The sequence below is a fragment of the Limnobacter humi genome (assembly GCF_024518835.1).
Classification (GTDB): domain Bacteria; phylum Pseudomonadota; class Gammaproteobacteria; order Burkholderiales; family Burkholderiaceae_B; genus Limnobacter; species Limnobacter humi.
The window spans coordinates 344450-401136 of record NZ_JANIGO010000001.1; the positions used below are offsets into that span (position 1 = coordinate 344450).

Below are 56687 nucleotides of genomic sequence, written 5' to 3' on the forward strand. Positions count from 1 at the left end.
CATGCCCAAGAGTTTTGTGCGCTTGTCGGCTGGGCGTGAGCAAATGAGCGAAAGTACACAGGCCCTGTGTTTCCTGGCTGGTGCCAACTCTATTTTCTATGGCGAAAAACTGTTGGTTACGGACAACCCCGAACTGGACCGTGACACGCGCCTGTTTGAAAAACTTGGTCTGAAACGCTTTGAAAGTTGACTGTGAAGTAGCCCACCTTACCCATTGAATTCATTGAATTTTAACCGAGGCAACATGTGTAAAATTCGTTTTCAAATCAATGAGTTGGGGGGTGGGTCACCCATTTGTTCGATCTTTTCGTCTCCAAAACACTGGCCCATAATGGAATCATCGAGTCAGCCCACCGCACACACAGCATGCGAGTGACAGGAGAACGACCATGAATACCACCCAGTTGTTTCGCCACAGTGCCAAAGCCTGTTTGCTGGCCGCCAGCCTTGCATGCAGCACGTTGGCCCATGCGCAAGCGGGCACCGGCCTCACCCTGAACCTGGATGACAAAAACCCGCTGAGCCAATGGGGCCGCTGGACCTACATCGACCAATCCGGACCAGGCTGGGGCTTGAAGCTGAACCAGGACCGTGGCCACATTCCCTTAACAGCCAATTGGCGGCAAGGCGACTGGGTGTTCAAATTGAGCAAGGATGCACTGAACGACCAGCATGACCTGTTCTTTGGTTTGCGACTGTCGGAAGATGCACTGCAATCCACCTCGTTGGGCTGCATGAGCAACCGCAAGAAAAACAGCCTGTACGCGACCGAAATGTGTGGTGTGCGGATGGACGTGAATTTGAAATAAAGAATACCGCTGCGGATGCAGCAAAAACCCCGGACGGCTGAATGCCGACCCGGGGTTTTTTATTGGCGGCACGCCGTACCACCAAAGAAAAAGCCACCCGAAGGTGGCTTTCTCATCAACCAATTTCACTTACGTCAAATTAGAAGTTGTGGCGCAGACCCAGAACGATCGAATTGTCCTTGGTTTCTACCAGTGCGTTGGTCGCAGAGGTGCTCTCACGTGTTGTGCGGTTGTAACCAACGTAGGAGCGTGTACGCTTGCTGAAGTCGTAGTAAGCAGACACTTGGAACTGCTTGTTGTCTACGTCTTGCGCACCAGCAGCTTGCGACAGGGCACCGTTCAACTGCTTGCCGTTTTCGGACATTGCGTACATGGCTTGCAGACCGTAGTTAGAAGCCAGGGGTACCAGTGTGGAAATTGCGTACTGGTTGTCGGAATCACGACCACCGTAGTACTTCTGCTGTGCGAACAAACCGCCAACTTGGGCCACGCCAAAGTTGTAGGATGCGCCGATCTGAGCTTGGCTCTTTACTGCACCGGTTACAGCCAAAGCGTTCTGGGCGTTGGTGTAGCCGTCTGTACCATCACGACGCTCGTAACCAGCACCGAATGTCAGCGCGCCGAGTGTGTAGTCAGCAGACACGGAAGTCTGACGCTGACCGTTTTCGAACGCAGCTGGGTTCTGAGCTGGGTTTACAGCAGTCAGAGCACCAGAACCTTGGTCGGTACCAGCCAGTACGTGACGGGCGCTGATGCGCACGCCAGCGATGTTGCCAGCATAGCCAATGGCGTTGGACACGCGCTGGTTACGCAGGATCACTTCGTCGTTGGTAGCACCGGAACCAACAACAGTCAGCTGACCAGCGTTGTTGTTCACGTTGAAGATGTAAGCAGAAGCCTGGTTGTACAGAGGGGCTTGGGAGTCATTGCCACCGTCTTGTGAACCAACAACCACGGTACCGAAGCTGCCCTTCATACCCAGGTAGGCATGACGTGTGGACAGAGGACCAGCTGCGCCAGCGGCACCAGAAGCCACGTTATCAGTGTCAACACCGAATTCGTAGGCGAAAATTGCAGACAAACCGCCGCCCAGGTCTTCAACACCGCGCACGCCCAGACGTGAAGACTGGTCAACGATAGTGGGTTGTGTGCTGGTTGTTGTTCCCAGACCGTCAGTCTTGGAAGAGTTGTATTCCAGACCTTGGTGGATACGGCCATACAGAGTTACGTTGGATGCATCAGCAAAAACTGGAGCGGCGAAGGCCAGACCCAGTGCAGCAGCTACGAGCTTCTTGTTCATATTTCACCCTTATTAGTGTTGGTTGAATCTTTGCCGCCTTGCGGGGCGGCACGAGAGACAATGTACACGGGGAGGCTTGGGGCAACCAACCAAATCATGAGGTGAAGATTAAAAAACGCGGGAATTTGTCGCTGTCGTGCAACACGACTTTTGGGGGATTGGGCCACAACCCCTTGTAAAGGGACGGCGCCAAAACCCGCATGAATACTGGAAGCACTTGAAATTCAGGGGCTTAAACACCCAAGCCGCCCGAAAGCAGGTTTGGGGTTACATCCAGCCCCCTGTGCGGTTTAACAGTGTCGGTTTATGCCAACAAGAGGCGGTTTTCCCGGCCCATTTCCCGGCAAATTCGGGTGACATCGGGCGACCAGGCCTTCACCTCATCGGCGTAGGCCAGCATGCCCAGTGTGGAAGACCAGTCCAAGGCGAGAACCGCGCCGGGCAGGCTGCGGCACAAGCGCTGGGCGAGCAAGCCAACAGAACGACCCGGCTCCACCAGCACAATGCCGGTGCAGTGGGTGGCTGGTGCAGCACCGGTTTGGCTGCCCTGCCATCGAGATTGCAGCAGGTGGGGCGCATCATCGGCCATGCCCAACACCACCACCCGCCTGCGCAAGGTGGGGTCCACCGTGCGGTAATGCCGGCTGGCCTGTGCCAAGGCTTGGGCGCCGGCGTCCAGCAGTGGGGTGGCGGTGTGCCCGCCCTGGGGTTCCAAACCAGCACGCAGCAGCGGCACATGGCCCATGCGGCGTGCCAGGGCGTTCAGGAAGGCGGCTGAACGGGATGGAACCGGTGAAGGCTGCAAGCAAAAAACCGTCAGCGGCAGGGTTTGCAGCTTGCGCAGTTGCGCCCGGCTGGCCCACCAGTGGCCCAAGCGTGACTGGCCCGGGCGGCGGGGCTGCAGGCCTTGCAGGGGAATGTAGGCGTCGACCCGCGTGTCCAGTTCAAACCAGGCTTTGTTGCCGGGGCTGCTCAACAACACCAGCCCAGCCTGCGGATATTGCGCTTTGAGCATGGTGATGGTGTGCCGGGCATCCATGGCTTCCACCACAGAGGGGCCAAAGGCCAGGCCGACACACGGCTGGGCCAGTTCGCTCACCGTGGTCCTTCCAGCCGGTCGTGGGTGAATTGCCCCAGCAGGCTTTCGATATTGGTGTTGCGGCCAAACTGGGCTTGCACAGCACGTTGGCCTTCGGTCGCCAGCTTTTGGGCGGCAGTGGGGTCGGCCAGTACCTTGGTGAGCGCTGCAACCCAGGCGGACTCTGCATCTTTGTCGTGCGGGGGCGGGCACACATGGCCGGTGATGCCGTCGCGCACGGTTTCGGGCAAGCCACCCACACGGCTCACCACCACCGGTACCCCCAAGCCCAAGGCTTCAATCTGGCTCATGCCCAAGGGCTCGTAGCTGGACGGCATCACCAGCACATCGGCCCGTTGAATGAGGGGTGCCACTGGGTTCAACATGCCCGGGAACACCACATGGCCAGCAATGCCCAGGCGCTGCGCTTCGGTGGCAATGGCGTCTTTCAGTTCACCTTCGCCAGCGGCAATGTAAGTGAGTGTGGGGAATTGCGGCAGCAAGGCCTTGACCACCCGCAGCATGAAGCTGTGCCCTTTTTCCAAGCGGAACATGGCGGCATGCACAATCACCGGTCGACGGTTTAGGTCATTCAGGATTGCCGTGAGCGCAGGCGGCAAGTCCGCATCGGCCGCGGCGCGAATGGCCTCAAAGTCCACACCTGGGTACAACACGCCAATTTTGTGGGGCAACACCCCACTGCTTTGCAGCAACTGGTCTTTCAGGGCCTGGCTGGGTGTGAAGGTTTGGTCAAACAGTTGGTTGTACGTAAACGCCTTGGCTGGCCGGGGTTGGTAGGTGCGCATGCGGATCAGGCTGGGCCTTGGGTTGAGCAGGCCCACTTTGGCCAAGGCATGCACGGTGATTGCACACAGGTTGGAGTCGTGCCCGCTGTGGCAGACCACCGCCACCGGCCTGTATTGCCGCAACAGTCGGGCCACCTGCACCACGCTGGGCGGGTGCAAGGCATTGCGAAAGCCGATGTGCTCCACGGGCAAACCCAGCTTGCGGGCTTCTTCGGCAATGCGGCTGCCAGGCCTGCACAAAATGCGGGGCTCATAGCCTTTGCCTTTCAGGCCAACGGCTTGCTGCAGCAGTTGCAATTCTTGCCCCCCAATGTTTTTGGAGCTTTCTGCAAAAAAAATGCTGGTCATGCTGCCCCCCTCATCGACATGCCCCCTCACGCCCGCAACCAAGCCAGGCTGGCTGGCTGGCTGAGGTCCACGCCAGTCCAGGCGGTGTCCAGTTGCACGGTGTCGCTGCCAGTGCGGCCTGCAGCACGCCAACGTGGCATGCGGGAACCAAACATGCTGACCTTGCCAAAGGCGGGGGCTTGTTGGGTGCACCCCGGCAATGGCACCACAGACACCGACGGTTCACCCATGACATTGGCAGCCCAATGCGAATAACCGGACACGGGCGTGGCCAGCAACACCGGGCAACACGCCAGGGCAAACAGGTCAGCCACCGGGTTGACGGCCGATTGATGGTCTGGCCCCTTGTAATCGTAGGGTGACTTCAAATCCAGCTGAAAGGTGGGAAATTCATCAAACAGGGCTTGCAGGGTGTCGCGTCCGCCGTTGTGGGCCACAAAAAACACAGCATTGGGCTGAAGAGCCAACACTTTGCGCATGGCGGCGGCATACCACCACACCGGCACGGCCGGCCATTCAGCACCAATGTCGTAGCGCTCGGTGCTGACCATGTGGTAGTCGCCCTGGCGAATGTGAACAGCCACCACGGGCCGGCCTGCGTGGGGTGCAAAAGCCCGTTCAATGCCGTCGATTACAAAGTCGGCCGCCTTCACCTTGCGGGCCACATCCAGGTAAATGGGGTCGAGAAACTCATCGGGGCCGTCCAGCGAGCGGCAAATCACCTTCTTGCCACCCAGTGTGTCGAACAGCGCCCGGTCGCAATCACGCACCCGCACCGCCCCCAGCTTGGTCCACGGGCGCACCTTGCCCCGGGTGGTGCCCTCCACACGGAAGGAATCGAGCTCGGCCCAGTCCAGCACAATGCGATGCCCATAACGCTGCTGAATAGCAAAGGCCAATGGCAAGGCTTCAAAGCGGTTGGAAATTCCGACAAATTCGTCAATATAGAGAGTAGGCATGTGGGGGCTTGTCAACGTTTTGCGCGGGTTCATTGATATTAGCGTGCACTGTACGACATTCGGCCCCGGTTGTTGGCCGAGCTTGGGTTCTAATCGGCTCAAATGCACGTTGCATGTAACGTAAAAGCAAGGCATGATGTTGCATGTAACAACCCTCACCGGAACCCACCATGGCACACGTCAACTCCCGCGTTCAAAAACACCGCGACGCCCTGCGCATGGCCGGCTTACGGCCGGTGCAAATTTGGGTGCCTGACACACGGCGTCCGCAGTTTGCAGAGGAGTGCCGTCGCCAGTCAGTGTTGGCTGCAGCGGCAGACCAAAACGACCCTGAACTTGAAACGTTTCTAAGCCAAGTACTGACAGATTTGGATGGCTGGACAGAATGAAACGGGGCGATTTTGTGTCGATTGCGACACAAGGGGACTTTGGAAAACCCAGACCGGCACTCATCATTCAGTCCGATCAATTTGACGCGCATGCCACGGTCACCGTTCTTCCGTTGACAAGCACCCTCATCCCGGCCCCGTTGTTTCGAATCACAGTACAACCCGATGGATCGAATGGTTTGGAAAAACCATCGCAAGTGATGCTGGACAAGGCGATCACCGTAAAACGCGATAAAGTGGGCCCGGCATTTGGACGCTTGGACGCGAACACGATGGTGGAAGTTGAGCGTTGCCTGGCTGTATTTCTGGGCATTGCAAAATAATCAGCCCTCACCCCAGCAAGGAATAGGTTCTGTGAAAAAAATTCTGGTGATGAAACTGCGCCACCATGGCGATGTACTGCTGAGCACCGCGCTGTACAAAGCGTTGGTTGAGCAGTTTCCCGGCATGCAGGTGGATGCGCTCATTTACAAAGAGACCACACCGCTGCTGCAAAACAACCCCCACCTGAACAACGTGCTGTGCATCGACCGCAAGCTCAAGGGCTGGGCCCGAGTGAAAGCGGAGTTGGGACTGATTCGGCGGGTTCGCCAAACCCGCTACGATGCAGTGATTCACCTCACCGACCAATGGATTGGCGCACTGATTGCCGGGTTTAGCCGCGCCCCGATGCGAGTGGAAATGGAGTACGCCAAGCGCGACAAGGCCCTGTGGCACGCCTGCTTTACCCACCGCATTACCCCCCCACCGCGCGGGCAAGCCCATGCGGTGGAACTCAACTTGCTGTGCCTAACAGCACTGGGTGTAGACCCTGCAAAGGTGGCCGGCGAAATGGTGCTGGTGCCCGGGCCAGCCGAGCTGCAAAAAGCCCAAAGCCTGTTGGATAGCGCCGGTATTCGGGGCCGTTTTGTGTTGATTCACCCGGCTGCCCGCTGGCCTTTTAAGTGCTGGGATGACGACAAATTTGCCGACGTGGTGGCGCACCTGATGAACCGGGGTGTGCATGTGGTGCTGACCTGCAGCCCCGACCCGGTGGAACTGCGCATGACCCAGCACATTGAGCGATTGGCACGCGACCGCATCACCCACGAAACCACCGTGATGGTGAACTGGGGTGGGCAGATGAGCCTGCCCTTGCTGGCCGCATTGCTGAAACTGGCAGCCTACTATGTGGGCGTGGACTCCGCCCCGATGCACATGGCCGCCGCCCTGAAGAAACCCCAAGTGGCCTTGTTTGGTCCGTCGTGGGTGAATGAATGGCGGCCCTGGAGTGACGTGGCCACCGTGATTTGGGCCGGTGATTACGGCCCCCTGCCCCACCCCGACAGCATCAACACCGATGACCCCACTCGCCTGCTGTCCGCCATTCCCACGCAGGTGGTGGTGGATGCGGTGGACCAGATGATGACCGATACAGAAGTTCCGAGCGCAAATACTCCTTCTTAGGTACACATTTGCTCTCTAGATTCACTGGATTTAGCCTCGTGCGGTTGAACGGAGGCCATACATGGGATTGCGAGTCGATTTCGAGTTCATTTCAAAACTTGAGGGTGGTTGTAGTGAGTTGGGTTATGTACCAGCAGCAGAAAACAGTCAAAGTGGTGTAACCATTGCATCAGGACTTGACCTGGGGGCACGAAACCTCGCTGACTTGAAACAATTGGGCCTGAGTCAAGACATGGTTAGGCGCCTAACCCCTTATTTGGGTCTTAAAAGGAAGGATGCAGAAAAAGCGTTAAAAGCCTTACCCCTCAGAATCAGTGCAAGTGAATGCGTGCACATCGATCAACGCATTAAAAACCACTACATCACGGCGTTGGCACTGCGCTACAACAGCGCATTACAGCCAGGGAAAATTCCATTTGAAGATCTCCCTTCCGCTATGCAGACCGTGATCACGTCCGTTTCCTTTCAACATGGACTCAACTTGGCCAAGACAGCCCCAAAATTTTGGCGGGCGGTAACAGACCAGGACTGGGCGAGCACCCTCAAAATCCTTCGAGACTTCCAAGATTTGTTTCCAACACGAAGAAGAATTGAGGCAAACCTTCTGGAGCAGGCGTTGTGAAATCACCATTCTGGCTTTTACTCCTCTGCACTGCTTGCTCAACACACAACACGGCCGACGACTACGCCTGGCTATCGTCGGAACGTTTGGAGCGCATTCAAGAACACGGCGTCGACACCAAGCAACGCACACCGCTGCAATTCACGAATGGGCAAACAGTCAGCAATTGCCGCGATTACCTAAAGCAAAACAGCGATGTTCTCGAGACATCGTTTAACTTCATGGTGCGGTCGGAGTATATGGATTGTGAAGCCCTGAGACTGAACAAGGTGTATCCGGTCAAAACACTGATGACCCTCCCGGGCATCGCGGAATCCATATGCTCTGCGCTGGATTTACACTCATTCAGGCACAGCCTGCGTCCAAGACTGTTGGACAATCAAGTCACGTTGAACGATTTGACCGATGGAAAACTGAGCAAAGACATCAACAGCTGCACTTATGACGATTCAGACACTTACTTCAATTTAAGCGCGGTGTTGTTTGTGAAAACGCCGACGGGTCAGGAAAAGTTGTGGGTAGAAATGGTGGACGAAATTCGGACTGGCACTTACCGAACCTACACCGGCATGTGGTTTCATCGCACCAGCCCGACCAGCCTGTGGCGGGCCATCGACGCGCCTTGAGCCTATTGGCCTACTGCATCCCCGGCACGGTCTGCGTCTGAATGGAATACAAGTAGTGATATTTGCCCTGCAGCGCCATGAGCTCGCTGTGGGTGCCGCTTTCAATCATCTCACCCCTGTCCAGCACCACAATAAAGTCGGCCGTCACCAAGGTTGACAAGCGGTGAGCAATCACCAGGGTGGTCCGTCCATGGCGCAGGCGTTCCATGTCTTCCTGCACTTCGCGCTCGGCCTCCGAGTCCAGTGCCGAGGTGGCCTCGTCCAAAATCAGAATGGGTGCATTTTTCAAAAAAGCCCGTGCAATCGAAATGCGCTGGCGCTGGCCACCCGACAAGCGCAAGCCATTGTCGCCCAACTGCGTGTCCAAGCCTTGGTCCAGTTTTTCGATAAACGGCAGCGCATTGGCCATGCGGGCGGCTTCCAGAATGGCTTCGTCGGTTGCACTGCGCAGTTCACCATAGGCAATGTTGTTGCGCACGGTGTCGTTCAGCAAATGGCTTTCCTGCGTCACCACCGCAATTTGGCGGCGCAGGCTTTCCAGATTCCATTCGCGCACGTCCACACCATCCACTTTGACAGCGCCGGAACTCACATCCAGAAACCGCGGAATCAGGTTAATGAGCGTGGACTTGCCACCACCCGACACGCCCACAATGCCCACGGTTTGCCCGGGTTTGACCTGCAAATCCACCTGATGCAGGGTGGGTGTGTCGGCACCCGGGTAGGTCAGGCACACCTGCTCAAATTGCACCAAGCCCTTTGCACGCTCGGTGGTGTAGCTGCCAGAGGACTGTTCGATGGGGCGATCAATCACGCGGAACACATTGTCGGCGGCTGCCAGGCCGCGCTGCAATTGCTGGTTGATGCCGGTGAGGCGTTTCACCGGGGTGAGCAGCATCATCATGGCGGTCATGAAGGACGCAAAATCACCCGCGGTCATGGCTTTGTCGTCGGCCATTTGGCCTGCAAAATACACCACAAAAGCCACGGCGGCTGCCAGCAACCACTGCACAATGGCCGAATTGGCGGCGCTGGTGGAAATCAGTTTCACGCGGGACTGGCGAATTTCATCGGCACTGTTCATGAATCGCTGTTCTTCCGACTGTTGCGCCCCATAGACCTTGATGATTTTTTGCGCCTGAATCACCTCGGAAATGCTTTGCACCAGGTCGGCATGCGAGCTTTGCGATTTGTGTGCAAAGCGGTTGAGCCGCTTGGCCGCCACCGACACACCCAGTGCAATCAAGGGGATGATGGCAAAACAAATGAGCGTGAGCTTCCAATTGGTGTACAGCAACATGGCCAGCAAGCCAATCACCACCGCACCGTCCCGCACGGCCACCGTGATGATGTTGAAGCCCGCCTCGGTCACCGCATCCACGTTGGTGGACACGGTTGAAATCACTTTGCCAGCGGGTTGCTCTACAAAGTAGGCGCTGGGAAACCGCAGGATGCGGCTCACCATGTCGCCGCGCAGGTTTTGCACCACGAGGCCAGAGAGCTTGGCGCTGCAATATTCATTGATGTACGTCGCCAAACCACGCACCAAAAACAGCCCCATGATCATCAGCGGCAACCATTGCGCGGTCGCGGTTTTTTGATGGGAAAAGTTTTCGTCGATGAGGGGCTTCATCAGCCCAGCAAACAAGGGCTCGGTGGACGCGGCAATCAGCAAGGTGACGATGGAAGTGGCCAACAATGGCCAATGCTTGAGGCTGTATGCCAGCAGTCGTTTGTACAGGCCTGCGGGCGTGTATTGCGGTTCGGTCATGAAAAAATCCATTTGGCGTTGCCCTGCCCGAGCCAACCGCTCATTTCCTCCAGCAGGTCTTCCTCGGCCCGCACTTTCCAGTCGGTGCCCAGTTGGGCCACGCAGGCGGCATCGCCGTTGTGGTAATCAATTTCCACCAGGCAACCCTGTTCGGGGTCGCGGTAGGGTTCCAAAATGCCCATCAGCTTTTGCACATCCGACCGGCCATTCATCTTCAGGCGCAGGCGGCTCACGAAATGAGCCCGGGCGGCACCCAGACTGTACAGGTTGTCGGCCGACACACGCAATCCACCGGTGTAACTGTCCTCGGACACCCGGCCCTGCAGCACCAGCAGCGAATCCTCTTTCAACAGGTTGCGGTTGGCTTCAAACTGCTCATTGAAAATCGACAGTTCAATTTGGGCTGTTGCATCGTCGAGCAATACCACCGCCATTTTGCCGCGGCGGGTCATCATGGTGCGCAGGCCAGCAATCACACCGGCCATCCACACCGGTTCGCGCGAGGGCGACAGGTCTTTCAGCTTCAAGCGGATGAACTGGCGCACCTTGTCTTCATCGGCTTTGAACAAATGCCCGCTGAAGTAATAGCCCAGGGCAATTTTTTCCTGCTGCAGTTTTTCGCGGTCGCTCCAGGTGGGCACTTGCACCAGCGGGGGCGGCGCATCCCCACCCAGGTCTTCACCAAACAGGCTAACCTGTGAGGCGGTGGCCGCTTGATGCGCGGCCCACTCCATGGCCTGGCCTGCACTGGCCAAGAGTTTGGCGCGGTCTGGGTTGAGCGAATCAAACGCACCCGCGCGAATGAGGGCTTCCATCACCCGGCGGTTGATTTGTTTTCCATCCACCCGCTTGACGAAATCGAACAAGTCCTTGAACGGACCATTGGCCTGCCGCTCGGCGACAATGGCCTCGCAAGCGGCTTGCCCAGTGCCCTTGATGGCACCCAATCCGTAGCGAATGGCGCTGGCCTTCACGTCGCCCGGCTGCTTCACAGCGGCAAAGCGGAAATTGGAGGCGTTGACATCGGGCCCCAACATGGTGAGCAAGGTGCCTGGTTTTTTGCCCGGTACCTGGCACATGGTGAGCGCGTCTTCCACAAACACCTTCACCTTGTCGGTGTCGTCCATGTCGGAACTCATGGACGCGGCCATGAACTCGGCCGGGTAATGCGCCTTCAACCACGCGGTGTGATAGGCCACCAAAGCGTACGCAGCAGAGTGCGACTTGTTAAAGCCGTATTCCGCAAACTTTTCCATCAAGTCAAACAGCTGCTTGGCCAGCGCGGGGTCCACACCGCGCTCGGTGGCACCGGTGGTAAAAATTTCCCGCTGCTTGGCCATTTCTTCCGGCTTCTTTTTGCCCATGGCGCGCCGCAGCAGGTCGGCGCCGCCCAGGCTGTAGCCCGCCAGCAGCTGAGCCACCAGCATCACCTGCTCCTGATACACAATCACGCCATAGGTGGACTTCAGCGTGTTTTCCAGGTTGGGGTGGAAATACCATTCGGAGCGACCACGACCTGTTTTGCTTTGTTCCTTTTTCCGCGCAATGAAGTCGTCCACCATGCCGGATCCCAGCGGGCCCGGACGGTTCAACGCCATCAGCGCGATGATGTCTTCGAAGTTGTCGGGCTTGAGCTTTTTTTCCAGGTCTTTCGCAGAGCGGGATTCAGACTGGAACACCGCCGTGGTGTTGCCCTCGGAGAACAGGTGGTACACCGCGGGGTCGTCCAGCGGCAAGTCTTCCAAGCGGAAGTCTTTCTGGTCTTCGTAGCCCTCGCGAATCCAGCGCACGGCCCAGTCCAGAATGGTCAGGTTTCGCAAACCCAAAAAGTCGAACTTCACCAGGCCGACGGCTTCGACGTCGTCTTTGTCGTACTGTGACACCACCGAGTCGGTGCCTTCGGCGCAATACAAGGGGCAGAAATCGGTGAGTTTGCCCGGAGCGATCAACACACCCCCCGCGTGCATGCCGATGTTTCGGGTGAGGCCTTCCAGCGGACGGGCCACTGCGATGATTTCCTTGGCTTCGTCTTCCTCTTCCACGCGCTGCTTGAAGGTGGGCTCTTCATTGAGCGCACGCTCCAGGTCCCAAGGGTCGGTGGGTGTTTGCGGAATCAGCTTGGACAGGCCATCGCAGTAGTTGTACGGCATGTCCAGCACACGGCCTGCATCGCGAATCACCGCCTTGGCACCCAGGGTACCAAAGGTGGCAATCTGGCTCACGGCATCGCGGCCATAGGTGCGCTTCACGTAGTCGATCACGCGGTCGCGGTTGTCCTGGCAGAAGTCGATGTCGAAGTCGGGCATGGACACCCGTTCCGGGTTCAGGAAGCGCTCAAACAGCAGGTCGTAACGCAGTGGGTCCAGGTCGGTAATGCCCAAGGCATAGGCTACCAGTGAACCCGCTCCAGACCCACGGCCTGGCCCCACGGGTACGCCATTGTTTTTGCCCCAGTTGATGAAGTCCTGAACAATGAGAAAGTAACCGGGAAAGCCCATCGACACGATGGTGTCGCATTCAATTTTCAGGCGGGCTTCGTACTCGGGGCGTTGCTTCTCCCGCTCGGCCGGGTTGGGGTACAAATGCACCAAGCGCTTTTCCAAACCTTCCTTGGACAAATGCACCAGATAATCGTCCAGCGTCATGCCATCGGGCGTGGGGAAATCGGGCAGTTTGGGCTTGCCCAGCTCCAGTTCCAGGTTGCAGCGCTGGGCAATGCGCAAGGTGTTGCGCACTGCACTGGGAATATCGGCAAACAGGGCCAACATCTCGTCCGTATTTTTAAAATATTGTTCCTGCGTGAAGTGACGCGGCCTGCGTGGGTTGGATAGAATTTCTCCCTGCGCAATGCACACCCGCGCCTCATGCGCGCGAAAATCTTCCGGCTTCAAAAATTGAATGGGGTGGGTGGCCACCACCGGCAATTGAAGCTGTGCAGCCAACTGGCAAGTGAGCTGGGTCAGGGTTTCGCTTTCATCGCGGCCATCCCGCTGCAATTCGAGATAAAAACGCCCTTGAAAGCGGTGGGCCCACTGGCGCGCGCAGGCCTGCGCTTGCTCCATTCGGCCTGCCAGCAAGTACTGGCCGATGTCGCCGTGCTGAAAACCAGAAATGGCAATCAGGCCATCGCAACCCACCTCATCAAACCAGGCTTGGCGAATCACCGCCTTGCCACGCACCTGGTTTTGCAAAAACGCTCGGGAAAGAATTTCGCAGAGCTGCAAATAGCCCCGGTGGTTCATCACCAGCAACAGCACACGGGCTGGGGCTTCATCGTCGCGCTCGCTTTCAACCCAGGCATCGACCGCTGCAATTGGCTTGACACCGGCACCTCGTGCTTTTTTGTAGAACTTGACCAAACCAAACAGGTTGGCCAGATCTGATATGGCCAGTGCGGGCATGCTGGTTTTGACGGCAGCTTTCACAGCATCACCCACCCGCACCATGCCGTCGATCACCGAAAACTCGGTGTGCATGCGCAAATGGACAAAGGTGGAAGGCAGGGCGTGGTTGGGCTCAGTCATTCGGGCATTTTACTACCAAGGGAGGGGGGATTCAGGCCAACAAAAGGCCGAATAAACATCCAAGTCTGGAAGAACCTTTTTGACAAGGATCGTCACCCACCGTTTTAAGGGGGATTGACTGTGAAAACATTCAAAGGCTTTGAGAACAATCTCCAAGAAAGCGGTGGTGGAGACGCTCGCTCCCTCGCCGCATGGGAGGTTGACCCGATCCAAGTGAATGTACCGGGCGACTGGAATGACAAAAAACTGGAGTTGGGCTTGAAAAAACCCCTGATCAGAAACGAGGGTGATTTGGAGACCAATCTAAAAGCGGGTATTGCACTGTTGTGCCGAAAAGGATTTGGAAAATCGGGTCAAAGCCCCAGCAACCGACCTGATGCGACATTCGATGGATGGGCCACGGCGTTACAACGCTACAACGGCAGGACAGACATTCGCAAGAATGGCAAGACCTATAGTCAGAATTACGCAGATACCATTGTGGAAAGAAGCCAAACGACAGAGCGCCACATCGCGATCGAACTACCCTGAACCAACAACGGACTTTCCGGAAGTACACGTCATGTACCACCTTATTGAAAAATTACGCCATTTACTCACCAACTGCATGTTTCTGGTTACAGCGTGCATGCACGCCACAGCGTTTGCGCAACGGATCGATCTGTCCTCCGCATTTCAGAGCGCGCTTGAATCCCAATCCATTGTTGACGTTCAGCTTGAATTTGCCAGAGGAATCAGATTTCCTGCCCACGTGGAGGCTACCCAGCAAGGCAACGGCACCTTAACCATTGGCCCTCTGAGCATTCGACTCATGGATTTACAGGATGATGGCTTGGTCTATGCGAATGGAGGACTTCTGAACCTGGATATTTTGCCAACTGACCGGGCAATGTTTGTGGTGTCGGGCATTGTGAATGAAACAGATGACAAAACATCCGCCATATTGAGACAAACCTCACTGCTGGCGCTGTTTCAATGGGATGAGAACACCAAAGAATTCAGATGCGTCTACTCGCCAGACCACTTGCTGGATGCTTGCGGAACACTGTTTGTGCGCTAACGCCAACAACGAAATTTTTCTCAAAGGACCTTTGAGTGTTGCCCAGCATCACCCGGGTTCAATATTGACCCAACCCAGCCTCCCTCTGCTTGAATACGCCTTACTGTGAGTGTTTTGATGGTGCCCCAACCATCAGAAAAGGAACCCGTTATGTCCATGTCGCTTGGCTTTGTGCGAGCCCCTGCCCAACCCTTCAAAACAACGGATATTGAGGCGCAAGAAACAGCCCAACCGAGACGTTCCAACCCCTACGTGACCGCTGCGAAATTGGGCGGCATGGCATTGTGCGGGGCAGCGGCCGTGGTGGCCACCGGGCTGCTGTCCTCCATGGACCCAACCTCCGCAGGCAACACCCGGGCGCTGCAAGAAACGAACTGCACTGCCAAACAGCTTCACAACATTGAGACCGCAAAAAAGGCCTTGCTGTATTCGGGGATTAGCGCTGCGTCCGGCTTGGGCGCTGCCGTATTGTTGACACCGCTTTCAGCCTTGGCCAGCGAAGATTTGGCAAAAGGCGTGTTCAGCGTGGGTGGCTTCGTACTGTCCACAGGCAGCACCGCCACCCTCATCTCAGGCATTATTTACGGCGTGCTGAAAAACAATTGCTGAACGCGGATGGTGCAAGGAGGGTCTGCCCCCCCTCCTTGCCGTTATTGTCCAAGCCTCTTTGCAAACTCCGCCACCCGCGCGCCATACAGGCTGGCTGTGTCCAGGTCCGCCTGGGGTGGGGTTACTTCGGCGGGTGCGTTGTCGGCCTGGGTCATCACACCCACCCACGAGCCCACTCGGTTCAACTGGGTTGGGTCACCGGGCTTTTGTGCGCCCGGTGTGGCGCTGCCCACCCACACCATGCCGTGTTGCATAGCAAACGTCACAAAATATTGAAGCGTGCTCAGCTTGTCGCCGCTCATGGACATGGAGTTGGTAAAGCCACCGGCCACCTTGTTTTTCCAGCCCTGGCTAAACCACACCTTGCTGGACGCATCGGCAAACTTTTTAAAGTCCGCTGAAGCACCGCCCATGTAGGTGGGCGAACCGAAAATAATTGCATCGGCCTTGGCCAACAATTCCCAGGTAGGGTCGTTCACGTCATTCACGGAAATGAGGTGTGCCTCAACACCAGGAACGCTTTGTGCACCTTGCTGAACAAACTGCGCCACGCGGGCGGTGTGTCCGTAACCACTGTGATAAACCACTGCAACTTGTGTCATTTTGCTTCTCCTCGTTAACCAGCCCATAACACGGGGTTACTCAGTTGTGCTGAGTTGTGCTCAAGCTGGCAAATCAAACAACAACACCTCGGCCTGTGTGGCCACGGTCAACTTCAATTCTTCTTCGCCTTCAATCATCAGCGCATCGCCTGTACCCAGGGTGAGTTCACCCACTGCCAGTTCGCCTCGGGCCACATGCAGGTATGCCTTGCGGGCGGGGTTCAGTGCTTTCACCACCACCTGTTCTTTCAAGCGGCCTGCGTACACCTGGGCATCCTGGTGAATGTGGGCAATGTTGTGTTGTTCGGCTTCGTCGGCATTGCCGGTCACAATCAGGCCCAATTGCCCGGTCACGCTGGCCACATCCAGATCATGGTCTTTGTAACCAGGCGCAACGCCCATCACCGCAGGCTCAATCCAGATTTGCAACAAGTGGGCCACGTCTGTTTTGTGCGCGTTGATTTCCGAATGGCGAATCCCGGTGCCTGCGCTCATGCGCTGAATCTGGTTGGGTTTGATGGTGGACCCACCACCCAAGCTGTCGCGGTGGCTCAATTCACCGTCCAGCATGTAGGTGATGATTTCCATGTCCCGGTGGCCATGGGTTCCAAAACCGTTCTGAGGGTCCACCCAGTCCTCGTTGATGACCCGAAGGGGACCAAAACCCATGAACTTCGGATCGTAATATTCAGAAAAGGAGAAGCTGTGGTAGCTCTCGAGCCAGCCATGATGGGCATAGCCGCGTTCCTTGGATCGTCTGACTTTCAGCATGATGAACCTCCTTGTGAATCAATGAGGCCAGTGTAGGCGCTTGATTTACCCCCAGCAACGGGTAGAATTTGAGGATCTTATTCAAAAATTTTGAATCATGACCCTCCCGCTGGACAGCCTTGCCCTGATTGAACTGATCGAGACCCGCGGAAGCTTTGCGGCAGCGGCCATGGCATTGAACAAGGCGCCCTCGGCCATCACCTACCAGCTTCGCCAGTTGGAAGAGCAACTGGATGTGCTGATTTACGACCGCTCCGGGCACAAGGCCAAACTGACCCCAGCTGGCCGCGCCTTGCTGGACGAAGGCCGAAAGCTGTTGCAGCTCAGTGAATCGGTTGAGAAGCGCGTTAAGGCAGTGGCCTGTGGTTGGGAAGCCGAACTGCGGATTGTGTTGGACTCGATTGTGCCGTTTGAGGACACCATCCCCTGGATTGAAGCATTCGACCAATTGAACAGCCCCACCCGCCTGCGCATTTCCACCGAAGTGTTGTCTGGCAGTTGGGAGGCACTGTATTCCGGTCGGGCCGATTTGTTGATCGGTAGCCGCCTGGACCAGGGCCAGTTTGCCACCACCACGGGCCTGAACATTCAGAACATTGGGCATTCCACCTTCGTATTTGCCGTGGCCCCCCATCACCCACTGGCCAGGGCAGAGGGCCCTTTGTGCAGCGAGGAGATTGCCCAACACCGCGCCGTGGCTGTGGGCGACACATCCCGCACCTTCAAACCCATGACATTCGGCCTTCAAACCGGACAAGCCGTGTTAACCGTGCCCACCTTGCGAGCCAAGGTGCAGGCACACCTGGCTGGCTTGGGCTGCGGCTGGCTGCCATGGAACCTGATTGCCGACCACGTGGCGGCCGGGAAACTGTTGATCAAGCCCACCGAGGACCCCATCCGACAAGGCACCTTGTGCTGTGCCTGGCACCGGGGCAACACCGGCAATGCGCTCACCTGGTGGGCCGAGCACCTCGCCCGCGTGAAGCTGGACTACAGCCCACCCCCGCAGTTGCTGGGGCCAGCCTGACATGGATCAGCAACCTTACATCGGCCGCTTTGCACCCTCACCCACCGGCCCCTTGCACCTGGGCTCGCTGGCCACAGCACTGGGGAGTTGGCTGGACGCCCGGGTGAATGGTGGGCGCTGGTTGGTGCGCATTGAAGACATTGATGAAGAGCGTTGCAAACCTGAACACAGTGCGGCCATTCTTCATGCACTGAACGCCCATGGACTGCAGGCCGATGGCGATGTGTGGATACAAAGTGCGCGCCATGTGCAATACCAACAGGCGCTGGACCAACTGCTGAGAAACGGGCTTGTTTACCCCTGTGGCTGCACACGGCGCGACATCGATGAAGCCAATGCCCACCGCCCCTTTGGCACCAACCGAGTGTACCCGGGCACTTGCCGACATGGATTGCCTTCCGGCACAACACCCCGGGCCCTGCGCTTTCGCGTGCCCCATGAACCCACACAGTGGACCGATTGGCGATTGGGTTCGCAAACCGACAAACTCGAGGAAACCAGCGGGGATTTTGTGCTGAAGCGGGGCGATGGGCATTGGGCTTACCACTTGGTGGTGGTGGTGGATGACCTGGCCAGCAACGTGACCCACATTGTGCGCGGTGAAGACCTGGCCGACACCACAGGCCGACAAGTTGCCCTGTTCAAAGCCCTAGGGGCAACCGCGCCGCGCTATGCGCATTTGCCGGTGATATTGGCTGAAGACGGACAAAAGCTGTCGAAGCAGACTGGCGCCCAAGCCCTGGACTGCGCAAAGCCAATTGACAACCTGAACCGGGTTTGGATGCACTTTGGGGAACAGCCAATGCCTGCGCAAGGCACCGTCACCGACTGGCTGGAACAGGCCATGCAGAAATGGCCTGTGGTGATGCAACGCCTGGCCCACAAGCGCAGGCCCTGAGGCGCTTAACCTGGGCGGCGCTGACCACCCAGCAAAAATGCAACAGGCGCCGCATTCTTGGATTTGTCGCGGGCACTACCCGCCGTGGGTGCACCGCCAGCCGCGTTGGAAGGCGACTCGCTGGGCGTTGGTTTGTCATCCACCTTTTCAACATAAGGTTTATTGAACAGTGAATCCTGAATGCGGGTGGACGCCAACTTCGACCGCAGACGTTCATACTCCGCATCGCGGTGGATGGGCGCATTGTCGTTGTAACGAGCGCCTTGCTGGTATGAGCGGTCCCGGCCTGCGGGGCGTTCTTCACGGGGCGCACGGCGCGGTTCGCGGGTCTCGCGACGCGCTTCACGGCTTTCACGCGGCGCTTCTTCACGTTCACGGTGATGAAACTCACGGGCGTGCGGCACAAAGCCTTCCAGCTCTTCACGAACAAATGAAATGCTCACCAGCTTTTCAATGTCTTTCAGGGCACGCTCATTGGCCTTGACCACAAACGAGTAGGCTGTACCCTTGGCGCCAGCGCGGCCAGTTCGACCAATGCGGTGCACATAGTCCTCGGGCGTGGTGGGCAGGTCGTAATTGATCACGCACGGCAAATCGGCGATGTCCAACCCCCGCGCGGCCACATCGGTGGCCACCAGCACAGCCACTTCACCGGCCTTGAATGCGTCCAGCGCCTTCATGCGCTCAATCTGGCTTTTGTCGCCATGAATGGCGGTGGCCGACACACCCTCTTTCTCCAGGTGGCGGGCCAGGCGGGCTGTGCCCAACTTGGTGTTCGAAAACACGATGACCTGCTGCAGGTTTTTGCTGCGAATGAGGTGGCACACCGCGGCGCGCTTGTCCTCCTCGCTGTCCAAGGCGAACATCACCTGCTTGATATTTTCCGAAGTGGCGTTGCGGCGGGCCACTTCAATCAAGGTGGGCTTGACCATGAAGCTTTTGGCGAGTCGCTGGATTTCCGGCGAAAACGTGGCCGAAAACAGCAAGTTCTGCCGGTTGCTGGGCAGCAGGTTGATGATGCGCTGCAGGTCAGGCAGAAAACCCATGTCCAGCATGCGGTCGGCTTCGTCCAGCACCAACACCTGCACCTGGCTCAGGTTGATGGTTTTTTGTTGTACATGGTCCAGCAGCCGGCCTGGCGTGGCAATCACGATTTCCACACCGCGGCGCAGGGCTTGGGTTTGCGGGTTCATGTCCACACCACCGTAAATCACGGTGGAGCGAATGGGCGTGAATTTGGCGTAGGTCTCAACGTTGTTGGCCACCTGGTCGGCCAACTCACGGGTGGGCGCCAACATCAGCGCACGCACTGGGTGGCGGGCTGGCGACGGACTGGACGTGGCCAGCGGCATCAGGCGGTTCAAAATGGGCAGGGAAAAACCGGCGGTCTTGCCGGTACCGGTTTGCGCAGCACCCATCACATCCACCCCCGTCAGCACGACTGGAATCGCCTTGGCCTGAATGGGCGTGGGTTGGGTGTACCCCTGGGCATCGATCGCTTTCTGGATGTCGGGGTGAAGGCCGAAGTCGGCGAAGGTCACTTGCGCCAGCGCGGCGTCTTCTTCTGCGGTGGGCGCAAAAGGGGTATTCGAGGGGGTTTCTTGAGTCATGCGCGCATTGTAAACCCATCCCGTGCTTATTTTTTGGGCATGGCGATAAAAAAACCGGGCACTCGCTCCTCCGGGGTACCCGGTGTTCTTTTATCGCAACGTTTAGCGCGGCAAACCCGCCATGAACTCGCTGACCTGCCGCATGGCTATGCTGGCCAGGTTGCGTTGGGCCTGTTCGGTGGCCCAGGCAATGTGGGGCGTCACAATGCAGCGTGGGTGCTGCCAGGTCAACATGGGGTGGTTGGCGGGCGGCGGCTCCACCTCCAGCACGTCCAGTGCAGCGCCGCCCAGGTGACCGCTGTCCAGCGCGCGCTTCAAGGGCTCAAACTGCACCAATGCGCCCCGCGCGGTGTTCACCAGGATGGCGCCTGGCTTCATGCGTGCAAACTCAGCCTCGCCCATCAGTCCGCGGGTCTGCTCATTCAAGGGGCAGTGCAGGCTGATGACGTCACAAGTGGCCAAGGCCTCATCAAACCCCACGTAACCCGGGCGAACCTGCTCAACCCCGCGCCGCTCCACTTTCACCACGGTCATGCCAAACGCCTTGGCAAACTGGGCCACATGGTCACCAATGGCGCCGTTGCCCAAAATGCCCAGCGTCATCACCTTGAGGCTGCGCATGGGGAAGTTGTGCATGCAGAAAAACTTGGATTTGCTCCAGTCACCGGCATTCACCAGGCTTTGCCATTCCGGCACACGGCGAGTGAGCTGCAGAATGCAAGCCAACACATGCTCGGCCACCGACTCGGGGCCATAATTGAGCACATTGCGCACCGTGATGCCTCGGGCTGCGGCGGCTTTGGCATCCACATTGTCCATGCCGGTGGCCATCAGTTGGATCATTTTCAGTCGGGGGGCAGCGGCCATCACGGCATCGTCTACCTTGACTTTGTTGATCAGCAGGATGTCGGCCTCCCGAACACGGTCCAACACCGCATGGGGTGCGGTGTCGGCATACTCCACCCACTGGTGGGGCTGTTCTGGGCGGGGCAAAGGCACCCGCATGCTGTCTTTCTCCAACCAAACAATGTTCATGGGCATTCCGGCAAGGGTAAGCGTTTTATCCAGAGCCCAAGGCTAACGGCACCAGGGCATTCCAGCCAGTGGTGTTTTCCATGAAGATGTGAAAACGGGACCACCTTGGTTACACTGGGTGCAAACACACCACACAGGGGGAGACACAGCGGCATGATTAAAAAATACGAAGGCAAAATCAACATCGTGATGGGCACGGCCAAGCAAAAGGTGGGTGCGCTCACCGGCAACAAAGCCTTGGAGCGGGATGGTCAGTATCAGAAAATCAAGGGCGTGACCCAGGACGCCACGGAAGGCGCCAAAGCAGTGGTTCGTGGTGCCTCCAAAGAGGCATTGAAGCAGGGCTTGAAAGGTCGAGACACCTTGGTCAAAGAAATCAACGCCAGCTTCGACAAGGCCAATGCACTGGCACAGCAAAGCGTTCGGGAAGCAGGCAGTCAGTTGGAAAAAGCCCTGGTGAAGCTCAACAGCATCATCAAGCCCTAACCAGGCGTGGTCCACCGGCTCAAAGGCTGAGCACGGGCTGGCTCAAACCCTGCGCCTGTGCCAGCCGGTGGCAATTCTTTCCAGACTTTTTGGCTTGGTACATCAGCCCGTCAGCCAAGTCCAGCATGCTTTGAACTGAATCGGCATGCTGGGGATACAATGCCCCACCAATGCTGCAAGACACCGACAGGCCATGGTTTTGTCGAATCCGGTTCAGGTGTTTGTCGGTCGCAAACGAGTCAATGATGCGGTTGGAAATATTGACCAGCAGTTGTGGGCTGCAGCGCGCCACGATCACGGCAAACTCATCACCCCCCAGCCTAGCGATCTGGTCGACGTTTCGAGTGGCCCCTTTGAGCAGCAGCGCGGTGGTTTTCAACACCTGGTCACCCGCCTTGTGGCCCAGCGTATCATTGACTGCCTTAAAGCCATCCAGATCCAAAAACAACAGCCCGAAGGTCTCGCCGGGCAGCAGTCGACTCACGCGCGACTGCAGGCTCAAATCAAACCCCCGACGATTCAGGACATCAGTCAGTGGATCACGCTCTACTTCCTGCCGCAGGTCTTCCACGTTTTTCTGAATGCTGACATCGTCGACAATCAACACCGCTTGAGGCCCCTGGACCTGATCGCTATAGATCACGAACCGGAATTGCAGGACCCTCCCCTCTTCAAAGTCCAGTTCGATGGGCACTTTGTGGTGGCCAAAGTAATCGGTGACCAGGTCGTTCAGCAGCGGGGCCTGATCTTTCTCAAGGCCCGCTTTCAACAACAGGCTTTCCAGGCGCGGCGTGTCAGTGTAGGGAAAAGGCAAACGCAGCATGTGGGCCAACGCCTTGTTCAGGTAGAGCACGTTAAAGCCCTCATCCAGATAAGCCACACCACTGCCCAGGGAGGACAGCAGCAAGTCGAGTCGATTGCGCTCGGCTTCCGATTTCGCATGGCTGGCCTCCATGGCCAACATCTGCTCTTCAATGGCCTGGGCCATGCGATTAAAGGCCACACCCAGGTCGGAGATTTCATCCCGGCCAGCGATCTCGATCCGGGAATGAATCAACCCGGACTGCAACTCCAGTGCTTTAATACGCAGGTCCTCCAGTCTCGCGGACAGCGCACGGCTCAAGCTCAGCAAAATAAGCCCACAAGCCACTGCGCTGAGGGCAAACACGCCCAACACGAACACCACCATGTCATTGCGGGCCCGGTAGATTTCGTCGGGGTCGTAACGCACCCACAGCACGTGGCCAGGCGTTGGCAACGAAAACACACCTTGCAAGGCAGGTTCGACCGGCGTCAGCTGTTGGCCCGCCTGGAACAGCTCACCAAATTCAAACAACCGTTTTCCCTGAAATTCGATCCACACGCCAGCGGGTCGGTGTTTGCTGTGAAAACTGCGCACCACCGAGGACAGCGCATCCTGTGAATAGCTGTGGCGCCCATTCTGTACGCGGTTCAATTCCTGCTGCAGCTCAAAGTTGTAACGGTCCACATCCTGCAAAGCCACCTTGCTCAGGTGCATGTACTGGATGGTCGCAAACAATCCGCCCATGAACAACTGGGCAACAAAGGTGGTCAGCAACCATTTCCACTTAAATGACATGACAAACCCAACGTGAGCAATCCATGTGCCGAGTATGCGCGCGTGATCAAGCACCACATATCCCGCGGGAGGGGCAGAAATGATCCACAAAACAAGAAATTTCAGCAATTTGTGCATTCGGCATTGCTGCACCCCTTGTTTTTTGTCATAATTCGCCTCCTTGCCGAGGTGGCGGAATTGGTAGACGCGCCGGACTCAAAATCCGGTGGTAGTGATATCGTGCGGGTTCGATTCCCGCCCTCGGCACCAGCCCCCAGGACACCATGTGGGTTTCCATGAAACTGTCCGAATTCGATTTTGATCTTCCCGATAACCTAATTGCTCAGCACCCACCCGAAGTGCGTGGTGCGTCGCGGCTATTGGTTTGCCCTGCGCAAGGCGACTTGCAGGATCAAGCCTTTGCAGACATTCGCCAATGGATCCGCCCCAACGACCTGCTGGTGCTCAACAACACCAAGGTGTTGAAAGCACGCCTGTTTGGTGAAAAAGCCAGCGGTGGAAAAATTGAGGTGATGTTGGAACGCATTCTGGACGATCGTCGCTTCACGGCCATGATCCGCGCCAGCAAAGCGCCCAAACCCGGTGGCGAAATCGTGCTGGCCGGTGTGGCCACAGCCACCGTGCTGGGCAAGCACGACATGATGTACGAGGTTCAGTTGGCCGAGGGATCACCATCGATCGACCACATTCTGGATGCGCATGGCACGCTGCCTTTGCCACCGTACATCACACACGACGCCGATCAAACCGACGAAGACCGCTACCAGACCGTGTTTGCCAAAGAACCAGGCGCAGTGGCTGCACCAACGGCTGGCCTGCACTTCACCGACGCCCTGCTGGACGATCTGAAAGCCCACGGCACCCGAGTGATGGACCTGACCCTGCATGTGGGCGCAGGCACGTTTTTACCAGTGAAAACCGACAATGTGGACGAGCATGTGATGCACCGCGAGCGTTACAGCCTGTCGGCCGCATTGATCGCTGAATTGGTGCGCACCAAGCAAGCCGGCGGCCGTGTGGTGGCTGTTGGCACCACCAGCTTGCGTGCACTGGAGGCCTGGGGCACTGAAACGGCCTGCAACCTTAGCACTGTAGACGGACTGCGCAAAGCCATGCCGTACGCCGAAACAGGCCATGCTGGCGACACAGATATTTTCATCAAACCGGGCTACACCTTCCATGTGGTGGATTGCCTGATCACGAATTTTCACTTGCCCAAAAGCACCCTGCTGATGCTGGTGTCTGCATTTGCAGGCAAAGACCGGATTTTTGCAGCCTATGCCCATGCGGTGGCCCAGCAGTACCGGTTTTTCAGCTACGGCGATGCCATGTGGTTGGAACGCGCGGCGGGTTGAATTGCCCGTGCTGTTTACAGCCCTCAGCAACACCGGTAGCCCGGTCCGAACGCCCCCCGAAAGTAAAGGTTGCCCCGCGCATGTCGAACCGTCCCGAGAACTCGCCACTGCGTGGCTCAGACATCTCGGTCCGTGTGTTCGAATGCTGTGCGGGTCAATTCAATCGGGGGGCTAACTGTTCGGCGCCGGGCATACCAGTATTGCTGTGGGCACAAAGACTCGGTGCACGTTGGTGGCACCCTCTCTGCAGCCTGCGCGGTTCACCTCCCCTGCAGCGATAGTCAGGGCCATTGGCCCGAGCGTGACAAACAGGCGCGGTGGGCCCAACAACCGTTGGGCTCAGAGGGCGATCCCGACTCGCTTTTTGGAGGGGCGCCCTCAGCGATCGTGCGGCTCAGCGAGGGAAATACCAATGGACCGTCGCTAAGGGGTGTGACCGTGCAGGTCCGTATACGAAAGATCCGTAAACAAAAACGCCCCGGCAAACCGAGGCGTTTCGATACAACACAGGCTCAAGCAGTGCGCTTATTCCACCGCTTTGACCATGTCTTCAATCACTTTCTTGGCATCACCAAACACCATCATGGTTTTGTCCATGTAGAACAGTTCATTGTCCAAACCGGCATAACCCGCGTTCATGGAGCGCTTGTTCACAATGATGGTTTTGGCTTTGTAGGCTTCCAGAATCGGCATGCCAGCAATCGGGCTCTTGGGGTCGGTCTTCGCAGCGGGGTTCACCACGTCGTTCGCCCCCAGCACCAACACCACGTCGGTTTGACCAAATTCGCTGTTGATGTCTTCCATCTCGAACACCTGGTCATAGGGCACTTCGGCTTCGGCCAGCAACACGTTCATGTGGCCAGGCATGCGGCCCGCCACGGGGTGGATCGCATACTTCACGTTCACGCCCAGGTGGGTCAGCTTTTCCGACAATTCCTTCAGGGCATGCTGCGCGCGGGCAACCGCCAGGCCGTAACCGGGCACAATCACCACGGTTTCTGCATTGGTCAGCAGGAACGCCACATCATCGGACGAGCCGCTTTTGACAGTGCGTTGCTGTTGCGAACCACCACCACCCGCGTCGGCCTCTCCCCCAAAACCACCCAGGATCACGTTGAAGAACGACCGGTTCATCGCCTTGCACATGATGTAGGACAGGATGGCCCCTGAAGAGCCCACCAGCGAGCCGGCAATGATCAACATGCTGTTGTTCAGCGAGAAGCCAATGCCCGCCGCCGCCCAGCCCGAGTAGCTGTTGAGCATGGACACCACCACTGGCATGTCTGCACCGCCAATCGGGATGATGAGCGTGACGCCCAGCACGAAAGCCACGGCGGTCATGATGATGAACGGCGTCCAGCTTTGCGTGATGAAGAAGCTGATGCCAGCGCCAATCATGACAATACCCAGAATGGCATTGAGTGCATGCTGACCCTTGAAACGCACCGGTGCGCCCTGGAACAGTCGGAACTTGTACTTGCCGCTCAGCTTGCCGAACGCAATCACAGAGCCCGAGAAGGTGATGGCACCCACAAAGGTTCCGATGAAGAGTTCAATGCGGTTGCCATAGGGGATACTGGTTTCACCAGCCGCCACAATGCCGAATGCCGCAGGCTCAGCCACCGCCGCCACCGCAATGGCCACCGCCGCCAAACCGATCATGCTGTGCATGAAGGCCACCAGCTCGGGCATTTTGGTCATTTCAACGCGCTTGGCCATGATGGCACCAGCGCCACCACCCACCACCAAGCCGGCCAGCACATACGCCATGCCGGCGGCTGTGGACTCACCGGCCAACTTGGAAATCAGCGCGATGGTGGTGAGTACGGCGATGGTCATGCCGACCATGCCGAAGGTGTTGCCCAACCGCGATGTGGTGGGGTGGGACAGGCCTTTCAAGGCCTGAATAAAGCAGACAGACGCCACAAGGTACAACAGCGTCACTGTGTTCATACTCAATTGCATGGAGTTCTCCAGTTCGCTGTGGGTTTATTTTTTCTTCTTGAACATTTCAAGCATGCGGCGCGTCACCAAGAACCCGCCAAACACGTTGACTGCGGCCAAGGCCACGGCCAACGTACCCATGAACTTGCCAACTGGCGTCACGGTGAGCGCAGCAGCCAGCATGGCACCCACAATCACGATGGCGGAAATGGCATTGGTTACGGCCATCAGGGGGGTGTGCAATGCGGGGGTCACGTTCCAGACCACGTGGTAACCCACATAAATGGCCAGAACAAAAATGATCAGGTTGATCGTTGTATGGCTGATGACATCCATTTCAGGGCTCCCTTCAGGCGTTCTTGCGTTTGAGTTCGCCACCGGTGCACATGAGGCAGGCAGCAACAATATCGTCTTCGAGATCAATCTTGAACTGGCTGTCTTTGTCGAACACCAGTTTCAGGAAATCGATCACGTTGCGGGCGTACAGGGCCGACGCATCCGCGGCAACCATGGTCGCCAGGTTCGCATAACCCACAATTTTTACCCCATTCACATCCACAATCTCGTTCAGTTTGGACAGTGGGCAGTTACCGCCCTGCTCAACAGCAAGGTCAATCACCACCGAGCCTGGTTTCATGGCGCGCACGGTGTCTTCATGCAGCAAGGTGGGCGCCTTGCGGCCAGGGATCAGTGCAGTCGTGATCACAATGTCACTCTTGATGGCCTTTTCATGCACAGCGGCCGCCTGGCGCTTCATCCAGCTTTCAGGCATGGGTCGGGCGTAACCACCCACCCCTTTGGCAATTTCGCGCTCCTCATCGGTCTCAAAGGGCACGTCGACAAACTTGGCACCCAGGGACTCAACCTGTTCCTTGGTGGCGGGACGCACATCCGAGGCCTCAATCACGGCGCCCAAACGCTTGGCGGTCGCGATGGCCTGAAGACCAGCCACGCCCACACCCAGAATGAGCACGCGGGCCGCTTTGACGGTACCCGCTGCGGTCATGAGCATGGGCATGAAACGCTGATACACATTGGCGGCAATCATCACGGCTTTGTAGCCTGCAATGTTGGCCTGGGAGGACAACACATCCATGCTTTGGGCTCGGGTGGTCCGGGGTGCCGCTTCCAGTGCAAAGGCGGTTAGACCAGCCCTGTTCATGGCTTCCAGGCCTGGATTGTCAAACGGGTTCAACATGCCCACCACCACCTGGCCGGCCCGGTAAGCGGACAGCTCATTTTCTGCCGGTGCCCGCACTTTGAGGATCATGTCGCACTGGGCAATCACGTCCATGGCACGGTCAACAATGTTTGCCCCCACCTCGGCATAAGCCTGGTCGGTGATGGAGCTGGCCACACCAGCACCCGCCTGCACAAACACCTCGTGCTTTTGGGCAATGAGCTTCTTCACCGTTTCAGGTGTTGCAGCTACACGCGTTTCTCCGGACCTTGTCTCGGCCGGGATTCCGATTTTCATGGAACTTCTCCTTGTGGGAAAGCGCTTTGTTGTATTGAGTATTCTTTCACTGGCCCGGCCAGACGACCCGCTGACATGGTCTGCCTGGCACCGGGGGCCGCACTGCACCATCGCAATGGCTGGTCCGCACTATAGCATGGCAGTATCACCCAAACTTAGGGATTACCACAACCTGCACAGTGGACTCTGAGCGCTGTATGGCACTCAGGGCGCTGGTCGACCTGGTGCCGGCCCCTGGCGGACCCTGTTGAGCAGGGCACACATCCGCTGGGTGGCCTCTAAAAGACGAGGACCGTTGCGCACCAGGATGTCTTTTGGGAAGCTTTGAACCCAACCGTTTCGAACCGCCGGCAATGTTGACCACATCGACCATTGATGGATCAATGCACGTTCTCGGGTGTCATCACCACTGGCCAAAACCAGGCCTGGTTTTCGGGCCAACACCGCTTCAGCACTGACCTGAAACGCCAGGCCGGGCTGATCTTCAAAAACATTGCGACCACCGCATAGCGACAGAATTTCCGATACGACATGGCTGCCACCCAAGGTCATGAGGGGCTTGGGCCACACCTGATAAAACACCGGAACCACCGCTAGCCCTTGGTGTTGGGTGCGTTGCTGCTGAATACCCGATTCCCAGGCATGAATGGCACCTTCCGACTGCCGTTCAGTGCCCAACAAACTGGACAAGCGGCGCAAGGTGGAGGCCACTTCGCCCAGCGTTTTGGGTTCGCTGACATACACAGGCACCTTGAGCGCTCGAAGACGCTCAACCACCGCCGGGTTGATGCCGGAATTCCAGACCAGCACCAGGTCTGGTTTTTGGGCTAAAACCGTTTCAGAACCCAGCAACCAGGGGGCGCCCAATTTGGGCAAACGGTTCACGTCCGACGGATAGTCGCTGGACGAATCCACCGCCACCACGGCGTTCAGACCATGGACAAAGGCCACTGATTCGGTGAGGTGGGGTGACAGCGACAACACCCGGTGAGCGGCTTGGGCCACACACACGGGGGCTTGGGTGTCGTCGAGAACACAGGTGGGCTTGGCGTGAACCGGCGCCATCATGCACAAACCAAGCAACAGGCCAGCCCATGGGTATCGGTTCATGTTCGGCACCGTGTTGAGTTAAAAATCAAACTGCGCGGTCAATCGGACATTCCGGCCAAAGTCCGGATACACCCCGACTGGATCACGCCCCGAAAACACCGCAAAGGCATTGTAGTAGCCTTGGCTGTAGTAATCGCGATCAAAGAGATTGTTGACGGAGAAGACCAGTTTGACTTTGTCCAACTGATACCGCAGGTTGAAATCAGCCACTGCATAACCTGGTACTTTCCCATTCTCCTGTGGACCGCCCACATCACCCCCCAATCGCTGATCAGACTGGGCCTGCAACAACAATTCCGCATTCAGCTTTTGCGTCAGGGTTTGGTTGACGGACAACAGCACCCGATGCGCAGGCACCAAGGGAACCCGTGTGCCAGCCAGGTTACCCGAACGGAACTCGGAGTCAGTGTACGTGTAGGCTGCCCGCAGGCTGGTCTGGTCAAACAGTGGGGCCTGGTGCTCCAGTTCAATGCCGTGCCGCTGGGTTTTGTCCAGGTTGACGTTGCTGAAATTCACGTTGGCAATTTCATCATCCAGCCAGATTTTGAACAGTCGCACCACCTGCTCCTGCTGACCCACTCGGCGACGAGCACCCACCTCCACTTCTTTTGAACGCTGGGGGTTGAGGAAAGTATTGGAAGGTGGTCGGGACGCGGGATCATTCTCGTCAATATTGGGCACCCGGTAACCACGGTTGATTTTCCCAAACGCGGTGTAATCGTCGGTGAGCACCTTCGAGAATCCCAGCTCAACCGCTTCCAAATTCAAGTTGCGCTGGGTGCTTTGCTCGGTGGGGGCAAAGGGGCCTGTGTCATATCGATACTGATTGAAACGCTCAAGCCGGTAACCCGCATTCACACGCAGGGTGTCGTTCACGGTCACGTCGTCGGTAACGTACGCGGCATAGGAACTCTGCAACCCCCGTGCTGCGAAATTGCCAAAGCTGAACTGCGACTTGGCATCGAGGTCAGCCCGTTCAGAACTGACACCCACAGTCCAGAGGTGATTCATCCCGTGCAACACAGCCGAATCGCTCACAAAACCGCTGATTTGGTCCTGAACAGTCTCGCGCTGCCCAGTGGGGTTGCCGTTCTTGAATGAGCGGCGTTGCTCCCGGTGCGACACATCCAGGCCATAGTCCATGTCCAGCCCTTTGGTCCGCAAAAACGCACTGACCACATCCCGCTTGAAAAATGAATAATCGCCCTGGTTGCTCACCGTGGGCACTGCCTGGCGCGGGTTTTGTTTGAACTCGGCCGGGCTGAGTGCGCCCGACAGTTGCGCATCGCTGCCCTCGGTGCCCACACGCACACCGGTGTATATCGACTGGCCGCTCCAGGTGAGCGTGGCTGCAGCACTGCCAAAGTCTTCTGCGCTTTGGGCGCGGTAGCCGTTGGTGTCGGACTTGGTTGCATCCACCGACAGGCCAAAACCATTTGCACCGCCCCGCAAGCCAACGGTGGTCTCCAGCGTGCTGTAGGACCCGACGGAGACCGATGCATTGCCCGACAGCGGCATGTCACCTTTGGGTTGGGTGGTGGTGATGCGAATCACGCCGCCCGAAGCACCATCGCCATAAGCCACCGATGCGCCGCCCCGCACAATTTCAATTTTCTCAATGCTGCTGACTGGAATGCTGGAAATGCGCGCAGTGGCCAGTTCTTTTTCGCTGTAGCGAATGCCATCGACGATGATGGCCACGTTGGTGTAGGCATCGGATCCACCAAAACCACGCAGGTCGAATGTGGCATCCCGCTGGCCGACCAAACCGGGACGGGTATTCACAAAGCCCAGTTTTTGAACCACCTCGGCAATCGATGTGTAGCCCGAGTTCCGGATGTCCTCCTGGGTGATCAAGGTGGCCGACGGTGGTGCATCCGTTTTGTTGTCGATCAGCCGACTCGACTCAACGGTGACAGCCGGAAGGTCACGGCTGTTGCTCGCCGCCAATTCAATGGGTTGGGAAGCCTGTTCAGACCAGGCGGAATTGCATGCTGCCGCGCATGCGAGCGCAATCAAGGTTTTGTTCATGGCAGTCGGAATGAGCGCTGCACCCACCGTGCAGCTTGTGGTCAACACCACGGGGAGCACACCAACAGAACACCAGGCCTGAGCACCCGCAAAAGGGCGCAAGCCTGTGGATAAACCGAATGGACCATGCGGTTCAAGCCGTCTGCATGCTGCCTCCCCGCAGCACCAGCGCCTGGCCTGCGTGGGAATGCAGGCAAAACGGTCAAGGCCGGTATCCGGGCTTGAAAGTCTTGATGTGTCGCCTTCCCAGTCGGCCTGGCGGCCAGTACTACCAGTGGCAAAATGACACACCCGCACTTTCTTACCGTTGCGGGGGCAGCGCAGGCATTCAACCTGCTTCCCGTTTAACCGTGCTCAAAACTGAGGCACGAGCACCTTAACCCTGCTATTCTAACGTGTTTTCAAAAACGCCGATGGCCTCAAAGGCCCACAAAATCGGACAACGCAGCGCAAAAGCGCATACAGAGCAGACATGGCAGACATCTGGAAACCCAGCGTCACGGTCGCGGCCATTGTGGAGCACGATGGCAAGTTCCTGATGGTGGAAGAGCACACCACCGATGGCGTGAAACTCAATCAGCCCGCAGGCCACCTCGACCCCGGTGAAACCCCGGCGCATGGTGCTGCGCGCGAGGCGCTGGAAGAATCCGCGTGGGAAGTACAACCGGTCGGTTTGCTGGGGATTTACCTGAGCCGCTACACCAGCTCGCGCACCGGTGAGGATGTCACCTACCTGCGCTTTGCATTTGCAGCGTCGGTGATTAAACACCACACCGACCGCGCCCTGGATGACGGCATTATCCGCACCCTGTGGATGACGCCTGATGAACTGCGCGCCAGCCAAAGCGAGCACCGCAGCCCCCTGGTGATGCGCTGTGTGGAAGAGTTTCTGGATTGGAAAGCGGGCAAACGGCCCATCATGCCGCTGGAGCATGTGTACACCCACGAAAGCGTGCTGAAAGGCCCGATGCCCCCGGGCCTGTCATAAATACCCATGAGCAAGACCGTTGTTATTGGAATGTCCGGCGGGGTTGACTCCTCGGTGTCTGCCTGGCTGCTGAAACAGCAGGGCTACAACGTCATCGGCCTGTTCATGAAGAACTGGGAAGACGACGACGATTCCGAATATTGCTCCAGCCGGCAAGACTGGCTGGATGCCGCCAGTGTGGCCGATGTGGTGGGTGTGGACATTGAGGCAGTCAACTTTGCCGCCGAATACAAAGACCGGGTGTTCTCGGTGTTTCTGAGCGAATACGCAGCAGGCCGCACACCCAACCCCGACATCCTGTGCAACAGCGAAATCAAATTCAAGGCCTTTCTGGACCATGCCTACAGCCTGGGAGCCGACTACATCGCCACCGGCCACTATGCCCGTGTGCGCGAGGTCAATGGCGAGTTTCAGCTGTTGAAAGCAGTGGACCACAGCAAAGACCAGTCCTATTTTTTGCACCGGCTCAACCAAGCCCAACTCAGCAAAACCCTGTTTCCCTTGGGTGAAATTCCCAAAACCGAGGTGCGGAAAATTGCGCATGAACTGGGTTTGTCCAATGCTGCCAAAAAAGACTCCACCGGCATTTGCTTTATTGGTGAACGCCCCTTCCGGGAGTTTCTCAACCGCTACCTGCCCACTGCGCCGGGTGCCATCCTGAACGACAAGGGCGACATCATCGGTGAACATGTGGGCCTGAGTTTCTACACGCTGGGCCAGCGCAAAGGCATTGGCATTGGTGGCCAGAAGGACAGCAACGGCGAACCCTGGTTTGTGGCCCGCAAAAACTTGCAGGACAACACACTGTACGTGGTGCAAGGCCATGACCACCCCTGGTTGCACCAAACGGTGCTGCACGCCGAGCAAGCCCATTACATCGCCGGTTACACCCCAAACCTGGACCGACTGGCCTGCAAAGCGCGTTACCGACAGGAAGATGCGGCCTGCAGCTTTCAGGTTGATGCAGACGACCGGTTCACCCTGCACTTTGACCACAGCCAATTTGCCGTGACACCGGGGCAAAGCGCCGTGCTGTACGACGGTGAAGTATGCCTGGGCGGCGGCATTATTGCTGGCTGACCAGACACCCCTTGCTCGGGGTGGTGCTGCAAGCAGGTTCGCAGTACAGTAAACGCTTAACCATTTTGCATGGCTTAGGCGATGACCACCCAACATCCCGAAGTTCCGTCGCACACCCGCCCGCCATCCCCCAAACGTCGCCTGTACGCCTTCAATGCATGGCCCGTGTCGTTTCATGCCCGCATGTTTGCCTTGTACTCGGCGTGGCTTGGTTTTATCGGCTGTGTGGCGCTCAGTGTCCTTGAGCACTTCATGCTGTGGCCATTGGCCCTGGTTTGCCTCGTGCTCGGCGTCATTGGCGCGGTGGACCTGGTTCAAACCAACCAATCCATCCGGCGAAATTACCCCATTCTCGGCCACTTGCGTTTTTTCCTGGAGTTTATTCGCCCGGAAATTCGCCAATACTTTTTTGAGTCAAACACCGAGGCGGCACCCTTCTCACGCAACCAGCGTTCGCTGGTGTACCAGCGCGCCAAATCGGTCATGGACAAGCAGGCCTTTGGCACGCAGTCAGACCTCTACCGCCAAGGCACTGAATGGCTCAACCATTCCACCGCACCGGTGCACCTGAGCAACCCGGACTTCCGCGTGCGCATTGGCGGCCCGGCCTGCACACAACCCTACAGCGCCTCCATTTTCAACATTTCGGCCATGAGCTTTGGCGCCTTGTCAGCCAATGCCATTTTGGCACTGAACAAAGGGGCCAAGCGGGGCAACTTCGCGCACGACACCGGCGAAGGCTCCATTTCACCCTACCACCGCGAACATGGTGGCGACCTGATTTGGGAAATTGGCAGCGGTTACTTTGGTTGCCGCAACGCCGAGGGCCAATTTGACCCAGAACGGTTTGCCGAACAAGCCTGCGACCCGCAAGTCAAGATGATCGAAATCAAGCTGTCGCAAGGGGCAAAGCCGGGTCATGGCGGCGTGTTGCCAGGCCCGAAAGTGACGGAGGAAATTGCGCAAACCCGCGGCGTGATGGTGGGGGTGGATTGTGTATCGCCGGCTGCACACAGTGCCTTTTCAACCCCACTGGGACTGATGCAGTTCATTGGTGAACTTCGCGGCCTGAGCGGCGGAAAACCGGTGGGTATCAAACTGTGTGTGGGCCACCCTTGGGAATGGTTTGCCATGGCCAAAGCGATGCAAAGCTCGGGCACACGGCCAGATTTCATTGTGATCGACGGCAGCGAGGGAGGCACTGGCGCAGCACCCGTGGAGTTTGCCGACCACATGGGCTTCCCCTTGATTGAAGGCTTGATGCTGGTCCACAACACATTGGTGGGGTTGGACATTCGGCAAGACATCAAGCTGATTGCCAGCGGAAAAATCATTTCCGCATTCGACATTGCCAAAATGTGTGCGCTAGGTGCCGACCTCTGCAACAGTGCGCGGGGCTTCATGTTTGCGCTGGGCTGCATCATGGCGCAGGCCTGTCACACCGGCCACTGCCCCACCGGTGTCACCACGCAGGATAGAAAACGCCAACGGGCGCTCGACCCGGAAAACAAGTCAGAGCGTGTGCACAATTTCCACAGAAACACCCTGAAAGCCCTGGGTGAATTGCTGGGCGCTGCGGGTTTGGATCATCCGCAACACTTAAAGCCACAGCATGTGTCACGGCGCATCAACGGGCAACAGGTCAGCCTGCTGGCCGACTGCTACACCTTTGCAAAACCGGGGGAGTTGCTGCGGGGCGGACGCCCCGGCAGCTTGTTTGAACAATATTGGGATGCCGCGCAGGCGGCGAGTTTCCGACTGGCTTAAATTACACCACCGGCCGGGTGGCTTCGAAACTGGGGCGGCAGGCCATGCGCTCAGCGTAATCCACCAGCGCTGGATATTGCTTGCGCCAGTCCAACTCGGGCATGCGGAAGTCCAGGTAAAACAGCGCACAACCTGCGGCAATATCGGCAATGCTGAACTGGTCGGTTAGGTAATGCCCAGGCATGTGCTCCACATGGTGGGCAAAGTAAGCCAGGCCGTTGTGGATTTTCTGGGTCTGGCGATCAACCCAGGCCGTGCTCACATGCTCGGCCGGGTGAAAACGCTTTTCCAGCAGAATGGCTACAGCTGCTTCGCTGATGCCCTGCCCGCACACCTCCAGCGTGCGCACTTTGGCGCGCATCTCCGGCTTGGTCGGCAGCAGAGGGATGGTGGGCATCAGGTACTCCACCTGGCCAGAAATGACCGTGGAGTCAAACAGCACTTGACCGCCATTCAAAATCAACGCGGGTACTTTACCCAACGGGTTGTGCTCGGTGATTTTGGTATCAGGGCTCCAGACGTCCTCCAACACAAACTCAAAGGGGATTTCCTTCTCGAGCAATTGCACACGGATTTTGCGCACAAATGGGCTGGTTAAAGATCCAACGAGTTTCATCACTGCTCTCCTAGTTCCACAGTCCTGAAATGCAGACTGTTTGTTGTTAATACTGGTTTGTATCGGTATTTTGACCGGGTGCATACCCGGTAAATCCACAAATAGGCGGGCGACAAGCACCCATGCATGGCATGCAAAGCGAGGCGGGGTTACAATACAACGCTTTGAAAATCCACAGGTTTACTGCCCAGAATGATTTCTTCTGAATCCTTGAACGCGCTAACCGCCCTGAGCCCTCTGGACGGCCGTTACCAATCCAAAGTGGGCAGTTTGCGCCCCCTGCTGTCTGAAGCAGGTTTCATGCATCACCGTGTGATTGTGGAAATTGAGTGGCTGAAAGCCTTGGCTCAAGCGGGTTTTGCTGAGCTGCCCGCCTTTTCCACACAAGCCCTTGCAAAACTGGACAGTCTGAAAACCGGTTTTTCAGAAGCCGATGCCCAGCGCATCAAGGAATTTGAGGCTACCACGAATCACGACGTCAAAGCAGTGGAATACTTTATTAAAGAAAAGTTCCAATCCGATGACGAACTGAAGCGTGCCGCTGAGTTTGTGCACTTTGCGTGTACGTCTGAAGACATCAACAACATGAGCCATGCGCTCATGCTGAAAGCCACCCGCGAACAGGTGGTGGTGCCCACCCTGCGCAAGGTGGTGGCCAGCCTGCGCGGCTATGCCCACCAGTTCGCCGACATTCCGCTGATGTGCCGCACCCATGGCCAACCGGCCAGCCCGTCCACCCTGGGCAAGGAATTCGCCAACGTGGTGCACCGCCTGGAACGCGCCATTGCTGCCATTGAAGCCGTTGAACTGCCCGCCAAAATGAATGGTGCTGTGGGCAACTACAATGCCCACCTGTCGGCTTACCCCAACCACGATTGGGAAGCCCTCAGCCGCACGCTGATTGAAGGCCTGGGCCTCACATTCAACCCGTACACCATCCAGATCGAACCACACGATGGCATTGCTGCCCTGATGGACGCCATTGCCCGGGCCAACACGATCGTGATCGACCTGTCCCGCGACATCTGGGGTTACATTTCCCTCGGCTACTTCAAGCAAAAGCTGAAGGCTGGCGAAGTGGGTTCCTCCACCATGCCGCACAAGGTCAACCCCATCGACTTTGAAAACGCCGAAGGCAACCTGGGCATGGCCAATGCCGTGCTCAAGCACCTGGCTGAAAAATTGCCCATCTCCCGCTGGCAGCGTGACCTCACCGATTCCACCGTGCTGCGCAACCTCGGTGTGGGCATTGGCTACTCGATACTGGCCTACGAAAGCTGCCTGCGAGGCCTGGGCAAACTGGAAGTGAATGAAGGTGCAATCGCCGACGACATCAACAACGCCTGGGAATTGCTGGCTGAACCGGTGCAAACTGTGATGCGTCGCTACGGTTTGCCCAACCCCTATGAACAGTTGAAGGAATTGACCCGGGGCAAAGGCATCACCCAAGAAGCCTTGCAGGGCTTCATCGCCCAACTGGACCTGCCCGCCGAAGAGAAACAGCGTCTGCTGGACATGACACCGGCCAGTTATATCGGTAAAGCGGCCGAATTGGCGCGTCGCATTTAAACGATGTGCGATGGATTCCCCGACCCCGGGGAATCATCGGGGTGAATACAGGGGCGACTCCAATTTCTGGGCCAAGTGCTCAAACACATAGGCGTGGACAGGCGCAAAGTCCGCGTCATCCATGGGCTCGAAGGCCATGCCAAATCGCTGGGGCTTGTTGGGTTCAGTTTTGTTGACCACCACCACGCGGGCTGACAACTCCAGCAAATACTTTCGCCCCGACAACTGCAACTGAAACGCCAACAACACCTGAGTACCATCTGACCAGGGCACCGACGCCAAAGCCTCAAACTCCACACCGCCCGTGGAGAGATTTCGAATCACGCCATTGATGGGTGAGCCGTCGGCTGTATCGGCAGACAGGCGCGCAGTGGCCGGTAGTTCGCAGCCAACACGTCGAGTGGTGCGAATGGGTTTGTGTTCCAGATGGCCGTCCTGTGGCCAGGACATGACCAGCATGGGATGCGGGGACAGCAGAATTTTCTCGACCTGCGCCTTGAACCGATACACCGACAGGCCGTAAAACGACCTGAATTCCCAAACCTGACCTTCTTTGATGAATACAAATTGCTGGTCCTTGACCGGGTGACTGGTAACAAAGGCTTCTTTGCCCAGGGCGCCTACCAGTCGAACGCTGAATGTCTCCAACTGGTCGGGCAAGTTCATTTTCAGAACATGTCCGGTCTCGGTGGGGTCGTCGGGTAGTGCTTTCAAGTGGACAGAGCGAACAGGCTGGGGGGCCGATGGTGCCACCGACCCCATGGTCGATTTGTTTTGAACCGCAAACCCTTGCTGGGCCCAGCGGGGGTTGTGGTACAAGCCCTTGGCCGACAATTCCTCCAACTGCTTGTCTGTGGCAATGGCCTGGCCAGCTGCCAAAAGCAAAACCCCTTGGCGATCATAAATCGCGAAGGGGAGCGCTTTGCCAAGTTCAATCTCGCCTTTGGCCAAGGGCGAGAGGTCTTTGGGATTGTCCAAAAAAGCCCTGCCGGGTATTAGGGGGTTTCGAATTCCTTGTCCTTCTTGACGGGTTTGACCAGGTCTTCACGGCTCAAGCCCAACCACATCACCAAGGGACTGGCGACCAACACAGAAGAATAAATACCGAAGCAAATGCCAATCGTCAATGCCACCGCGAAATAATGCAGGGTGGGACCACCAAAAAACAGCATTGAGCACACCATGATCTGTGTGGAACCGTGGGTGATGATGGTGCGGGAAATGGTCCGGGTGATCGCATTGTCAATGGTTTCGGGCACGCTCATGCGGCGGGACTTCTTGAAAGTCTCCCGAATCCGGTCAAATACCACCACCGATTCGTTCACGGAATAACCCAGCACCGCCAATACAGCGGCCAGCACCGACAGCGAAAACTCCCACTGAAACAGTGCAAAGAAGCCCAAAATAATGACCACGTCGTGCAAGTTGGCGATGATGGCCGACACGGCAAACTTCCATTCAAAGCGCAGCGCCAAATAAATCATGATGCCGATGATCACAATCATCAGGGCAATCACGCCATTTTCGGCCAGTTCACGCCCCACCTGCGGGCCCACGAACTCGACACGCATCAGCTTCACATCCGGGCCACCGTTGACCAACACTTTGCTGGTCATGGCATCGTTGTTCAGCTTGCCATTGCTGCCAATTTCACCGTTTTGCAGATCTTTCACCGCCAGGCGAATCAGCACGTCGCGTGATGTACCAAAGTTTTGAACCTGCGGCTCGGCAATCCCGATACCCACCAGGCTGTTGCGGATTTTTTCCAGATCGGCGGCCTGGGTGTAGCGGGCTTCCACCAACACGCCCCCCGTGAACTCCACGCTCAGGTTCAGACCACGGTGCAGCAGGAAAAACACGGCGGCTGCAAAGGTGAGAAAGGAAATGACATTGAACACCTTTGCATGGCGCATAAAGGGAATGTCATGTTTGATTCTGAATAATTCCATGGTGCTCTTCTTCTCAGGCGTTCTTGGCGGAAGCGGGATTGGATTCCCCCTTCCAGATTTGTCCGATGCTCACTTTGTCCAGCTTCTTGCGGTTGCCGTACCACAGGTTAACCACGCCGCGGGACACCACCACTGAACTGAAGATGGAGGTGACAATACCCAGACAGTGCACCACCGCAAAACCCCGAACAGGGCCGGAACCAAAAATCAACAGCGCCAGACCCGCAATCAATGTGGTGATGTTGGAGTCCAGAATGGTGGCCCAGGCGCGTTCGTACCCCGCGAAGATGGCCTGCTGGGGTGTGGCACCCTCGCGCAGTTCTTCACGAATGCGTTCGTTGATGAGCACGTTGGCGTCAATCGCCATACCGAGCGTGAGCGCCACGGCGGCCAGGCCAGGCAAGGTCAACGTCGCCTGCAACACCGACAGCAATGCAAACAGCAACAACACGTTCACCGCCAGTGCAAACACCGAGAACACACCAAACAGCAGGTAGTACACCACCATGAACAAGGACAGCACCGCAAAACCATACACGGTGGAGTGGATACCCTTGTCGATATTGTCGGCACCCAGGCTGGGGCCGATGGTGCGCTCTTCGATAATGTCCATGGGCGCAGCCAATGAGCCTGCACGCAGCAGCAAGGCCGTGTCGGCAGCCTCCACAGTGCTCATTTGGCCAGAAATTTGTACTCGCCCACCGCCAATTTCATCGCGAATAACCGGCGCGGTAATCACTTCGCCCTGGCCTTTTTCGATCAAGAGAATGGCCATGCGCTTGCCGATGTTCTCGCGGGTGACGTTGCGGAAAATGCGGGCACCCTGAGAATCCAGGGTGAGGTGCACAGCAGGCTCTTTCGTTTGTTGATCAAACCCGGCTTGGGCGTCGGTCAGGTTGTCGCCTGTCAAAATGACTTCCTGCTTTAGCAACAAGGAACGGCCACCGCGCTCGGTGAATTTCTGCAATCCAAACGGCACAATGCCGGAATTCAGCGCAGAGACCGCTTCGGGGCTGTCGTCCACCAAACGCACTTCCAAGGTGGCCGTGCGTCCCAAAATGTCTTTGGCCTTGGCCGTGTCTTGCACACCGGGCAACTGCACCACAATGCGGTCAGCGCCTTGACGCTGAATCACCGGCTCAGCCACACCCAGTTCATTGATCCGGTTGTGTAGGGTGGTGATGTTTTGCTTCAAAGCGTATTCGCGGGCCTGCTGCTCAATGGCCGGTTGCATGCTGGCCTGCAGGGTAAATGCCGTGTCGTTCTCCGGCACCGTCAGGGTGAGGTCTGGCGAGCTTTTGGCCAGAATATCCTGGGCTTTGCTGCGGGCGTCCGCATCGCGGAAAGTCATCACAAAACCAGACGGCGTGCGGGCTGCGCTGGCGTACCGCAAATCGCCTTCCCGCAAAGCCTGCTTGGCACCCGCCAGGAGCGAATCCTTGCGCTTGTCCAGCGCCTTGTCCATGTCCACTTGCAGCAGGAAGTGCACACCACCGCGCAGGTCCAACCCCAAATACATGGGCAAGGCGTGAAGTGAGGTTAACCAGTGCGGCGAGCGGGACAACAGGTTCAGCGCCACAATGTACTCCGGCGCATCAGCCCTGGGGTTCAACGTTTGCTGAATAACATCGCGTGCCTTCAACTGGTCATCGGTTGTTTTAAACCGCAGTTTGACCGTACCCCCACCCAAGGTTTGCTCAAAAAAAGCGCCATCGGGCTGCAAGCCCTGGGCCTTGAGCTGCTCGGTCAAGCGGTCGACCAGCGCGGGGTCAAGCTTGAGGGTGGACTTGCCGCTGGACACCTGCACGGCAGGCGCTTCGCCAAAAAAGTTGGGCAGCGTGTACAACACGCCCAACACCAAGGCCAGCAGAATCAGGACGTACTTCCAGAGGGGGTATCGGTTCATGACAACAGAGGGGAATTAACGGATGTCTTTCAGGCTGCCCTTGGGCAACACGGTTTGCACAGCAGCACGCTGAACCACCACGTCCACGGTTTTGTCGCCCAGCTCGGCGATTTCCAGGGTGATGTAGGCGTCGTTGATTTTGGCAATGCGGCCAGCCAAACCGCCGGCTGCGACCACCTCGTCGCCCTTCTGCAGCGACTCCACCATGGTCTTGTGCTCTTTCTGGCGTTTCATCTGGGGGCGGATGGCGAGGAAGTACAACACGCCAAACATCAGGATGAGGGGGAGAAAGCTCAGCAGGCTGCTTTCAGGTCCAGCTGCCGCAGCAGACTGCGCAAACGCAGAAGAAATCACAATCAACTCCTTGAAAAATAGAAAGGTTGGCGCCGAGTATACAACGGCTGCTCACCCAAATAGACTGCAAGGCTTGACTTGGGTTCCACTTCCCGCTTCACTGTGAGGCTGGTGGGGAAACAAATATTCACAAAACAATGAGCAAACAAATTGAGCAGGCCACGCTGGGTGGTGGCTGTTTCTGGTGCCTTGAGGCGGTCTACAACCAATTGAAAGGCATTGAGCTGTGTGAATCAGGCTACAGTGGGGGCGCAGACCCAGCCCCAACTTACGACAGCGTGTGCAGCGGCAAAACTGGCCATGCGGAGGTCGTTCGCCTGCATTTCGACCCGGAGGTCATCAATTTCCGGAAAATACTGGCGGTGTTTTTCGCCATTCACGACCCCACCACATTGAACCGGCAGGGCAACGACATCGGTACGCAATACCGGTCGGTGATCTACACCCACTCAACCGAACAAGAGGACGCTGCGCGGGCCTTCATCGCGGAGCTTGAAAAAAAGCAGGTGTACCGCAACCCGGTGGTGACAGAGGTGAAACCGCTGGAGAACTACTTCCCGGCCGAGCGCTACCACCAGCAATATTTTGAGAACAACCCCATGCAGCCATATTGCGCCTATGTGGTGGCACCCAAACTGGAAAAGGCCGAGGACCTGTTTTCGGAGTGGTTCAAGCGCTAAGCGAACCAGCGAGCAACAAGCTGGCCCAGTGGTTGATGGCCAGGCCTGCCAGTTGCAGGCCCATGCCAGCCGTCACGGTAACGGCCGAACCATAACCGGCGCAGTTCAACCCGGCTTGCGTGTCGCAGGCATCGCCCTGCATCACAGGCTGGGGCGAATACACCGCCTGCAATTTCATTTTCAGCTTGGCATCGCGAGAAAACACCCCGCTGCGCCGCAATTGGTAACGCACCTTGGACAACAGCGGGTCGTTGACCGTGTCGCGCAGGTCGGCTGGTTGCAGCAGCCACGGCTGGGTTTTGCCACCGGCGCTGCCCGCCATGAACAAGGTTTTGGCATGCTGTCGCATCCACAGTGCCATGGCCACTTTGGCGCGGGCTTGGTCACAACAATCCAGCACCACCCCGTGTTGGTCTTCACCCAGCTTGCCAAAGAAACGACCCAACACCGCTGCAGCATTCTCAGGGGTTACGAAATCGTCCACCAACGTGACTTGGCAATGCGGTGCGTAGGCAGCAATGCGCTCAGCCAAGGCACGAATCTTTTCCTGTCCCAAGGTGGCGTCGGTGGCCTGAATTTGGCGGTTGATATTGCTTTCAGCCACATGGTCCATGTCGACCAAGGTGAGGTGGCCAACACCACTGCGGGCCAGAGCCTCCACCGCCCAGGAACCCACCCCCCCAACACCCACCACCAAGACATGAGCCCTGGCTTGCAATGCGGTGTGAAAACCGTCGCCATACAGGCGGCTTAGCCCCCCAAACCGGCGATCGGCATCCACCTCCATCACCGGCGGGCTTCCAGGTCGATCACCTGCACGTCCACCTCGCGGGTGTCGTCACCCCGCATCACCAGCAACTGGGCCTTGTTGCCCACACCCACCGCCTCCAAGGCCTTGGACAATTGGGCAATGTTGGCCACCGGTTTGCGATTGACCGCAATGATGATGTCGCCCACCACGCCATTTTGAAGATCGAAAGATTGCAGGCCTGCCTGGTCAGCCGGTGAACCCCGTTCAACACCCAACACCGCCACACCACGAATTCCAAGCCGGCGGGCCAAGGATTCGTCGGCCACGGCAATGCCAATGCCCGGGCGCGGCAATGCGCCTTTCTCGATCAAGCGCGGCACCACCTGGTTCACCAGGTCGACCGGGATGGCAAAACCCACACCGGCCGAGGACCCGCTCTGCGACAAAATCGCGGTGTTCACGCCAATCAGGCGACCTGCCGAGTCCAGCAAAGGCCCGCCCGAATTGCCGGGGTTGATGGCAGCATCTGTCTGGATGACATCGGGAATTTCACGACCGTTTTCAACCGGCAGGGTACGGCCCAAGGCACTCACAATGCCGGAGGTGAGGGTTTTGGACAAACCAAACGGGTTGCCAATGGCAAACACCGACTGCCCCACCTTCAAATCGCTGGAGGTGCCCAGCGGGATGGGGCGCAGTGGCTCTTTCTTGGGCTTGTCCAGCAACTTCACCACAGCCAGGTCGTAGGACGGTGCAATGCCCACCAAGCGTGCGGGAATGGGCTCGGAATCGTCCAACTGCACGCGGATTTTGTTGGCACCCTGAACAACGTGGGCATTGGTCACCACATGGCCTTCGTCGTCCCACACAAAGCCAGAACCCGCGCCCTCTGCCACCCGCCTGAAGAAGAGCTGGCCTTGAACACTTTCAGTGAAAATGTAAGCCACCGAACCTTTTGCACTATCGAACAGTTCAATGGTGCTTTTCTCAGCCGGGGACAACTCACCCCGAGCTTCGACCACACGGGGTTTGACAGGCTCAGCGCTTGAGCCAGTGAAACTTGGAAAACTGCCATGGTTGTACAGCCAATACAGCAGTACCACACCGAGAATGAGGGCGACAAAGCCCATGGCCGACGCCCCATGTTGCCGGCGGTGCAGCGCTGCGTGGGAAAGCCTGAATGCAGATTTGAATTGGGTCATGATCCACTCATACAGTGGGGTTGGGTTCAAAGTGAAACTGCCGGGCCACCTGGCTCGACTCGCAGGTTTGGACTGGCAAGCACAGCCGGCGTTCCCCTGGCGTTTCCCCTTTCAATGCCCGAAGGCGAATGTTGGTGGACACCACCGTATCGGGATCACCCACCGGCACCGCCCAATGGGCCGTGTGCGCCATGGTGGCACTGGTGCCCTCGCCCAAATCCTGCAGGCCATCGGCCAGGCGGGCGGTGTCAGCCGAGTGAACCAGGCCGATGCCCTGGCTGGTTTGGATGAGCAAACGTCCCACCTCATCGGCCCACAAGGCGATTGGCCACAACACCAAACCGGTGTGTGAGGCCAACATCAGGGCACCGCCGTCCAGTGGGTAGATACGCCAAATCCAAGGGGTGTATTCCAGCGTGACGTAGGCCTTTTGGGGCCCATTCTGGAAGAAGTAACGCCCATCGGCTTCGCAGCCATAATTGCGCGCAATGAAATTCAAAATACGCTGGTTGGTGATGCTCAACCCAGCAGGCACCGGCCCGGTCAGCATCCAGTTTCCCTGCGTGGTCAGCTTCAGCCAACCCGCAATGGCGGGCACGTTCGGCCAGCGGGCCAGGGCCTTTTCAACCAGATCGTCCATGGGCAGTTGTTAATGCAAGGTGGGTTGCGGCTCGAAATCCGACAAGTCGTCTTCCGCCATTTCTTCCACATCCATGGCGGGGCTGGCATGGTGCATCACCAGCTTCCAGCCGCTGGGGCCTTTGTGAAACACATTGGTGGCATTGACTTGCACGACATGCGGCTCGCCCCGCGTGCTGTTCATCATGACCTGCTCCACAATGTTGTGAACGGCCACCATCACACCCTCCACACGGTGCACCGGCACCACACGAATTTGCAGCGCACCGGCGGACAGAATTTCCTTCCAGGAGTCGCGTACATCGTGATAACCCTCCACCCGCGGTCCACCCGGGTGAATGCAGACAATGTGCTCGTCGTCAGCCCAGAGGTCCATGAGGGCATCCAGATCAGCAGCTTCCAGGGCTTCGTAGAACGCCTGTTCAATGTCTTGCGGCGAGGAGTGAATCACTTTGGGTCTGGACATGGCCCATGCCTCCGATTACTGAAACACCACGGTTTTGTGGCCATTGAGCACCACCCGGTGCTCGCAGTGCCACTTGACGGCCCGCGCCAACACCATGCATTCGGTGTCACGCCCGCGGGATGTGAGCTCTTCCGGTGTGAGTGAATGGTCCACACGGGCTACATCTTGCTCAATGATAGGCCCCTCATCCAGGTCGGATGTCACATAGTGCGCGGTGGCACCGATCAATTTTACGCCGCGATCAAAGGCCTGCTGGTAGGGTTTTGCGCCCTTGAAGCTGGGCAAAAAGCTGTGGTGAATATTGATGATGCGGCCCGGCAATTCAGCACAAAATTCAGGCGACAGAATTTGCATGTAACGGGCCAGTACCATGAGGTCGATGCGCTCACGCTCCATGATCTGGCGAATTTGCGTTTCCTGAAGCCCTTTATTCTGGTTATTTACCGGCAAGTGGTAAAACGGCACACCATAGGAGGCCGCCAACAGGGCAAAGTCCTGGTGGTTGGACACAATGGCCGGAATGTCGCAGGGCAGGTTTCCGCTTTTCCAGCGGAACAACAGGTCGTTCAAGCAGTGCCCGAACTTCGAAACCATCAGTAACACCCTCGGCTTGACCCGGGCATCATTGAATTGGTACGTCATATTGAACTGCCGAGCCACCGACTCAAACTGCGCATTCAATGCAGCCTGCGTTAGCGTGGCACCATTGGGCAAAGCGAAATGAACCCGCAAAAAAAACAGGTTGGTTGACTCATCGCCAAACTGGGCCGAGTCCAGAATATTGCACTGCAGGTCAAACAGGAACTTGCTGACGTTGTAGACAATGCCCGTGGTGTCTGGGCAGGAAATGGTCAAAATATAATCACGCATGGTCCGGCTCGAATGCTGTTGGGCCCGTCTGGCCCGCACCTGTGTTGTGTCTGTCTGCTGAGATCATACCCCGGGGATCATCCACCGCCGGAAACTGGCTTCAATTGTGTTGCCACCAATTCGGGCTCCAGCTTGTTCAAGCAGTCCAGGTGGCCCAAAGGGCATTCACGCTGGTAGCAAGGGCTGCAGGGCAAGGCCAAGTAATACACCCTGGCGCTGGGGTTCAACGGGGGAGTGTGGCTGGGGCTGCTGGAACCAAACACGGCATGCACCTGCACATCCAGCGCGGCGGCCACATGCATGAGGCCTGAATCGTTGGTCACCAACTGCGAAGCACCAGCCATCAGTGCAATGGCCTGTGGCAAGCTGGTTTTGCCAGCCAACACCAGCAAGCGGGCGCGCAGTGGCTCTGGCACCAGGCTGTGGATGGTTTCAGAAAATTCGACATCCTTCGGGCCGCCCAACAACACTGCGCGCTGGCTGGGGTTTCGTTCTAGGAAGGCCTGCACAACAGCGGCAAAATGACGAGCCGGCCAACGCTTGGCAGGGCCATACTCGGCACCGGGTGCAATCGCCAAAAACCCCCGCTGCAATTGGAAGTCCACGCAAACCCGATCGGTGGTGGCTGTGGACACCTGCATCAGCGGGTTGGCCAGCAAGGCCCGGTCGTAACCACCCAGGCGACCATACCACTCGATCATGGGCGGCTTGTTGTCTTTTTTGGGCTTGGGCAGCGCACGGTTTAGAATCAGGCTGCGCAGTTCGCCATCGTAACCAACGCGCTGGGGCACCTTGGCAAACCAAGGCACCAGGGCGGACTTCAGCGAATTCGGCAGAGTGATGGCAAGCCCATACTCTTTGGCCTGCAAGGCCCGCCCCACCTGCTTTCTCAACCCCCATTGAAGTTCGCCGTGGGCAAAAGGCTCGGCTTGCACGGTGTGCACCACGGGGCTGAACTGGTACACAGGCGCGGTGACTGAGGGGGCCAGCACGTGGAGTTCACAGGGCCGCCCATCCGCAAACCGCAAGGCTTCATCGGCATGCAAAGCCTGCAACAGCGACAGGCTCATGACCGCATCGCCGATCCAGTTGGGCGCAACAATCAGTACCCGCATGGCACCCCCTGCATGCCCCAAACCATCGAAACGGATTCGGGCTTCAGTGTGCGTGTACCTTGGCGCCGGGCTTCAGGCTGTACACCGTACCGCAGTATGGGCAGGCAGCCTTGCCGGTTTTGGTGACATCCAGAAACACTTTGGGGTGGTGGTTCCACACGGGCATTTTTGGATTGGGGCAAAAGGCGGGCAAGTGCTCGCCATCCAGTTCAACGGTTTCAACGGTGGCTTTTTTGTCTGTAATCATGATTACACGCGGGTCAACCAGTGTTCGTATTTTTCATTGCGACCATACACCACATCGAAGTAGCGCTTCTGCAACTCTTCGGTGATGGGGCCGCGGGTGCCAGCGCCAATGGTGCGGTTGTCGAGTTCGCGCACCGGCGTTACTTCAGCGGCGGTGCCGGTGAAGAAGGCTTCATCGGCGATGTAGATGTCGTCGCGGGTGAGGCGCTTGGACTTCACTTCCAGACCCATGTCGCGGGCCAGGGAGATGATGGTTGCGCGGGTAATCCCCACCAGTGCGGATGCAATTTCCGGTTCGTAAATGGCGCCGTCTTTCACGATAAACAGGTTTTCACCCGCACCTTCGGCCACAAAGCCGTCCACATCCAGCAACAGGGCTTCATCGTAGCCGTCTTGAGTGGCTTCCATATTGGCCAGGATGGAGTTGGCATAGGTGGCGGCAAATTTGGCGCGGGCCATGGTCACGTTCACGTGGTGACGGGCATATGACGAGGTTTTAACGCGAATGCCTTTTTGCAGGCCATCTTCACCCAGGTAAGCACCCCAGGGCCAGGCAGCAATGGCCACATGGGTGGCTGCGCCCTTGGGCGACACACCCATTTTTTCAGATCCATAGAAAGCGATCGGACGGATGTAGCAGGAGTCCAGTTTGTTGGCGCGCACCACGTCGCAGCAGGCCTCCGTGATTTGCTCACGGGTGTACGGCATGGCCATGCGGTAAATGTGGGCCGAGTTAAACAGTCGGTCCGTGTGCTCTTTCAAGCGGAAAATGGCTGGGCCTTTGTCGGTTTTGTAGGCCCGCTCACCCTCAAACACCGACAGACCGTAGTGCAGGCTGTGCGTAAGCACGTGGATTTGCGCTTCACGCCACGGCACAAGTTTGCCGTCAAACCAAATGAAGCCATCGCGGTCGGCCATTGACATGCTGAATTCTCCGAATATACAGGATCGACTAAACCCCTTATTCTACAACCCCTTCAACGTGCAATGAAGCCACAAGCGTTGACTCGGTGAAGAATGAAACACTATAGTGAAAAGAAACCAAAACCAACAGACGCATTACCCATGAAGCATTGTGTGGCCAACGCAACCCCCCGCTGGACCCGGCGCAAAGACGCCCGGCCGCAAGAATTATTGACCTCTGCCCTGCGCGTATTCAGCGAAAAAGGCTACGCAGGCGCCCGCCTGGAAGATGTGGCCAAAAACGCTGGGGTCAGCAAGGGCACCGTTTACCTGTACTACCCCAACAAGGAAGAACTGCTCAAAGCCGTTGTCATTGAGCATGTATCGCCCATCGTGGACGAGGCCCGTCACCAGCAGGACGACGACAAATCTTCATCCACGCTCATTCGTGAAGCATTGCACCTGTGGTGGCAGCGTTACGGGTCCACCGAGTTGAGTTCGCTGACCAAAATCGTGATGTCCGAGGCCAACGCCTTTCCGGAGCTGGGCCGATTTTTCCACGACACCGTGATCGCCCCCTGGTGGGCCTACCTCGAGAGTCTGTTGCAAAGAGGTATACAACGTGGTGAATTCGCTGACATCGATGTGGAATACGCTGCTAAAGTGCTGTGTGCGCCGCTGGTGACCCTGGGGTTGTGGAAACGCACCCTGGACACCTGCTGCAACATCGACACCAACCCGATGCGCTACATTGAGGCGCACTTACAGATGGTTTTAAATGGTCTCACCTGCCCGAAGCAAAAGCAGCTTACCCAAGGCAAAGGCGCAAATGCTGCGCCTGTTGAGCCTGGTGCTTCTGGCGAGTCTGCAAGCGTGCTCGCCCTCCGCAAACACCCAAAAAGCTGAAACGCCAGCCCAGCCAGCGCCTTTGCTGCTGGCCCAGGCCGATGTCGTCACTGTACAAACAGCCCCCATCGAGGACTCCCTTTACGTCACGGGCACCCTGCAGGCTGAGCAGAAAACCGTGATCCGCTCCAAGGTCAGCGGAAACGTGCTGAGCATTCAAGCCCTGGAAGGACAAAGTGTGCGACAAGGCGACCTGCTGGTGCGAATCGACCCCACCGACCCCCAGCTGCGCGTGCAAGAACGCGAGGCCTTTGTGCTGGCTCAAGAAGCCCAGGCCCAACAGGCCAAAACCCAATACGACAACAACCAGCGATTGGTTAAAGAAGGCTTTGTCTCCGAAACGGCCCTCTTGAACACCAAAGCGGCCTACGATGCAGCCCAGGCCCAAGTGGCCGTGGCCAAGGCCCAATTGGCGCAAGCCCGCCAGCAACTGGCTGACACCCAAGTCAAAGCGCCGTTCTCGGGTGTGTTGGGACCGGTGCCAGTTCAGGTGGGCAGCAAAGTGTCACCAGACACCATCTTGTTGGAGTTGCTGAACCTGCGGACCATGGAACTGAAAGCGGATGTGAACCCGGATGACCTGGTGCGCCTAAAACCGGGCCAGAAAGCCAGCCTGAATGCAGGCCCTGACCTGCCAGCCTTCGAGGCCATGCTGACCCGCATCAGCCCTGGCAGCGTGCAGGGCAGCCGCACCGTGGCCGTGTACTTCAAGGTCGACAACCCGCAGCAGCAATTGCGCTCGGGCCAGTTTGCAACAGCCCGGCTGGCTCTGGGTAGCACCAAACAAGGCCTGCAGGTGCCCAAAACCGCCTTGCGAGAAGTGCAAGGCAAGCCGGTGGTGTATCGAATCAGCGCTCAAAACACGCTACAAACGGTGGCTGTGAGCACCGGTCTGGAACAGGTGTCAGCGCAGGGCGTGAGTCTAATCGAAGTTCGGGAAGGGCTGAATGCCGGCGACCGCATTGTGGGCGTCAACCTGGGCCCGTTGCCCGACGGCGCTGCCGTCTCCATTCAACCCACGGCACAGTGAGCAGTCGCGATGTGGTTCACCCGAATTTCGATCCACAACCCGGTGATGGCCACCATGGCGATGGCTGCCCTGCTGGTGGTTGGGCTGTTTGCGTACTACCGCCTACCGATTGACCAATACCCCGACCTGAACTTCCCCGTGGTGGTGGTGACTGCCAAATACCCGGGCGCCTCGCCAGAAATTGTGGAAGCGGAACTAACCCGGCCACTTGAAACAGCCATCAACACGCTGTCAGGCCTAAAAACCCTGACCTCCCGCTCCTATGAAGGCACCTCGGTCATCATTGCAGAGTTTGACCTGTTGACCAACTCAGCCGCCGCCGCGCAGGACGTGCGGGAAAAAGTCGCCCTGGTTCGCCCCGCCCTGCGGGATGAAATTTCCGAACCGGTCATCACCCGCTTCAATCCCGACGACTTCCCCATCGCCTCGGTGCTGATCGAACCAGTCAAGGCCAACACCACCCTGCGGGAAACCACCCTGCTGGCCGACCAGGTCATCAAAAAGCGCATTGAAAACGTGCGTGGTGTGGGTGCTGCCAACCTGGTTGGCGGCGCCACCCGGCAGTTGCTGATTGAACTCGATCCGGTGGCCCTGGACCGCCTGTCCATCACACCGCAAGAAGTCATGCAGGTGTTGAGCCGGGACAACCAGACCCTGCCGTTGGGGCGGCTGAAAACCACCACCACCGAGGCTGTGGTTGAACTGAATGCCCGCCTGGACTCCGCCAACGACTTCAATAACCTGATCGTGACGATCCGCAACGGTCGTCAGGTTCGCCTGGGGGAGCTGGGCCGAATTCGGGACGGTGAAAAAACCATTGAATCGCTGGCCTTGGTCAACGGCAAACCCGTGGTGTCGGTGGATGTGCTGAAAGCGCAGGATGCCAATTCGGTGGATGTGGTGGACGACCTCAAAGAGGCCCTGACCGACATTGAGAAGGAACTGCACGGCGAGGTCAAACTCAGCCTGACCCGGGACCAGTCCAAACCAATCCGCAACTCGCTGCTGGATGTGCGTAACACGCTGATTGAGGGTGCGCTACTCACGGTGGTGATTGTGTTTCTGTTTTTGGGCTCCTGGCGCAGCACGGTGATTACCGGGCTCACGCTGCCGATTTCGCTGATTGGCACGTTCAGCGTGCTGTATGCCATGGGCTTTACCATCAACCTGCTCACCCTGCTGGCCATGTCCATTTGCGTGGGTTTGCTGATAGACGATGCCATTGTGGTGCGGGAGAACATTGTCCGCCACTTGCAAATGGGCAAGGACCACAAAGAAGCTGCACTGGAAGGCACGCGGGAGATTGGTTTGGCCGTGCTGGCCACCACCTTCTCGATTGTGGCGGTGTTCTTGCCCGTGGGTTTCATGGGCGGCATCATCGGCCAGTTCTTTCACCAGTTTGGTATTACCGTGGCCTGTGCAGTGTTGCTGTCCATGTTCGTTAGCTTCACGCTTGACCCCATGCTGAGCTCGGTGTGGTACGACCCTCAAGCGCATGGACAGGGTTACACCGGCAGGATGGGTCGATTGCTCAATGCCTTCCAGAACCTGATGCTGCGGCTGGAGCAAGGCTATGTCCGCCTGCTGAAATGGGGCTTGCGCTGGCCAAAAACTGTCATCGCGATTGCACTGGCGAGTTTCTTTGCCTCGTTTGGCCTGCTGAAGTTTGTGGGAGTGGAATTCACGCCACAGCCTGACAACAGTGAACTCAGTGTGTCATTCCACACGCCTGAAGGCTCACCGCTTGAGCTCACCCAGCGCAAGGCCCTGCAGGTGGAGGCCATGGTCCGACAGCACCCGGAAGTCACCACCGTTTACACCACCATCAACACGGGCTTTGCATCCGGTAAAAACTATGCAACCGTATTCGTGAAGCTGGTGCCGCGCAATCAGCGAAAAATCACAGTGGCCAAATTGTCGACCATCCTGCGCACCGAATTAAAGTCGATTGCCGGTGTTGCAGTGACACAAGTGGGCCAACAGGTCAATGTGAGCTCAGGCAAACCGGTGCAGGTCAGCGTGTTGGGGCCAGAGTTGTCCGTGCTGGAGAAACTCTCGGGCCAGATTCAAACGCTGATGGAAGCAGACCCGCGACTGGTGGACTTGGAAAGCTCGCTCAAACCCACCAAGCCGACGGTGCGGGTGAATGTGGACCGCGCTCGGGCGGCGGACTTCGGCATTGATGTCAGCAGCATCAACGCCACCATTGAACCCCTGATGAGCGGCAAAACCGTGAGCACCTGGCGGGCGCCCAACGAAGAAAATTACGACGTGGTGGTGCAGTTGCCCGAGGCTGGGCGGCAAAGCATCGAACAGCTGGCGCGACTGCCGCTGCGTGGCAATACCAGCCAAACCGTGCGCCTGGGCGATATTGCACACCTGGAGCCGGGTTTTGCAGCCGCCCAGATCAATCGAAAATACCTGACCCGCGAGGTGCTGCTCACGGCCAACGTGCAGGGTGCGGCTGCCGGAACAGTGTCGCAGGCGCTGCAAACCAAGATCGCGCAATTGAACCTGCCGCCGGGTTACCGCATCAGCTACGGCGGCTCCACCAAAGACATCAAGGACACCCTCGGTTTTGCCCTGCAGGCGCTCATCCTGGCGATTGTGTTCATTTACCTGATTCTGGCATCGCAGTTCGCTTCCTTTGTGCAACCGCTGGTCATCATGATGTCCCTGCCCCTATCCCTCATCGGGGTTATTTTGGCCTTGCTGGTGTTTGGCAGCACGCTCAATATTTTTTCCATCATTGGCTTTGTGATGCTGATGGGCCTGGTTACCAAGAACGCCATTTTGTTGGTGGACTTCGTGAACCAAGCCCTGCGGCAAGGCACAGCCCTGCGGGATGCGCTTATTCAGGCGGCTGAAACCCGGCTTCGCCCCATCCTCATGACCACGCTGGCCATGGTGTTTGGCATGCTGCCGCTGGCCCTGGCCCAAGGGGAAGGCAGCGAGCAGCGCTCGCCCATGGCCCACGCGGTGATCGGCGGAGTCATCACCTCCACCCTCTTGACCTTGCTGGTGGTGCCGGTGCTGATCTGGCTGTTGGAAAATGCCAAAGCCCGGCGTTTGCAAAAGAAACGCCTCAGGGAAAGCCGGGTTTGATAAAATAGTGGGTTAACTGATTAATTTTTCTTGAAAAGTCGAGACTTGACCATGGACTTCGAATTGGCCCGCTTCAACATGATTGAACAGCAGATCCGCCCCTGGAATGTACTGAACCAGCGCGTGCTGGACCTTTTGGGCGTGATCAAGCGTGAACAGTTTGTTTGCCCTTCCCTTCAGAAACTGGCCTTCACCGATTGCGACCTGCCCATCCGCGTGCAGGGCAAGGACACCGGCGTGCACATGCTGAGCCCCAAAATGGAAGCCCGGCTGCTGCAGGAACTCGAACTGGACCCCCAAGCCAAGGTGCTGGAAATTGGCACTGGCACCGGCTACATGGCTGCCCTGCTGGCCCAGCTGTGCGCCCATGTCACCACGGTGGAGGCCAACCCGGCCGTGGCTGAACTGGCCCGCCAAAACCTCAAAACCAATGGCATTACCCGGGTGAAAGTGATCGAAGGTTGTGGCTTTGAACAAGCCAAAGCCTTGGGTCAATTTGATGCCATCGTGATGTCCGGTGCCAGCCCTGTGCTGCCCACCGTGCTGTTGGACGCGCTCAAGCCCGGTGGCCGTTTTATCGGCATTGTGGGCGAGGCACCCGTGATGCAAGTGGTGCAGGCTGACAAAAACGCCCAAGGGCAAATCAGCCAGAAACCCCTCTTTGAAACCCAGGCTGAAGTGCTGCAAAACGCACCGAAGGCTGTTGCATTCACATTTTAAGACCCATGCGCCGACTGCTGGATTGTGGTTTGAACCTGGCGGCCCGGCGCTTTGGCCTGGCTTTTGTGGCGGCAGCCTGCATGACCACCGCCAGCCCAGCGCTGGCGCAAGTCCGTGACCTGGCCTCCCTGGTTCGACTGGCCAAACTGCGTGACCCGGTTTACCTGGCAGCGCAAGCCCAAACCCAGGCTGATCTGGAGCTTGAAAACCAGGCACGGGGTGCCTTGCTCCCCAACCTCAACGCCAGCGCACAATTCAAGAAAGAAGACACCACCAGCAGTCTGCGGGGGTTTTCGGTGTCCACCTCGGACACCCCAAAAACCTACGCCCTGAACCTGAACCAAGCCCTCTTTCGACCCCAAGCCTGGGAAAGCTACAAACAAAGCCAACTCAGTGGCGAAATTGCCAAACTGGCTTTGAACAAAGCTGAGCAGGACCTCATCCTGCGCGTGTCCAAAGCCTACTTTGATGTACTGGCCGCGCAGGACGACCTTCGCAACCTTCAAGCCCAAAAGGCCGCCACCACCGAGCAACTGGCGTCGGCCAAACGCAATTTTGAAGTGGGCACTGCCACCATCACCGATCAACAAGAGGCACAAGCCCGGTATGACCTGATCGTGGCGCAAGAACTGGCTGCCCGCAACCAATTGGACGTGCGCACCCTGGTGCTGGAAAACATCGTGGGAGAACGGGCACCAATGCTGGCCCGGTTGTCGCCGGATGTGAATCTGCAAGGCGTTGAACCCGTCACAGTGGACGCTTGGGCAGAGCGGGCGCAAGCCAGCAACCTGGACGTACAACAGGCCCGGTTGGCGCAAATCATCGCCAAGCGCGAAGTCAAAAAGGCCCGCGAGGGCCACTTGCCCACTGTGGATTTGAATGCCCAGGTGGTCAACACCAGCCAGCAGTCGTTTGATGCAACCAGCGGCAGGCCTTTTACCATCGATGTGGACAACAAAACACTCACCTTGGCGGTCACCGTGCCCATCTTCAGCGGTGGAGCCACGCAGAGCAAAGTGCGGCAACAAGCCGCACTGCTTGAAAAGTCCCAGAACCAGCTTGAACAGGCCAACCGCGGCGCGGTTCAAGGTGCCAAATCTGCATTTTTGGCTGTAAACACCGGCCTGGCGCAAGTGGCAGCACTGGAAACCGCAGTCAAGTCCAGTGAACTGGCCTTGAAGGCCAACAAAACGGGTTACGAAGTGGGTGTGCGCATCAACATTGATGTTCTGAACGCACAGCAGCAACTGAATGCCACGCAGCGGGATTTGTCCAAGGCCCGTTACAGCGCACTGGTCAGCATGCTGGAACTGCAGGCCGCTGTGGGCGCGCTGAGCGTGGACAGTGTCGACCGGATCAATACCCTGCTGGTCAACAACGGTCTTTAGATCAATCGGGCATTCAGCGCATTGAACGTGGTGAGTGTGGCACCCCGGTGGCTGCGCGCATACGAAAAAGCCGACTTCTTCATGGCCTCCAAGTCAAACTGTTTGTCCATGAATGCTTCACAAGCGGCCTGAAGGGACTCAAACCGCCGAGCGGCACCAGCCGCCAGCGCATCCTCTGCAGCTTTCTTGAAGTTAAAAGTGTGCGGCCCCATCCACACCGGGCATCCGTACGCACAGGCCTCAATTAGGTTTTGTCCACCGAGCTCAAGCCATGAGCCCCCCAACAACGCCAGGTCTGCCAGGGAATAATAAGCGGGCATTTCACCCATGCTGTCGCCCAGCACCAAACGAACTTGGCCGCGCCCCTCCGTGCCCTTGGGGACCAAGGTGGCGTCGGCCTGCGTGCCCCACTGGCTTCGCCGCACTGGCCGGGCCACCCCCAATCGCGTGGCAGCCTGCACCATCAGCTCAAATACCTCGTCGGTGCGCTGGGGGTGGCGAGGCACAATCCAGACTGCCGCCTGCGGCATGCGCTTGAAAAACTGGGTCCGCAACAAGGCCTCCAGCAACAAAGGCTCTTCACCCTCACGGCTGCTGGCAAACAGCAGCACCGGGTTGCCCTGCCCCACCTGCCGCCACTGTCGCCCCAAGGCAGCCAACTCCGGACGAAGGTCTACATCGAATTTCAAATTGCCACAAATGGCATCCACCGGGCGGCCCAGGGACTCAAACACCGCCGCATCGGCCGCGGTTTGGCACACCACCGTGTGCAACGCCTGAATGGCTGGTTTGCTTAACAGCGACAGCTGCCTCAAGCGCTTGCCCGTGGTGGGGGAAATGCGCGCATTGAGCAAGGCCACCGGCAGACCGCGCCGCCGAGCAACCGCCAACAGGTTGGGCCACAACTCGGTTTCCACCAACCACAGCGACGTGGCCTTCAACCTCGCCATGCAACGAGACATCAGCCAGGGCAGGTCGTAGGGCAGGTAACAAAAGACCACGCCATTCAAGTGGCTGTAGAGGCTTTTACAGGTGGCCAAACCGGTGGGTGTGGTGCATGAAATCACCCAAACATCGGCGGGGTACACCTTGGCCCAATGCTTCACCAAGGGGGAGATGGCATGGGCCTCACCCACCGACACTG

At 57.7% G+C, this 56687-nt stretch carries 54 protein-coding genes, 1 tRNA gene and 1 riboswitch (2 of these 56 running past the window's edge); of the genes, 25 read left to right on the top strand and 30 right to left on the bottom strand.

Features of this window, described 5'->3' with window-relative positions; genetic code table 11:
* Positions 1 to 190, top strand: partial view of a biotin synthase BioB gene (gene bioB / locus NQT62_RS01625; RefSeq protein WP_306173506.1) — the end only. The gene continues 818 nt to the left of window position 1, outside the view; the window shows 190 of its 1008 coding nt (coding positions 819-1008); its start codon lies off the left edge, out of view; it ends in the stop codon at positions 188 to 190.
* A gap of 199 nt (positions 191 to 389) precedes the next feature.
* The gene (locus NQT62_RS01630) at positions 390 to 809 is read left to right on the top strand and encodes a hypothetical protein (protein WP_256762809.1); all 420 of its coding nucleotides are present in this window, start codon (positions 390 to 392) and stop codon (positions 807 to 809) included.
* 139 nt (positions 810 to 948) lie between these two features.
* On the opposite strand, the gene NQT62_RS01635 is transcribed toward NQT62_RS01630, so the two are convergent.
* From NQT62_RS01635 to NQT62_RS01650, 4 genes are all read right to left on the bottom strand, one after another.
* The gene (locus NQT62_RS01635; RefSeq protein WP_256762810.1) at positions 949 to 2109 is read right to left on the bottom strand and encodes a porin; all 1161 of its coding nucleotides are present in this window, start codon (positions 2107 to 2109) and stop codon (positions 949 to 951) included.
* Between the two features lie 304 nt (positions 2110 to 2413).
* Entirely contained in the window at positions 2414 to 3208 is a 795-nt protein-coding gene (locus NQT62_RS01640; protein ID WP_256762811.1) for a glycosyltransferase family 9 protein, read from the bottom strand.
* Entirely contained in the window at positions 3205 to 4341 is a 1137-nt protein-coding gene (locus tag NQT62_RS01645) for a glycosyltransferase family 4 protein (protein ID WP_256762812.1), read from the bottom strand. Before NQT62_RS01645 ends, NQT62_RS01640 begins: the two co-directional genes overlap by 4 nt.
* A gap of 26 nt (positions 4342 to 4367) precedes the next feature.
* Positions 4368 to 5300, bottom strand: coding sequence for an O-fucosyltransferase family protein (locus NQT62_RS01650; RefSeq protein WP_256762814.1), 933 nt, complete (start codon positions 5298 to 5300; stop codon positions 4368 to 4370).
* A 170-nt stretch (positions 5301 to 5470) separates the two neighbouring features.
* On the opposite strand from NQT62_RS01650, the gene NQT62_RS01655 reads away from it, so the two are divergent.
* The 5 genes from NQT62_RS01655 to NQT62_RS01675 all read left to right on the top strand — a co-directional run bounded on the left by NQT62_RS01655 (position 5471) and on the right by NQT62_RS01675 (position 8383).
* Complete coding sequence (locus tag NQT62_RS01655; RefSeq protein ID WP_256762815.1) at positions 5471 to 5689, top strand: antitoxin MazE family protein; 219 nt, start codon at positions 5471 to 5473, stop codon at positions 5687 to 5689.
* Positions 5686 to 6012, top strand: a complete 327-nt coding sequence (locus NQT62_RS01660) for a type II toxin-antitoxin system PemK/MazF family toxin (protein ID WP_256762816.1) — start codon at positions 5686 to 5688, stop codon at positions 6010 to 6012. Before NQT62_RS01655 ends, NQT62_RS01660 begins: the two co-directional genes overlap by 4 nt.
* Before the next feature lie 31 nt (positions 6013 to 6043).
* Positions 6044 to 7135 carry a putative lipopolysaccharide heptosyltransferase III gene (rfaQ, locus tag NQT62_RS01665; protein ID WP_256762817.1) on the top strand — a complete coding sequence of 364 codons (1092 nt, stop codon included), beginning with the start codon at positions 6044 to 6046 and terminating at the stop codon, positions 7133 to 7135.
* A 61-nt stretch (positions 7136 to 7196) separates the two neighbouring features.
* Entirely contained in the window at positions 7197 to 7757 is a 561-nt protein-coding gene (locus NQT62_RS01670) for a pesticin C-terminus-like muramidase (RefSeq protein ID WP_256762818.1), read from the top strand.
* Positions 7754 to 8383 (top strand): hypothetical protein, encoded by a 630-nt coding sequence (locus NQT62_RS01675; protein ID WP_256762819.1) that lies wholly within the window; start codon positions 7754 to 7756, stop codon positions 8381 to 8383. The genes NQT62_RS01670 and NQT62_RS01675 overlap by 4 nt, the downstream gene beginning before the upstream one ends.
* Positions 8384 to 8393: 10 nt before the next feature.
* On the opposite strand, the gene msbA is transcribed toward NQT62_RS01675, so the two are convergent.
* A complete protein-coding gene (msbA, locus tag NQT62_RS01680) occupies positions 8394 to 10154 on the bottom strand; it encodes a lipid A export permease/ATP-binding protein MsbA (RefSeq protein WP_256762820.1) in 1761 nt (586 codons plus the stop codon).
* Positions 10151 to 13678 carry a DNA polymerase III subunit alpha gene (dnaE, locus tag NQT62_RS01685; RefSeq protein WP_256762821.1) on the bottom strand — a complete coding sequence of 1176 codons (3528 nt, stop codon included), beginning with the start codon at positions 13676 to 13678 and terminating at the stop codon, positions 10151 to 10153. Before dnaE ends, msbA begins: the two co-directional genes overlap by 4 nt.
* A 120-nt stretch (positions 13679 to 13798) precedes the next feature.
* On the opposite strand from dnaE, the gene NQT62_RS01690 reads away from it, so the two are divergent.
* The 3 genes from NQT62_RS01690 (at position 13799) to NQT62_RS01700 (ending at position 15347) form a co-directional block, all read left to right on the top strand.
* Entirely contained in the window at positions 13799 to 14209 is a 411-nt protein-coding gene (locus NQT62_RS01690; protein ID WP_256762822.1) for a hypothetical protein, read from the top strand.
* Positions 14157 to 14738: a hypothetical protein gene (locus NQT62_RS01695; protein WP_256762823.1), complete on the top strand. Its 582-nt coding sequence runs from the start codon at positions 14157 to 14159 to the stop codon at positions 14736 to 14738. The genes NQT62_RS01690 and NQT62_RS01695 overlap by 53 nt, the downstream gene beginning before the upstream one ends.
* A 150-nt stretch (positions 14739 to 14888) precedes the next feature.
* Entirely contained in the window at positions 14889 to 15347 is a 459-nt protein-coding gene (locus NQT62_RS01700; RefSeq protein WP_256762824.1) for a hypothetical protein, read from the top strand.
* A 41-nt stretch (positions 15348 to 15388) separates the two neighbouring features.
* On the opposite strand, the gene NQT62_RS01705 is transcribed toward NQT62_RS01700, so the two are convergent.
* Together NQT62_RS01705 and NQT62_RS01710 are read right to left on the bottom strand one after the other, a co-directional pair.
* A complete protein-coding gene (locus NQT62_RS01705; protein WP_256762825.1) occupies positions 15389 to 15949 on the bottom strand; it encodes a flavodoxin family protein in 561 nt (186 codons plus the stop codon).
* 60 nt (positions 15950 to 16009) lie between these two features.
* Positions 16010 to 16720, bottom strand: a complete 711-nt coding sequence (locus NQT62_RS01710; RefSeq protein ID WP_256762826.1) for a pirin family protein — start codon at positions 16718 to 16720, stop codon at positions 16010 to 16012.
* Positions 16721 to 16817: 97 nt separating this feature from the next.
* Between NQT62_RS01710 and NQT62_RS01715 the strand changes: the two genes are divergently transcribed.
* Together NQT62_RS01715 and gluQRS are read left to right on the top strand one after the other, a co-directional pair.
* Positions 16818 to 17747, top strand: coding sequence for a LysR substrate-binding domain-containing protein (locus NQT62_RS01715; protein WP_256762827.1), 930 nt, complete (start codon positions 16818 to 16820; stop codon positions 17745 to 17747).
* Position 17748: 1 nt separating this feature from the next.
* Positions 17749 to 18645 carry a tRNA glutamyl-Q(34) synthetase GluQRS gene (gluQRS, locus tag NQT62_RS01720; protein ID WP_256762828.1) on the top strand — a complete coding sequence of 299 codons (897 nt, stop codon included), beginning with the start codon at positions 17749 to 17751 and terminating at the stop codon, positions 18643 to 18645.
* 5 nt (positions 18646 to 18650) lie between these two features.
* Here the strand turns inward: gluQRS and NQT62_RS01725 are convergent, their stop codons facing one another.
* Both NQT62_RS01725 and NQT62_RS01730 read right to left on the bottom strand, forming a co-directional pair.
* Positions 18651 to 20255 carry a DEAD/DEAH box helicase gene (locus tag NQT62_RS01725; RefSeq protein WP_256762829.1) on the bottom strand — a complete coding sequence of 535 codons (1605 nt, stop codon included), beginning with the start codon at positions 20253 to 20255 and terminating at the stop codon, positions 18651 to 18653.
* A gap of 102 nt (positions 20256 to 20357) precedes the next feature.
* Complete coding sequence (locus NQT62_RS01730) at positions 20358 to 21290, bottom strand: D-2-hydroxyacid dehydrogenase (RefSeq protein ID WP_256762830.1); 933 nt, start codon at positions 21288 to 21290, stop codon at positions 20358 to 20360.
* A 153-nt stretch (positions 21291 to 21443) separates the two neighbouring features.
* Here NQT62_RS01730 and NQT62_RS01735 point away from each other — a divergent pair, with 153 nt between their 5' ends.
* A complete protein-coding gene (locus NQT62_RS01735; protein WP_256762831.1) occupies positions 21444 to 21776 on the top strand; it encodes a CsbD family protein in 333 nt (110 codons plus the stop codon).
* Positions 21777 to 21795: 19 nt separating this feature from the next.
* Here NQT62_RS01735 and NQT62_RS01740 read toward each other — a convergent pair whose 3' ends face one another.
* Positions 21796 to 23376 carry a GGDEF domain-containing protein gene (locus NQT62_RS01740; RefSeq protein WP_256762832.1) on the bottom strand — a complete coding sequence of 527 codons (1581 nt, stop codon included), beginning with the start codon at positions 23374 to 23376 and terminating at the stop codon, positions 21796 to 21798.
* Between the two features lie 162 nt (positions 23377 to 23538).
* On the opposite strand from NQT62_RS01740, the gene NQT62_RS01745 reads away from it, so the two are divergent.
* Together NQT62_RS01745 and queA are read left to right on the top strand one after the other, a co-directional pair.
* Positions 23539 to 23625: transfer RNA gene (locus NQT62_RS01745), tRNA-Leu, on the top strand.
* Positions 23626 to 23651: 26 nt separating this feature from the next.
* A complete protein-coding gene (queA, locus tag NQT62_RS01750; RefSeq protein ID WP_256762833.1) occupies positions 23652 to 24731 on the top strand; it encodes a tRNA preQ1(34) S-adenosylmethionine ribosyltransferase-isomerase QueA in 1080 nt (359 codons plus the stop codon).
* Positions 24732 to 25256: 525 nt separating this feature from the next.
* On the opposite strand, the gene NQT62_RS01755 is transcribed toward queA, so the two are convergent.
* The 5 genes from NQT62_RS01755 to NQT62_RS01775 form a co-directional block, all read right to left on the bottom strand.
* Complete coding sequence (locus NQT62_RS01755; protein WP_256763513.1) at positions 25257 to 26690, bottom strand: NAD(P)(+) transhydrogenase (Re/Si-specific) subunit beta; 1434 nt, start codon at positions 26688 to 26690, stop codon at positions 25257 to 25259.
* A gap of 30 nt (positions 26691 to 26720) precedes the next feature.
* A complete protein-coding gene (locus NQT62_RS01760; RefSeq protein WP_256762834.1) occupies positions 26721 to 27011 on the bottom strand; it encodes an NAD(P) transhydrogenase subunit alpha part 2 in 291 nt (96 codons plus the stop codon).
* 13 nt (positions 27012 to 27024) lie between these two features.
* Complete coding sequence (locus NQT62_RS01765) at positions 27025 to 28152, bottom strand: Re/Si-specific NAD(P)(+) transhydrogenase subunit alpha (RefSeq protein WP_256762835.1); 1128 nt, start codon at positions 28150 to 28152, stop codon at positions 27025 to 27027.
* Positions 28153 to 28356: 204 nt separating this feature from the next.
* Positions 28357 to 29262 (bottom strand): cobalamin-binding protein, encoded by a 906-nt coding sequence (locus NQT62_RS01770; RefSeq protein ID WP_256762836.1) that lies wholly within the window; start codon positions 29260 to 29262, stop codon positions 28357 to 28359.
* A gap of 18 nt (positions 29263 to 29280) precedes the next feature.
* Positions 29281 to 31344 carry a TonB-dependent receptor gene (locus tag NQT62_RS01775; protein WP_256762837.1) on the bottom strand — a complete coding sequence of 688 codons (2064 nt, stop codon included), beginning with the start codon at positions 31342 to 31344 and terminating at the stop codon, positions 29281 to 29283.
* 138 nt (positions 31345 to 31482) lie between these two features.
* A riboswitch (cobalamin riboswitch) is annotated at positions 31483 to 31687 on the bottom strand.
* 78 nt (positions 31688 to 31765) lie between these two features.
* Here NQT62_RS01775 and NQT62_RS01780 point away from each other — a divergent pair.
* The 3 genes from NQT62_RS01780 to NQT62_RS01790 all read left to right on the top strand — a co-directional run bounded on the left by NQT62_RS01780 (position 31766) and on the right by NQT62_RS01790 (position 35128).
* Positions 31766 to 32281: an NUDIX hydrolase gene (locus tag NQT62_RS01780; RefSeq protein WP_256762838.1), complete on the top strand. Its 516-nt coding sequence runs from the start codon at positions 31766 to 31768 to the stop codon at positions 32279 to 32281.
* Between the two features lie 6 nt (positions 32282 to 32287).
* On the top strand, positions 32288 to 33361 hold the full coding sequence (gene mnmA, locus NQT62_RS01785; RefSeq protein ID WP_256762839.1) for a tRNA 2-thiouridine(34) synthase MnmA: 1074 nt from the start codon (positions 32288 to 32290) through the stop codon (positions 33359 to 33361).
* Between the two features lie 183 nt (positions 33362 to 33544).
* Positions 33545 to 35128 (top strand): FMN-binding glutamate synthase family protein, encoded by a 1584-nt coding sequence (locus NQT62_RS01790; RefSeq protein WP_370569131.1) that lies wholly within the window; start codon positions 33545 to 33547, stop codon positions 35126 to 35128.
* 1 nt (position 35129) lies between these two features.
* Here the strand turns inward: NQT62_RS01790 and NQT62_RS01795 are convergent, their stop codons facing one another.
* Positions 35130 to 35744, bottom strand: a complete 615-nt coding sequence (locus NQT62_RS01795; protein ID WP_256762841.1) for a glutathione S-transferase C-terminal domain-containing protein — start codon at positions 35742 to 35744, stop codon at positions 35130 to 35132.
* 192 nt (positions 35745 to 35936) lie between these two features.
* Here NQT62_RS01795 and purB point away from each other — a divergent pair, with 192 nt between their 5' ends.
* Positions 35937 to 37313: an adenylosuccinate lyase gene (gene purB / locus NQT62_RS01800; protein ID WP_256762842.1), complete on the top strand. Its 1377-nt coding sequence runs from the start codon at positions 35937 to 35939 to the stop codon at positions 37311 to 37313.
* 33 nt (positions 37314 to 37346) lie between these two features.
* On the opposite strand, the gene NQT62_RS01805 is transcribed toward purB, so the two are convergent.
* From NQT62_RS01805 to yajC, 4 genes are read right to left on the bottom strand one after another with little or no spacing between them, the layout of a single operon-like run.
* Entirely contained in the window at positions 37347 to 38291 is a 945-nt protein-coding gene (locus NQT62_RS01805; protein WP_256762843.1) for a flagellar brake protein, read from the bottom strand.
* A 17-nt stretch (positions 38292 to 38308) separates the two neighbouring features.
* The gene (secF, locus tag NQT62_RS01810; RefSeq protein WP_256762845.1) at positions 38309 to 39262 is read right to left on the bottom strand and encodes a protein translocase subunit SecF; all 954 of its coding nucleotides are present in this window, start codon (positions 39260 to 39262) and stop codon (positions 38309 to 38311) included.
* A 13-nt stretch (positions 39263 to 39275) separates the two neighbouring features.
* Entirely contained in the window at positions 39276 to 41168 is a 1893-nt protein-coding gene (secD, locus tag NQT62_RS01815) for a protein translocase subunit SecD (RefSeq protein ID WP_256762846.1), read from the bottom strand.
* A gap of 15 nt (positions 41169 to 41183) precedes the next feature.
* A complete protein-coding gene (gene yajC / locus NQT62_RS01820; protein WP_306173507.1) occupies positions 41184 to 41528 on the bottom strand; it encodes a preprotein translocase subunit YajC in 345 nt (114 codons plus the stop codon).
* 131 nt (positions 41529 to 41659) lie between these two features.
* Between yajC and msrA the strand changes: the two genes are divergently transcribed.
* Positions 41660 to 42202, top strand: a complete 543-nt coding sequence (msrA, locus tag NQT62_RS01825) for a peptide-methionine (S)-S-oxide reductase MsrA (RefSeq protein WP_256762847.1) — start codon at positions 41660 to 41662, stop codon at positions 42200 to 42202.
* Here msrA and NQT62_RS01830 read toward each other — a convergent pair.
* The 8 genes from NQT62_RS01830 to NQT62_RS01865 form a co-directional block, all read right to left on the bottom strand.
* A complete protein-coding gene (locus NQT62_RS01830; RefSeq protein ID WP_256763516.1) occupies positions 42192 to 42989 on the bottom strand; it encodes a tRNA threonylcarbamoyladenosine dehydratase in 798 nt (265 codons plus the stop codon). The two genes, msrA and NQT62_RS01830, sit on opposite strands and share 11 nt — an antisense overlap.
* Positions 42989 to 44083, bottom strand: coding sequence for a S1C family serine protease (locus NQT62_RS01835; RefSeq protein ID WP_370569132.1), 1095 nt, complete (start codon positions 44081 to 44083; stop codon positions 42989 to 42991). Before NQT62_RS01835 ends, NQT62_RS01830 begins: the two co-directional genes overlap by 1 nt.
* Positions 44084 to 44162: 79 nt before the next feature.
* On the bottom strand, positions 44163 to 44795 hold the full coding sequence (locus NQT62_RS01840) for a DUF2946 family protein (protein WP_256762849.1): 633 nt from the start codon (positions 44793 to 44795) through the stop codon (positions 44163 to 44165).
* 9 nt (positions 44796 to 44804) lie between these two features.
* Entirely contained in the window at positions 44805 to 45260 is a 456-nt protein-coding gene (locus NQT62_RS01845) for a YybH family protein (RefSeq protein ID WP_256762850.1), read from the bottom strand.
* A 15-nt stretch (positions 45261 to 45275) separates the two neighbouring features.
* Positions 45276 to 46130: a formyltetrahydrofolate deformylase gene (purU, locus tag NQT62_RS01850; protein WP_256762851.1), complete on the bottom strand. Its 855-nt coding sequence runs from the start codon at positions 46128 to 46130 to the stop codon at positions 45276 to 45278.
* 77 nt (positions 46131 to 46207) lie between these two features.
* A complete protein-coding gene (gene waaF / locus NQT62_RS01855) occupies positions 46208 to 47245 on the bottom strand; it encodes a lipopolysaccharide heptosyltransferase II (RefSeq protein ID WP_256762852.1) in 1038 nt (345 codons plus the stop codon).
* 43 nt (positions 47246 to 47288) lie between these two features.
* Positions 47289 to 47492, bottom strand: coding sequence for a zinc-finger domain-containing protein (locus NQT62_RS01860; RefSeq protein WP_256762853.1), 204 nt, complete (start codon positions 47490 to 47492; stop codon positions 47289 to 47291).
* 2 nt (positions 47493 to 47494) lie between these two features.
* Positions 47495 to 48415 (bottom strand): branched-chain amino acid transaminase, encoded by a 921-nt coding sequence (locus NQT62_RS01865; RefSeq protein ID WP_256762854.1) that lies wholly within the window; start codon positions 48413 to 48415, stop codon positions 47495 to 47497.
* 153 nt (positions 48416 to 48568) lie between these two features.
* Between NQT62_RS01865 and NQT62_RS01870 the strand changes: the two genes are divergently transcribed.
* From NQT62_RS01870 to NQT62_RS01890, 5 genes are read left to right on the top strand one after another with little or no spacing between them, the layout of a single operon-like run.
* Positions 48569 to 49300 carry a TetR/AcrR family transcriptional regulator gene (locus NQT62_RS01870; RefSeq protein ID WP_256762855.1) on the top strand — a complete coding sequence of 244 codons (732 nt, stop codon included), beginning with the start codon at positions 48569 to 48571 and terminating at the stop codon, positions 49298 to 49300.
* Positions 49224 to 50330 carry an efflux RND transporter periplasmic adaptor subunit gene (locus NQT62_RS01875; RefSeq protein ID WP_256762856.1) on the top strand — a complete coding sequence of 369 codons (1107 nt, stop codon included), beginning with the start codon at positions 49224 to 49226 and terminating at the stop codon, positions 50328 to 50330. Before NQT62_RS01870 ends, NQT62_RS01875 begins: the two co-directional genes overlap by 77 nt.
* 9 nt (positions 50331 to 50339) lie before the next feature.
* Positions 50340 to 53435, top strand: a complete 3096-nt coding sequence (locus NQT62_RS01880; protein WP_256762858.1) for an efflux RND transporter permease subunit — start codon at positions 50340 to 50342, stop codon at positions 53433 to 53435.
* A 51-nt stretch (positions 53436 to 53486) separates the two neighbouring features.
* Complete coding sequence (locus NQT62_RS01885) at positions 53487 to 54155, top strand: protein-L-isoaspartate O-methyltransferase family protein (RefSeq protein WP_256762859.1); 669 nt, start codon at positions 53487 to 53489, stop codon at positions 54153 to 54155.
* A 5-nt stretch (positions 54156 to 54160) separates the two neighbouring features.
* Positions 54161 to 55543, top strand: coding sequence for a TolC family outer membrane protein (locus NQT62_RS01890; RefSeq protein WP_256762860.1), 1383 nt, complete (start codon positions 54161 to 54163; stop codon positions 55541 to 55543).
* On the opposite strand, the gene NQT62_RS01895 is transcribed toward NQT62_RS01890, so the two are convergent.
* Positions 55540 to 56687, bottom strand: the 3' portion of a protein-coding gene (locus NQT62_RS01895) for a 3-deoxy-D-manno-octulosonic acid transferase (RefSeq protein WP_256762861.1). 193 nt of this gene lie beyond the right edge of the window; the window shows 1148 of its 1341 coding nt (coding positions 194-1341); the start codon falls outside the window, past its right edge; it ends in the stop codon at positions 55540 to 55542. The genes NQT62_RS01890 and NQT62_RS01895 overlap by 4 nt on opposite strands.

Excerpts from the sequence above, each read along its gene's own strand:
- NQT62_RS01630 (WP_256762809.1), top strand. The coding sequence starts at position 390 with ATGAATACCACCCAGTTGTTTCGCCACAGTGCCAAAGCCTGTTTGCTG.
- NQT62_RS01635 (WP_256762810.1), bottom strand. The coding sequence starts at position 2,109 with ATGAACAAGAAGCTCGTAGCTGCTGCACTGGGTCTGGCCTTCGCCGCT.
- NQT62_RS01645 (WP_256762812.1), bottom strand. The coding sequence starts at position 4,341 with ATGACCAGCATTTTTTTTGCAGAAAGCTCCAAAAACATTGGGGGGCAA.
- NQT62_RS01650 (WP_256762814.1), bottom strand. The coding sequence starts at position 5,300 with ATGCCTACTCTCTATATTGACGAATTTGTCGGAATTTCCAACCGCTTT.
- NQT62_RS01655 (WP_256762815.1), top strand. The coding sequence starts at position 5,471 with ATGGCACACGTCAACTCCCGCGTTCAAAAACACCGCGACGCCCTGCGC.
- NQT62_RS01660 (WP_256762816.1), top strand. The coding sequence starts at position 5,686 with ATGAAACGGGGCGATTTTGTGTCGATTGCGACACAAGGGGACTTTGGA.
- NQT62_RS01670 (WP_256762818.1), top strand. The coding sequence starts at position 7,197 with ATGGGATTGCGAGTCGATTTCGAGTTCATTTCAAAACTTGAGGGTGGT.
- msbA (WP_256762820.1), bottom strand. The coding sequence starts at position 10,154 with ATGACCGAACCGCAATACACGCCCGCAGGCCTGTACAAACGACTGCTG.
- dnaE (WP_256762821.1), bottom strand. The coding sequence starts at position 13,678 with ATGACTGAGCCCAACCACGCCCTGCCTTCCACCTTTGTCCATTTGCGC.
- NQT62_RS01700 (WP_256762824.1), top strand. The coding sequence starts at position 14,889 with ATGTCCATGTCGCTTGGCTTTGTGCGAGCCCCTGCCCAACCCTTCAAA.
- NQT62_RS01705 (WP_256762825.1), bottom strand. The coding sequence starts at position 15,949 with ATGACACAAGTTGCAGTGGTTTATCACAGTGGTTACGGACACACCGCC.
- NQT62_RS01710 (WP_256762826.1), bottom strand. The coding sequence starts at position 16,720 with ATGCTGAAAGTCAGACGATCCAAGGAACGCGGCTATGCCCATCATGGC.
- NQT62_RS01715 (WP_256762827.1), top strand. The coding sequence starts at position 16,818 with ATGACCCTCCCGCTGGACAGCCTTGCCCTGATTGAACTGATCGAGACC.
- gluQRS (WP_256762828.1), top strand. The coding sequence starts at position 17,749 with ATGGATCAGCAACCTTACATCGGCCGCTTTGCACCCTCACCCACCGGC.
- NQT62_RS01725 (WP_256762829.1), bottom strand. The coding sequence starts at position 20,255 with ATGACTCAAGAAACCCCCTCGAATACCCCTTTTGCGCCCACCGCAGAA.
- NQT62_RS01730 (WP_256762830.1), bottom strand. The coding sequence starts at position 21,290 with ATGAACATTGTTTGGTTGGAGAAAGACAGCATGCGGGTGCCTTTGCCC.
- NQT62_RS01735 (WP_256762831.1), top strand. The coding sequence starts at position 21,444 with ATGATTAAAAAATACGAAGGCAAAATCAACATCGTGATGGGCACGGCC.
- NQT62_RS01740 (WP_256762832.1), bottom strand. The coding sequence starts at position 23,376 with ATGTCATTTAAGTGGAAATGGTTGCTGACCACCTTTGTTGCCCAGTTG.
- queA (WP_256762833.1), top strand. The coding sequence starts at position 23,652 with ATGAAACTGTCCGAATTCGATTTTGATCTTCCCGATAACCTAATTGCT.
- NQT62_RS01760 (WP_256762834.1), bottom strand. The coding sequence starts at position 27,011 with ATGGATGTCATCAGCCATACAACGATCAACCTGATCATTTTTGTTCTG.
- NQT62_RS01765 (WP_256762835.1), bottom strand. The coding sequence starts at position 28,152 with ATGAAAATCGGAATCCCGGCCGAGACAAGGTCCGGAGAAACGCGTGTA.
- NQT62_RS01770 (WP_256762836.1), bottom strand. The coding sequence starts at position 29,262 with ATGAACCGATACCCATGGGCTGGCCTGTTGCTTGGTTTGTGCATGATG.
- NQT62_RS01780 (WP_256762838.1), top strand. The coding sequence starts at position 31,766 with ATGGCAGACATCTGGAAACCCAGCGTCACGGTCGCGGCCATTGTGGAG.
- mnmA (WP_256762839.1), top strand. The coding sequence starts at position 32,288 with ATGAGCAAGACCGTTGTTATTGGAATGTCCGGCGGGGTTGACTCCTCG.
- NQT62_RS01790 (WP_370569131.1), top strand. The coding sequence starts at position 33,545 with ATGTTTGCCTTGTACTCGGCGTGGCTTGGTTTTATCGGCTGTGTGGCG.
- NQT62_RS01795 (WP_256762841.1), bottom strand. The coding sequence starts at position 35,744 with ATGAAACTCGTTGGATCTTTAACCAGCCCATTTGTGCGCAAAATCCGT.
- purB (WP_256762842.1), top strand. The coding sequence starts at position 35,937 with ATGATTTCTTCTGAATCCTTGAACGCGCTAACCGCCCTGAGCCCTCTG.
- secF (WP_256762845.1), bottom strand. The coding sequence starts at position 39,262 with ATGGAATTATTCAGAATCAAACATGACATTCCCTTTATGCGCCATGCA.
- secD (WP_256762846.1), bottom strand. The coding sequence starts at position 41,168 with ATGAACCGATACCCCCTCTGGAAGTACGTCCTGATTCTGCTGGCCTTG.
- msrA (WP_256762847.1), top strand. The coding sequence starts at position 41,660 with ATGAGCAAACAAATTGAGCAGGCCACGCTGGGTGGTGGCTGTTTCTGG.
- NQT62_RS01830 (WP_256763516.1), bottom strand. The coding sequence starts at position 42,989 with ATGGAGGTGGATGCCGATCGCCGGTTTGGGGGGCTAAGCCGCCTGTAT.
- NQT62_RS01835 (WP_370569132.1), bottom strand. The coding sequence starts at position 44,083 with ATGGGCTTTGTCGCCCTCATTCTCGGTGTGGTACTGCTGTATTGGCTG.
- NQT62_RS01840 (WP_256762849.1), bottom strand. The coding sequence starts at position 44,795 with ATGGACGATCTGGTTGAAAAGGCCCTGGCCCGCTGGCCGAACGTGCCC.
- NQT62_RS01845 (WP_256762850.1), bottom strand. The coding sequence starts at position 45,260 with ATGTCCAGACCCAAAGTGATTCACTCCTCGCCGCAAGACATTGAACAG.
- purU (WP_256762851.1), bottom strand. The coding sequence starts at position 46,130 with ATGCGTGATTATATTTTGACCATTTCCTGCCCAGACACCACGGGCATT.
- waaF (WP_256762852.1), bottom strand. The coding sequence starts at position 47,245 with ATGCGGGTACTGATTGTTGCGCCCAACTGGATCGGCGATGCGGTCATG.
- NQT62_RS01860 (WP_256762853.1), bottom strand. The coding sequence starts at position 47,492 with ATGATTACAGACAAAAAAGCCACCGTTGAAACCGTTGAACTGGATGGC.
- NQT62_RS01865 (WP_256762854.1), bottom strand. The coding sequence starts at position 48,415 with ATGTCAATGGCCGACCGCGATGGCTTCATTTGGTTTGACGGCAAACTT.
- NQT62_RS01875 (WP_256762856.1), top strand. The coding sequence starts at position 49,224 with ATGCTGCGCCTGTTGAGCCTGGTGCTTCTGGCGAGTCTGCAAGCGTGC.
- NQT62_RS01880 (WP_256762858.1), top strand. The coding sequence starts at position 50,340 with ATGTGGTTCACCCGAATTTCGATCCACAACCCGGTGATGGCCACCATG.
- NQT62_RS01885 (WP_256762859.1), top strand. The coding sequence starts at position 53,487 with ATGGACTTCGAATTGGCCCGCTTCAACATGATTGAACAGCAGATCCGC.
- NQT62_RS01890 (WP_256762860.1), top strand. The coding sequence starts at position 54,161 with ATGCGCCGACTGCTGGATTGTGGTTTGAACCTGGCGGCCCGGCGCTTT.